50 protein-coding genes, 2 rRNA genes and 1 pseudogene (2 of these 53 running past the window's edge) are annotated in these 57,671 nt (G+C 45.9%); 18 read left to right on the top strand and 35 right to left on the bottom strand.

Going from position 1 to position 57,671, the window contains the following annotated elements; all coding sequences use genetic code 11:
- From DP923_RS13005 to mce, 3 genes are all read right to left on the bottom strand, one after another.
- Positions 1 to 1,121, bottom strand: partial view of a CCA tRNA nucleotidyltransferase gene (locus DP923_RS13005; protein ID WP_112306313.1) — the 5' portion only. The gene continues 292 nt to the left of window position 1, outside the view; the window shows 1,121 of its 1,413 coding nt (coding positions 1-1,121); the start codon lies at positions 1,119 to 1,121; its stop codon lies off the left edge, out of view.
- A 70-nt stretch (positions 1,122 to 1,191) separates the two neighbouring features.
- On the bottom strand, positions 1,192 to 1,764 hold the full coding sequence (locus tag DP923_RS13000) for an L-threonylcarbamoyladenylate synthase (protein ID WP_112306312.1): 573 nt from the start codon (positions 1,762 to 1,764) through the stop codon (positions 1,192 to 1,194).
- A gap of 122 nt (positions 1,765 to 1,886) precedes the next feature.
- Positions 1,887 to 2,288, bottom strand: coding sequence for a methylmalonyl-CoA epimerase (mce, locus tag DP923_RS12995; protein WP_112306311.1), 402 nt, complete (start codon positions 2,286 to 2,288; stop codon positions 1,887 to 1,889).
- Positions 2,289 to 2,404: 116 nt separating this feature from the next.
- On the opposite strand from mce, the gene DP923_RS12990 reads away from it, so the two are divergent.
- From DP923_RS12990 to DP923_RS12975, 4 genes are all read left to right on the top strand, one after another.
- Positions 2,405 to 3,619 (top strand): IscS subfamily cysteine desulfurase, encoded by a 1,215-nt coding sequence (locus tag DP923_RS12990; RefSeq protein WP_317047282.1) that lies wholly within the window; start codon positions 2,405 to 2,407, stop codon positions 3,617 to 3,619.
- A gap of 115 nt (positions 3,620 to 3,734) precedes the next feature.
- A complete protein-coding gene (gene iscU / locus DP923_RS12985) occupies positions 3,735 to 4,148 on the top strand; it encodes a Fe-S cluster assembly scaffold IscU (RefSeq protein ID WP_112306310.1) in 414 nt (137 codons plus the stop codon).
- A 16-nt stretch (positions 4,149 to 4,164) separates the two neighbouring features.
- Positions 4,165 to 4,572 (top strand): hypothetical protein, encoded by a 408-nt coding sequence (locus tag DP923_RS12980; protein WP_112306309.1) that lies wholly within the window; start codon positions 4,165 to 4,167, stop codon positions 4,570 to 4,572.
- A gap of 12 nt (positions 4,573 to 4,584) precedes the next feature.
- Positions 4,585 to 4,911, top strand: coding sequence for a HesB/IscA family protein (locus DP923_RS12975; protein WP_112306308.1), 327 nt, complete (start codon positions 4,585 to 4,587; stop codon positions 4,909 to 4,911).
- 67 nt (positions 4,912 to 4,978) lie between these two features.
- On the opposite strand, the gene DP923_RS12970 is transcribed toward DP923_RS12975, so the two are convergent.
- The 10 genes from DP923_RS12970 to DP923_RS12925 all read right to left on the bottom strand — a co-directional run bounded on the left by DP923_RS12970 (position 4,979) and on the right by DP923_RS12925 (position 17,876).
- Positions 4,979 to 6,271, bottom strand: a complete 1,293-nt coding sequence (locus tag DP923_RS12970; RefSeq protein ID WP_112306307.1) for a T9SS type A sorting domain-containing protein — start codon at positions 6,269 to 6,271, stop codon at positions 4,979 to 4,981.
- A 319-nt stretch (positions 6,272 to 6,590) separates the two neighbouring features.
- Positions 6,591 to 8,477: an amidophosphoribosyltransferase gene (locus DP923_RS12965; protein WP_112306306.1), complete on the bottom strand. Its 1,887-nt coding sequence runs from the start codon at positions 8,475 to 8,477 to the stop codon at positions 6,591 to 6,593.
- An 8-nt stretch (positions 8,478 to 8,485) separates the two neighbouring features.
- The gene (locus DP923_RS12960; RefSeq protein WP_112306305.1) at positions 8,486 to 10,000 is read right to left on the bottom strand and encodes an NADH-quinone oxidoreductase subunit N; all 1,515 of its coding nucleotides are present in this window, start codon (positions 9,998 to 10,000) and stop codon (positions 8,486 to 8,488) included.
- Positions 10,001 to 10,036: 36 nt separating this feature from the next.
- The gene (locus DP923_RS12955; RefSeq protein ID WP_112306304.1) at positions 10,037 to 11,782 is read right to left on the bottom strand and encodes a complex I subunit 4 family protein; all 1,746 of its coding nucleotides are present in this window, start codon (positions 11,780 to 11,782) and stop codon (positions 10,037 to 10,039) included.
- A gap of 103 nt (positions 11,783 to 11,885) precedes the next feature.
- Complete coding sequence (nuoL, locus tag DP923_RS12950) at positions 11,886 to 14,063, bottom strand: NADH-quinone oxidoreductase subunit L (RefSeq protein WP_112306303.1); 2,178 nt, start codon at positions 14,061 to 14,063, stop codon at positions 11,886 to 11,888.
- Between the two features lie 289 nt (positions 14,064 to 14,352).
- Complete coding sequence (nuoK, locus tag DP923_RS12945; protein WP_112306302.1) at positions 14,353 to 14,664, bottom strand: NADH-quinone oxidoreductase subunit NuoK; 312 nt, start codon at positions 14,662 to 14,664, stop codon at positions 14,353 to 14,355.
- 2 nt (positions 14,665 to 14,666) lie between these two features.
- The gene (locus DP923_RS12940) at positions 14,667 to 15,179 is read right to left on the bottom strand and encodes an NADH-quinone oxidoreductase subunit J family protein (RefSeq protein WP_112306301.1); all 513 of its coding nucleotides are present in this window, start codon (positions 15,177 to 15,179) and stop codon (positions 14,667 to 14,669) included.
- 53 nt (positions 15,180 to 15,232) lie between these two features.
- Positions 15,233 to 15,814, bottom strand: a complete 582-nt coding sequence (locus DP923_RS12935; protein WP_112306300.1) for a hypothetical protein — start codon at positions 15,812 to 15,814, stop codon at positions 15,233 to 15,235.
- Between the two features lie 143 nt (positions 15,815 to 15,957).
- Entirely contained in the window at positions 15,958 to 16,563 is a 606-nt protein-coding gene (locus DP923_RS12930; protein WP_239021032.1) for a 4Fe-4S binding protein, read from the bottom strand.
- Positions 16,564 to 16,769: 206 nt separating this feature from the next.
- Positions 16,770 to 17,876, bottom strand: a complete 1,107-nt coding sequence (locus tag DP923_RS12925) for a complex I subunit 1/NuoH family protein (RefSeq protein WP_112306299.1) — start codon at positions 17,874 to 17,876, stop codon at positions 16,770 to 16,772.
- Positions 17,877 to 18,035: 159 nt separating this feature from the next.
- Here DP923_RS12925 and DP923_RS12920 point away from each other — a divergent pair, with 159 nt between their 5' ends.
- Positions 18,036 to 18,749 (top strand): hypothetical protein, encoded by a 714-nt coding sequence (locus DP923_RS12920; protein ID WP_112306298.1) that lies wholly within the window; start codon positions 18,036 to 18,038, stop codon positions 18,747 to 18,749.
- A gap of 28 nt (positions 18,750 to 18,777) precedes the next feature.
- Here DP923_RS12920 and DP923_RS12915 read toward each other — a convergent pair whose 3' ends face one another.
- From DP923_RS12915 to murI, 4 genes are all read right to left on the bottom strand, one after another.
- Entirely contained in the window at positions 18,778 to 19,392 is a 615-nt protein-coding gene (locus tag DP923_RS12915; RefSeq protein ID WP_112306297.1) for a carboxypeptidase-like regulatory domain-containing protein, read from the bottom strand.
- 99 nt (positions 19,393 to 19,491) lie between these two features.
- A complete protein-coding gene (locus tag DP923_RS12910) occupies positions 19,492 to 20,679 on the bottom strand; it encodes a glutathionylspermidine synthase family protein (protein WP_112306296.1) in 1,188 nt (395 codons plus the stop codon).
- 26 nt (positions 20,680 to 20,705) lie between these two features.
- Positions 20,706 to 21,248, bottom strand: coding sequence for a hypothetical protein (locus DP923_RS12905; protein ID WP_112306295.1), 543 nt, complete (start codon positions 21,246 to 21,248; stop codon positions 20,706 to 20,708).
- A gap of 140 nt (positions 21,249 to 21,388) precedes the next feature.
- Positions 21,389 to 22,204, bottom strand: a complete 816-nt coding sequence (murI, locus tag DP923_RS12900) for a glutamate racemase (protein ID WP_112306691.1) — start codon at positions 22,202 to 22,204, stop codon at positions 21,389 to 21,391.
- 309 nt (positions 22,205 to 22,513) lie between these two features.
- Between murI and DP923_RS12895 the strand changes: the two genes are divergently transcribed.
- The 4 genes from DP923_RS12895 to DP923_RS12880 all read left to right on the top strand — a co-directional run bounded on the left by DP923_RS12895 (position 22,514) and on the right by DP923_RS12880 (position 26,671).
- Entirely contained in the window at positions 22,514 to 23,017 is a 504-nt protein-coding gene (locus DP923_RS12895; protein ID WP_112306294.1) for an RDD family protein, read from the top strand.
- A 92-nt stretch (positions 23,018 to 23,109) separates the two neighbouring features.
- Positions 23,110 to 23,499, top strand: a complete 390-nt coding sequence (locus DP923_RS12890) for an SPW repeat protein (RefSeq protein WP_112306293.1) — start codon at positions 23,110 to 23,112, stop codon at positions 23,497 to 23,499.
- A gap of 95 nt (positions 23,500 to 23,594) precedes the next feature.
- A complete protein-coding gene (locus DP923_RS12885) occupies positions 23,595 to 25,469 on the top strand; it encodes an ABC-F family ATP-binding cassette domain-containing protein (RefSeq protein ID WP_112306292.1) in 1,875 nt (624 codons plus the stop codon).
- Positions 25,470 to 25,930: 461 nt separating this feature from the next.
- Positions 25,931 to 26,671 (top strand): phenylalanine 4-monooxygenase, encoded by a 741-nt coding sequence (locus tag DP923_RS12880; protein WP_112306291.1) that lies wholly within the window; start codon positions 25,931 to 25,933, stop codon positions 26,669 to 26,671.
- Positions 26,672 to 26,725: 54 nt separating this feature from the next.
- On the opposite strand, the gene DP923_RS12875 is transcribed toward DP923_RS12880, so the two are convergent.
- Together DP923_RS12875 and DP923_RS12870 are read right to left on the bottom strand one after the other, a co-directional pair.
- On the bottom strand, positions 26,726 to 27,406 hold the full coding sequence (locus tag DP923_RS12875) for a hypothetical protein (protein ID WP_112306290.1): 681 nt from the start codon (positions 27,404 to 27,406) through the stop codon (positions 26,726 to 26,728).
- 117 nt (positions 27,407 to 27,523) lie between these two features.
- A complete protein-coding gene (locus DP923_RS12870) occupies positions 27,524 to 28,639 on the bottom strand; it encodes a CaiB/BaiF CoA transferase family protein (protein ID WP_112306289.1) in 1,116 nt (371 codons plus the stop codon).
- Between the two features lie 657 nt (positions 28,640 to 29,296).
- Here DP923_RS12870 and DP923_RS12865 point away from each other — a divergent pair.
- Both DP923_RS12865 and DP923_RS12860 read left to right on the top strand, forming a co-directional pair.
- The gene (locus tag DP923_RS12865) at positions 29,297 to 30,646 is read left to right on the top strand and encodes a DEAD/DEAH box helicase (RefSeq protein ID WP_239021058.1); all 1,350 of its coding nucleotides are present in this window, start codon (positions 29,297 to 29,299) and stop codon (positions 30,644 to 30,646) included.
- A 137-nt stretch (positions 30,647 to 30,783) separates the two neighbouring features.
- Entirely contained in the window at positions 30,784 to 31,887 is a 1,104-nt protein-coding gene (locus DP923_RS12860; protein WP_165838194.1) for a glycerophosphodiester phosphodiesterase, read from the top strand.
- An 84-nt stretch (positions 31,888 to 31,971) separates the two neighbouring features.
- Here DP923_RS12860 and DP923_RS12855 read toward each other — a convergent pair whose 3' ends face one another.
- From DP923_RS12855 to rocF, 4 genes are all read right to left on the bottom strand, one after another.
- Complete coding sequence (locus DP923_RS12855; protein ID WP_239021031.1) at positions 31,972 to 32,910, bottom strand: 1,4-dihydroxy-2-naphthoate polyprenyltransferase; 939 nt, start codon at positions 32,908 to 32,910, stop codon at positions 31,972 to 31,974.
- 45 nt (positions 32,911 to 32,955) lie between these two features.
- Positions 32,956 to 33,558 (bottom strand): glutathione peroxidase, encoded by a 603-nt coding sequence (locus DP923_RS12850; protein ID WP_394341178.1) that lies wholly within the window; start codon positions 33,556 to 33,558, stop codon positions 32,956 to 32,958.
- Positions 33,559 to 33,690: 132 nt separating this feature from the next.
- A complete protein-coding gene (argS, locus tag DP923_RS12845; protein ID WP_112306288.1) occupies positions 33,691 to 35,481 on the bottom strand; it encodes an arginine--tRNA ligase in 1,791 nt (596 codons plus the stop codon).
- A 1-nt stretch (position 35,482) separates the two neighbouring features.
- Positions 35,483 to 36,454, bottom strand: a complete 972-nt coding sequence (gene rocF / locus DP923_RS12840) for an arginase (protein ID WP_112306287.1) — start codon at positions 36,452 to 36,454, stop codon at positions 35,483 to 35,485.
- A gap of 77 nt (positions 36,455 to 36,531) precedes the next feature.
- Between rocF and DP923_RS12835 the strand changes: the two genes are divergently transcribed.
- Positions 36,532 to 37,926, top strand: coding sequence for a type III PLP-dependent enzyme domain-containing protein (locus DP923_RS12835; protein ID WP_112306286.1), 1,395 nt, complete (start codon positions 36,532 to 36,534; stop codon positions 37,924 to 37,926).
- Positions 37,927 to 38,223: 297 nt separating this feature from the next.
- Here DP923_RS12835 and DP923_RS12830 read toward each other — a convergent pair whose 3' ends face one another.
- Entirely contained in the window at positions 38,224 to 38,754 is a 531-nt protein-coding gene (locus DP923_RS12830; RefSeq protein ID WP_112306285.1) for a D-glycero-alpha-D-manno-heptose-1,7-bisphosphate 7-phosphatase, read from the bottom strand.
- A 160-nt stretch (positions 38,755 to 38,914) separates the two neighbouring features.
- Here DP923_RS12830 and hemG point away from each other — a divergent pair, with 160 nt between their 5' ends.
- The 5 genes from hemG to DP923_RS12805 all read left to right on the top strand — a co-directional run bounded on the left by hemG (position 38,915) and on the right by DP923_RS12805 (position 43,932).
- Positions 38,915 to 40,258 (top strand): protoporphyrinogen oxidase, encoded by a 1,344-nt coding sequence (gene hemG, locus DP923_RS12825; RefSeq protein ID WP_112306284.1) that lies wholly within the window; start codon positions 38,915 to 38,917, stop codon positions 40,256 to 40,258.
- Between the two features lie 16 nt (positions 40,259 to 40,274).
- Positions 40,275 to 41,009: a polyprenol monophosphomannose synthase gene (locus DP923_RS12820; RefSeq protein ID WP_112306283.1), complete on the top strand. Its 735-nt coding sequence runs from the start codon at positions 40,275 to 40,277 to the stop codon at positions 41,007 to 41,009.
- A 199-nt stretch (positions 41,010 to 41,208) separates the two neighbouring features.
- Complete coding sequence (locus DP923_RS12815; protein WP_112306282.1) at positions 41,209 to 42,150, top strand: TerC family protein; 942 nt, start codon at positions 41,209 to 41,211, stop codon at positions 42,148 to 42,150.
- Positions 42,151 to 42,451: 301 nt separating this feature from the next.
- A complete protein-coding gene (locus DP923_RS12810; RefSeq protein ID WP_112306281.1) occupies positions 42,452 to 43,522 on the top strand; it encodes a chorismate mutase in 1,071 nt (356 codons plus the stop codon).
- Positions 43,523 to 43,605: 83 nt separating this feature from the next.
- A complete protein-coding gene (locus tag DP923_RS12805) occupies positions 43,606 to 43,932 on the top strand; it encodes a DUF3817 domain-containing protein (protein ID WP_112306280.1) in 327 nt (108 codons plus the stop codon).
- A 60-nt stretch (positions 43,933 to 43,992) separates the two neighbouring features.
- Here DP923_RS12805 and DP923_RS12800 read toward each other — a convergent pair whose 3' ends face one another.
- Positions 43,993 to 45,045, bottom strand: a complete 1,053-nt coding sequence (locus DP923_RS12800; RefSeq protein ID WP_207801976.1) for a bile acid:sodium symporter family protein — start codon at positions 45,043 to 45,045, stop codon at positions 43,993 to 43,995.
- Between the two features lie 87 nt (positions 45,046 to 45,132).
- Positions 45,133 to 47,112 carry a transglycosylase domain-containing protein gene (locus tag DP923_RS12795; RefSeq protein WP_112306686.1) on the bottom strand — a complete coding sequence of 660 codons (1,980 nt, stop codon included), beginning with the start codon at positions 47,110 to 47,112 and terminating at the stop codon, positions 45,133 to 45,135.
- A 368-nt stretch (positions 47,113 to 47,480) separates the two neighbouring features.
- On the opposite strand from DP923_RS12795, the gene purB reads away from it, so the two are divergent.
- A complete protein-coding gene (gene purB, locus DP923_RS12790) occupies positions 47,481 to 48,833 on the top strand; it encodes an adenylosuccinate lyase (RefSeq protein ID WP_112306279.1) in 1,353 nt (450 codons plus the stop codon).
- 73 nt (positions 48,834 to 48,906) lie between these two features.
- Here the strand turns inward: purB and DP923_RS12785 are convergent, their stop codons facing one another.
- The 9 genes and pseudogenes from DP923_RS12785 to DP923_RS12750 form a co-directional block, all read right to left on the bottom strand.
- The gene (locus tag DP923_RS12785) at positions 48,907 to 50,058 is read right to left on the bottom strand and encodes a glycosyltransferase (protein WP_112306278.1); all 1,152 of its coding nucleotides are present in this window, start codon (positions 50,056 to 50,058) and stop codon (positions 48,907 to 48,909) included.
- Positions 50,058 to 51,032: a glycosyltransferase family 2 protein gene (locus DP923_RS12780; protein ID WP_112306277.1), complete on the bottom strand. Its 975-nt coding sequence runs from the start codon at positions 51,030 to 51,032 to the stop codon at positions 50,058 to 50,060. Before DP923_RS12780 ends, DP923_RS12785 begins: the two co-directional genes overlap by 1 nt.
- A gap of 6 nt (positions 51,033 to 51,038) precedes the next feature.
- Positions 51,039 to 51,563: a DUF4199 domain-containing protein gene (locus DP923_RS12775; RefSeq protein ID WP_112306276.1), complete on the bottom strand. Its 525-nt coding sequence runs from the start codon at positions 51,561 to 51,563 to the stop codon at positions 51,039 to 51,041.
- Between the two features lie 28 nt (positions 51,564 to 51,591).
- Positions 51,592 to 52,101 carry a DUF4199 domain-containing protein gene (locus tag DP923_RS12770; protein ID WP_112306275.1) on the bottom strand — a complete coding sequence of 170 codons (510 nt, stop codon included), beginning with the start codon at positions 52,099 to 52,101 and terminating at the stop codon, positions 51,592 to 51,594.
- A gap of 58 nt (positions 52,102 to 52,159) precedes the next feature.
- Positions 52,160 to 53,431: a dihydroorotase gene (locus DP923_RS12765; RefSeq protein ID WP_112306274.1), complete on the bottom strand. Its 1,272-nt coding sequence runs from the start codon at positions 53,429 to 53,431 to the stop codon at positions 52,160 to 52,162.
- A 1-nt stretch (position 53,432) separates the two neighbouring features.
- Positions 53,433 to 55,130, bottom strand: coding sequence for a hypothetical protein (locus DP923_RS12760; protein WP_239021030.1), 1,698 nt, complete (start codon positions 55,128 to 55,130; stop codon positions 53,433 to 53,435).
- 75 nt (positions 55,131 to 55,205) lie between these two features.
- A pseudogene (locus DP923_RS16930) lies at positions 55,206 to 55,430 on the bottom strand (BatA domain-containing protein); the annotation flags it as partial.
- 115 nt (positions 55,431 to 55,545) lie between these two features.
- Positions 55,546 to 55,657, bottom strand: a 5S ribosomal RNA gene (gene rrf, locus DP923_RS12755).
- Between the two features lie 108 nt (positions 55,658 to 55,765).
- A 23S ribosomal RNA gene (locus tag DP923_RS12750) occupies positions 55,766 to 57,671 on the bottom strand (it continues 989 nt past the right edge of the window).

The raw sequence follows: 57,671 nt of genomic DNA, 5'->3' as shown, positions 1-57,671 counted from the left end.
GCCCGGCACAGTTTCATCAGCGCATCAATATCATCGCCGGCCTCAAACAGCAATCTTCTTATAGCCGAATCGGTTACGGTATCTTTTACCAGTGCAATAGGGCGCAGGTGTAATTTTACCAGTTTCTGCACAAATTTCATGTGGTCGTTCAGCGGCAACTTCAGGTTTTTAAACAGGTTGGGCACCATGCGGGCACCACGGTCTTCGTGCCCATGAAACGTCCAGCCAATTTTGGGATGGTAACGCTTGGTATCCGGTTTGGCAATGTCGTGAAGTATAGCCGACCAGCGCAGCCACAAATCATCCGATACCTCGGCTACATTATCCAGCACCTGCAACGTATGGTAGAAATTATCTTTGTGCGTGTTGCCGTTTATCGTTTCCACACCATGCAGCTCCACCATTTTAGGGAAAATAAGCTGCAGCAAACCAGAAGTAAACAGCAGCTTAAAGCCGTAAGACGGCTTCGGGGAAAGTATGATCTTGTTCAGCTCGTCGGTAATTCTTTCCTGCGATACAATTTTGATCCGCTCCTTATAATCCACGATGGCATCAAAAGTATCCGGGTCGATATCAAAGCTGAGCTGAGAAGCAAAACGGATGGCGCGCATCATGCGCAGCGGGTCATCGGAAAACGTGATGCCGGGCTCTAAAGGCGTCCGGATTATTTTGCGTTTGATATCTTTTATACCGCCAAATTCATCGAGCAACTGCCCGTAATCTTCTTTATTCAAACTGATACCGAGGGCGTTAATCGTAAAATCGCGTCGCTTCAGGTCATCTTCCAAAGTGCCCTGTTCTACTTCGGGCTTGCGTGAATGCTCTAGGTAGGACTCTTTGCGGGCACCTACAAACTCTACTTCCCAGCCATCGGTTTTCAGCATGGCCGTCCCAAAATTTTTGAATACCGTTACTTTTGGTTTGTGCGGCAATTTCTGCGCGACCAGTTCGGCCAGCGCAATACCGTTCCCCACGCACACCACATCAATATCTTTAGAAGGCCTTTTAAGCACCAGATCCCGAACAAAACCGCCGATTACGTGGGCATCAACGTTTAATTCTGCGGCTGCTTCGGCTATTACTTCAAAAACAGGGTGGTTGGGTAACTGTATCTTCTCCATCATAAAAAATAAAACCTCAGACCATGAAACACAGCCTGAGGTACAAATTTAGTTTTTTTTACTGAAAGGATTAATCCCGTAGCACTGTCTGGCTACCGTCGGCTTCTAATTTTACGATGCGGGATGGTTTTGCTTCCGATTTTTCGTCCTGCCGCCAGTTTACCACATAATCCACCTTGGATTTTATACTTTCTGAAATCTCATCAAAAGACGAAGCAGTACTTTCTCCGCTTACATTAGCAGATGTAGACACAATCGGGCGACCAGACTGGCGGATCAGGCGGCGGCAAAACTCATCGTCTGGTATGCGAACGGCTACTGTTCCGTCTTCGGCAATTACCTCTTTGGCTAAATTCTGAACACCAGAAAGCACGTACGTAGTTGGCCTTTCCTGTGCAGCAATCATATCCTCTATGTTATCAGGCACATTTTTCACATAGCGTTTCAGCATTTCCACGTCAGCCATCAGCACAATCATCGTCTTGGCTTCGTCGCGCTGCTTGATCTTAAATATCTTTTGTGCAGCTCTGCTGTTTTCGGCGTCGCAGCCAATTCCCCATACCGTATCAGTCGGGTAAAGAATCACGTTACCAAGTATGATTTCCTCTTCGGCGGCCTGTATCTCTTTTACTAACTGGTTCATGTGTCTAAACTGTTAAGTTATTGATGGTTAAATTGGTATCTGGGTAAATTGTTAAATTACAGTTGGGTAGGCAGAGGGCGTTATACTTTTTTAAAAACAATTAACAATTTAACAAGCGACAGTTACCTGATCTCCTGCGTCAGTTCAATTAGAACACCGTTGGCACTTTTAGGATGTACGAAACAAACCAGTTTATTGTCTGCTCCTTTCTTAGGGGCGTCGTTTAAAAGTATAAATCCTTCACTTTTCAGTCGCTCCATTTCTTTCAGGATATCTTCTACCTCAAAAGCGATGTGGTGGATTCCTTCGCCGCGTTTCTCAATAAATTTACTGATGGCACTATCAGGCGTTGTGCCTTCCAGAAGCTCAATTTTTGTACCGCCTACCCTGAAAAACGAGGTATTTACTCCTTCTGATTCTACGTGCTCGGTCTTGTATGGCTCAACGCCTAACAACCTGAAATATAAGCCATTTGCCTGGCTAAAATCCTTTACAGCGATTCCTATATGTTCTACGTTCAGCATTTTGTATTTGTACTTAGTCTAAGTAAGGTTTTTTTTGTAATTTTGTACCGAATTCAAAACTAATCATTTATCGAGTCTGTTATTAAAACAGGAAAAAAATAGTTTATACACGTAATATGCTGACACTACCTATATATTTAGATAATAACGCTACTACACCGCTTGACCCGCGCGTGCTGGATGCGATGATGCCCTACTTTACAAACATGTACGGTAATGCGGCATCCCGTAACCACCCTTTTGGCTGGCAGGCAGAAGAAGCAGTAGATTATGCTCGCGAGCAGATCGCTGCCCTGATCAATTGCTCTCCGAAAGAGATCATCTTTACCTCTGGTGCTACCGAAGCAGACAACCTGGCTATTAAGGGTGTTTATGAAATGTACGCTTCAAAAGGTAACCACATCATTACAGCTACTACTGAGCACAAAGCTGTGCTGGATACTTGTAAGCATATCGAGAAAATAGGTGGTAAAGTTACTTACCTGCCTGTTAACGCCGAAGGTTTTATTAACCTGGAAGAACTGGAAGCAGCCATTACACCTCAGACAATCCTTATCTCTATCATGTATGGAAATAACGAAGTTGGTGTAATCCAGCCAATCAGAGAGATTTCTGCAATTGCTAAAAAGCATGGTATTCTTTTCTTTACGGATGGTACGCAGGCAGTTGGAAAAATTCCGGTAGATGTGATGGCGGATGGTATTGACCTGATGGCCTTCTCGGCTCATAAAATGTACGGCCCTAAAGGAGTTGGTGCGTTGTATGTGCGCCGCAAGAACCCACGTGTTAAAGTTACTGCCCAGATGGACGGTGGCGGACACGAGCGTGGCATGCGTTCCGGTACGCTGAACGTACCTGGCATTGTCGGTTTAGGTAAAGCCTGCGAAATTGCAAAACAGGATATGGAAGCTGATACAGCCCGTATTTCTGCGATGCGCGACCGCCTGGAAAGAGAGTTGTTAACAATGGAAGAATCGTATGTGAACGGCTCGCGTGAGCACCGCTTGCCACATGTTGCCAACATCTCGTTTAAGTATGTAGAAGGCGAAGGTTTGATGATGGGTGTGAAAGACCTGGCTGTTTCTTCCGGTTCAGCTTGTACATCAGCTTCTTTAGAACCTTCTTATGTACTAAAAGCGTTAGGCTTAAGTGATGATCTGGCACACTCTTCGCTACGTTTCGGTCTGAGCCGCTTTACGACGGATGAAGAAGTTGATTATGCGATCAACCACGTAAAAGAAGCAGTAACCAAACTTCGTGAAATGTCTCCGCTTTGGGAAATGTTCAAAGAAGGAATCGACCTCAACTCTATTGAGTGGGCAGAACATTAAAATCAATTAAGAATTAGAAATTACGAATTACGAATGAGGCAAAACCAATTTCGTACTTCGTAAAGTCTGATTCAATTCATAATTCTTAATTAATAATTCGTAATTAAATATAGCTATGGCTTATTCAGATAAAGTAATTGATCATTATAGCAACCCACGTAACGTAGGTACGCTTGATAAAGCAAAATCTAATGTGGGAACAGGTTTAGTAGGTGCTCCTGAGTGCGGCGACGTAATGCGCCTTCAGATTGAAGTTGATGAAAACCAGATTATTACCGACGCGAAGTTCAAAACGTTTGGTTGTGGTTCTGCAATCGCTTCTTCTTCGCTTGCGACAGAGTGGCTGAAAGGCAAATCAGTTGATGAAGCATTGGCTATCGACAACATGGACATTGTGGAAGAACTGGCATTACCTCCGGTTAAAATTCACTGTTCTGTATTGGCCGAAGATGCTATCAAATCTGCTATCAACGATTATAGAGTAAAGAACGGCATGCCTGAGTTAGAGCTGTCGAAGTCTCACCACTAAGCCAAAGACTCATAAAATGGAGTCAAACACTGAGGTGCACGTTGAAAGTGCACGCCTCCAGAAGCAGATTGAAAACCACTTAGGAATAGGCGGTAACAGTCTGCTTTTTGAGTTCAGGGAACTGGACAACAAAACCAGGCTCGACCTGATCACGGTAAACCCCAGGCATAGTCAGTCGTTTTTGCTGCACACCGAAATCGGTTACGACCGGATGGATGTATTGCGCAAAATGCTGACCTATGTACAAAGTTACCGTGATAAGGAAAGCTCGTATACCGTACAGTGGATGGCCCGCGAAGACAAGGAGTTACAAACTTCCTACTTCAGGGCACGCAATGTATACGAAGCACTGGATAAATTATACTTTGGCCGAGACATGAACACCATTACCGTTTTTAGTGTAGTGTTAAATCCTGTCTCTTAATTTATACTTATTATGATCACAGTTTCAGATAAAGCAAAAGAAAAAGTAGTCAAACTGAAGCAGGATGCGCAGTTAGATGATACCTTTCGCCTGCGTGCATCTGTTGCAGGTGGCGGTTGCTCCGGTTTATCCTATAACCTTGACTTTGATGACGAGGTAAAACCGATGGACCAGGAGTTTGAAGACAAAGGCGTAAAAGTGGTAGTTGATATGAAAAGCTTTTTATACTTAGCCGGTACCGAACTTGATTTTTCGGATGGCCTGAATGGGAAAGGTTTTTACTTCAACAACCCGAACGCTTCCCGTACCTGCGGCTGCGGCGATAGCTTCTCTGTTTAAAAATTTATACTTTATAAAAGCGAAGGGCTACCAACAAGTTGGTAGCCCTTCGCTTTTATGGGTCTTATCAGTTTTTTACAAAGCGCCTTACCTGCTTTTTGCCACTCCCATTCATAATTACCAGAAAGTAACTGCCAGCCTTCAGATCAGCTACATTTATAGTATAAGTCTGCTCTCCTACTTTTGAATGCTGCGTCAGAACTGTTTTGCCGGCTTTATTAAGTATAGTTAACTGATTTATATGTTGGGGTTGTTCAATTGCAATGTATACTTCCTGCGATACAATAGTTGGGTAAACCAGTGGCTTACTTAGCAGCTGGCTGTATACCTGCACCACATTAGAATAGGTAAAACTTTCGTCTTCATCAACCTGCTTTAACCGGTAATACAGCGTTCCGACATCGGGTGTTTTATCTGTGAAAGTATAAACCTGCCTGTTTTTCGTTGTTCCCTGCCCTTTTATACTTCCTATACTTTTAAAAGCTAGACCATCTGTACTTCGCTCAACCAGAAAATAATCGTTCTGGTGTTCAGAAGCTGTTTGCCAGGTTAATTCTACCCCGGCTTTCGCCTTTATGGCTTTAAAAGAAGCAAGCTCTACAGGCATTGGCGCAGGCTCATAGGCCGTATTCCAGGAAACAGTGAAGTCATCTATCGCTAGCGCGTGGTCTGCTTCAACTTCATCAGCATCTTTCCAGCGTAGCATCACATAATGTCCATCGGGTACGGTTATAGCTAAATTACCTGACAACTGTTGCTTGTTAGCAGTTGCGTTCCCATCCAGGATTGTTCCTGTTATTAAAAAGTGAGGCGATCTAAATGTTAAACCAGGTACTTCAATCCAGTTTTGATCGGAAGCAGGAGAAAGGTTAAAGCTTGCATTGTCGCTACTGATAGCATACCAAAAGGTAATTTTGTGTTGAGGAGCGGTTTTATTGGAAACACGCCACTGCTCTCCCCAAAAGTTTACATCTATGGAAGTAATGGCGGTGCCGGTTTTATTCTGAAGCGTTACACCCCAGGCAAACTCACCGGCAGTTGCTGAACCGATAGAGCCAAGCGCTCTTTCCGTTGAGCTAGTGGCACCGTAGCTCATAAGGCCTCCTGTATTGTTAGAGCCGTTATTAGCTGTAATTGTATTTATAGACTTCGTACGCTGTACGGTCCAGCCCGGGATTAACGTGCTGGTGCCATTTTCCCACACTGCAGTACCCGAAGCAGGCAATGCATCAAAATTTTGACTATAAGTAGTCAGGTATTTAGTCATTGCAATTTGAGCTTTTACCGTTTGTGTTTGCATAAGACTCCCTACTAAAATCACCAACCCAACTAACCTCCGACCCACCTGCAATAGCTCCATAGTTATACTTCTAAAATTATTTAAAATTTTGAATACCAAGCTAACTAAAGACTATAACTTAAAGTTCAAGCGATTACAGATTTAATCAGCAGAAACAAAAGAACTCAGATAATAAAATAAGTACAAATCAACAGCTATACTTTCAATTCATGTTCATACTTTGATGCAGTATATTCTAACGGTTATTCAATCCTAATTACCCTTAGCTTGGAAAGGATGAAACAGTAGATGTGAGGATGAGAATGTTAAAGTATAGGCGTAAAAAAAGACCTGCCTCCGGTAAAGAAGCAGGTCTTATAATTTTTATAAAAAAGGAAACTTAATAAGCTCTTCCGCCTTTGTTTTCCATGTAATTCATAAAAGCTCTGTTCACCACACCTGTACCACCCGGTGTTGGATAGTTACCTGTAAAATACCAATCGCCTTGGTGGTTAGGGCAAGCCTGGTGCAGGTCTTCGATGCGCTGGTAAATCACTTCTACCTCAGCATTGATATCCGCTGCTTTCACGATCTGAGATACTTTAGCAGAAATTTCATCAGCCGTAAACTGATCGTATATTTCTTTCAGATAGTTCGTTTCTGTAAAAGCGGGTGTGCCAACTGCATCCGAACATTTCTGATAAACCTCCTGCAGCATATGCTCTCTGTTATGATCTTTCAGTAGGCCCAGCATCGCACGGAAAGCAACAAACTCCTTTAACCTCGACATATCAATACCATAGCAATCGGGGTAGCGGATCTGCGGCGCACAAGAAACGATGATGATCTTCTTCGGCTCCAGTTTGTCCAACATCTTAATGATAGATTTCTCCAGCGTTGTGCCACGCACGATCGAGTCATCCAGTACCACCAGCGTATCAATACCTTTCTTTACTACTTCATAAGTCGTATCGTACACGTGTGTCACCAAGTCGTCGCGGCTGTCGTTATCTGTGATAAATGTGCGAAGCTTTACATCTTTGATCACCAGTTTTTCGGCGCGTGGCTTAAACTGCAGAATTTCGTCCAGTTGCTCTTCCGATAACTCCTGGTTCAATATAGTTTTCTTACGATAGGCACGCAGGTAATCTTCTATGCCTTTCATCATACCCAACCAAGATGTTTCGGCAGTGTTCGGGATATAAGAGAATACCGTGTTTTTCAGATCGTAATCTACAGCTTGCAAAATCTGCTTGCACAGCAGCTTGCCCATGTTCTTGCGCTCTTCGTAAATTTCAGGATCGTTGCCTCTGGAGAAGTAAATGCGCTCAAAACTGCACGATGTACGCTCGCCTGGCTCCATGATCTGCTTCAGTTCCGGATTACCGGCTTTATCCACGATCAGGGCATGGCCCGGCGTAATTTCTTTGATGGCACTATACTCTACATCAAAAGCGGTTTTAATGGCAGGTTTTTCAGAAGCGATCACCACCACTTCATCATCCATATAATAATATGCCGGGCGAATTCCGTTCGGATCACGCACTACAAACGAAGCACCGTAACCCGTAAGGCCCGCCATCGCATAACCACCGTCAAAGTCTTTACAGGCCCGCTTTAAAACGCGCTGTAAATCAAGTGTCTCCTCAATCAGGTTGGTTATTTCAACGTTTGAGTGGTCGTTTTTATAATAGCCGAAAAGCGCCTGGTTTTCTTCATCGAGGAAGTGGCCTATCTTTTCCAGTACGGTAATGGTATCTGTTTTATGCTTTGGGTGCTGGCCCAGCGCAACGAGCTTATGGAACTGCTCATCTACGTTGGTCATGTTAAAGTTACCGGCCACAGCTAGGCTTCGGCTACGCCAGTTGTTTTCGCGCACCATCGGGTGGCAGTTATCTACGCTATTGACGCCGTGCGTACCGTAACGCAGGTGGCCTAAGTACACATCTCCTAAAAAAGGCATGTTTTCCCATACCCAGCTAGTGTCTTTTGCCGGATTCTCTTCTTTCAGCTTTTTAAATTCTTTCCCGATCTTCCCGAAAATGCTGTCGATGGCGCGGGTTTTAACAGAACGGAAACGGCTGATATACTCCATGCCAGGGCCGGCATTTATTTTTATACTTGCAACTCCTGCCCCATCCTGACCACGGTTGTGCTGCTTTTGCATCAGCAGGTACAACTTGTTTACGCCATACATGGGGGTGCCATACTTTTCTACGTAATATTCGATTGGTTTCCGGAGCCTGATCAGGGCAATGCCGCACTCGTGCTTGATTGAATCGCTCATTCGCTTAGTTAAAGTGTTTGTGCCAGTATGTTTTGGATAAATTGCAGCAGCAGGTCCGGCTTAAAGAACAGCACCAGCAACGGCAATGCAAACATACCAAGCAGCAGTGTATTAGACAGTGAAATAACCTTTTTTTCTTCTGTTTGATTCCTTTTAAAGAAAAGGAAGTATGGGATTCGGATGTAGTAAAACAAAGCAATGCCTGTTACTAAAACGCCTGCAATTAATAAGACAAGCAATATTGGCTGGCTACTTACACTATAAGCTTCCCATATTTTACTAAAGATAAACAACTTAGCCGTAAAGCCTGCCAAAGGAGGCAAACCTGTTAGAGATAATAAGTATAAAATAGCCACCACACCCAGGCCCGGGTAAAGCCAGCCCAGTCCGGCAAAATCTGAAAGCGTGCGCACATCCAATTTATCTTCGGCTATCTGTAAAAACAGGAAAATACCGAAGTTCATAAAGAGCAGCACCGTCAGGTAAAAGAGGATGCTGGATGTATAACCGGTGCCAAAAGCAAGTATGGCTGCCAGCAGAAACCCCGCATGCGACACCGATGAATAAGCCAGCAGCTTGCGCGGCGTTTGCTGCCACAAAGCCGTAAAGTTACCCACAGCCAACGTTAGTAAAGCGGCTATCCCGATAAAAAGCTGCACATCTAAAAACGAAGTTGCCAGAGCCGGATCTTCGAAAGCGGCTACAAAACGAAGTATGACGATAATGCCAGCTATTTTTGGGCCAGTAGAAAACAGCGCTACAATTGGCATAGGAGCGCCTCTGTATACATCCGGTACCCAGAAATGGAACGGAGCAGCTGATATTTTGAAGAAAAAACCGGCAAAAACAAGTACGGCGGCCACTGTTACCATCAGCGTATCGGCGGCCAGCAAACTTTGCCAAAACGAAGAAAGTGTATAATCCAGTGAACCGGTAAGGCCGTAGAAAAAAGACATGCCGTACAGCATTACGCCTGCCGCCAGGGTTCCGTACAAAATATACTTCAGGCCAGCTTCTACCGCACGTTTATCTTCTTTAATGATGAGAGTCAGGATATAGGAGGCAATAGAAACCAGTTCGATGGCTACAAAAACCATGAGCAGGTTTACTGATTTTGCCATCAGGTTAAGGCCCAATACCAGCATCAGGATCAAGGCATAATATTCACCACGGCCCTGTCTCAGGTTCTCGAGCGGTTTGTTGTGCAACGACAGGAAAACGGTAAAAATACCGGCTGCGCTGAAAAGTATACCCGCATATCGCGCCAGCCCATCGGAACGCAGCAAGTTCAGAAACTGCACACCTTCGGAAGTATAACCACCTAAAATCTGAATAAGCAGCGTAGCGAAAAATCCGGTCAGCGCAATCCAGGGCAATAACTTTTTGATAGCCTGAGACCTGAACAGATCAAGCGTAACGAGCAACAGGAAAAAGAATACCAGCACCAACTCGGGCAGCAGCGAACCGGCACCGGCAAAAATGCGGTTGATTGTATCGGTTAGGTAAGCTGCCTGTTCGTTCACGTATAATTAAATTCTAAAGTATAAATCCGGCTTTCTTTATTGTACCCAGGTGGATAGTACCATGTGCAACTGTTCCTGCCCGCTTTGGAGAACCGTTTGGGTAAAGCCTGTAATGGTGGTGCCGATCTTGTTTAAAAGCAAATGCGGGAAGATTCCGAACAGCAATGCAAGTATGGCCAACGGCACCAGCATCAGATATTCCCTGGCGTTCAGGTCTGTTAAAACGGCTTTTTCACGCAGCTCCGGGAATATCCAGTACTTGCCGAAAAACATGCGTTGCAGTGCCCACAGGTAATAAGCAGCAGCCAGCAACAAGCCAAAAACCGCTACTACTGTAAGCCAGCGTGGCAATAAACCCGACATTTCCGGTGCACTGAACCCACCAACTAATACCAGTAACTCAGCTATAAAACCAGAGAACCCCGGCAAGCCCAGCGAAGCAAAAAATGCAATCACGACAAACGTAGTATAAGCTGGCATGCGTTTCGCTAATCCCCGGAAATTCAATATCATGCGGTCGTGGGCACGGTCGTAAATAACACCAACCACCAGGAACAGCATCGCGGAAATAATACCGTGGCTGAACATCATATACACGGCCCCATTCACGCCTTCTACGGTAAGCGACGCCAGTCCCAGCAGCACAAAACCCATATGCGACACCGACGAATAGGCGATCAGCTTTTTTAGGTCGTTCATGGCGAGAGCGCACAAAGCACCATAAATAATCGAAAGCACGCCTAAACCGCCCACCAATACGGCAAAGTAAGCAGCCGCATCCGGGAAAACAGGATATACAATACGGATAAGGCCATAACCACCCACTTTCAGAAGTATGGCTGCCAGCAAAACCGAAATAGGCGTTGGCGCTTCTACGTGCGCATCGGGTAACCAAGTATGCACCGGAACCACGGGCACTTTAATAGCAAAACCGGCAAAAAGCAACAGGAACGCGATAAAACGGATAGGCAAACTCCAGAGCACCACACCCGACAACACATGCAGCAAACTACCCGGTATAAAATTGGCAGGCTCCATCATGGCCGGGATGCTGAACGTGCGTACCAGGTCGGCGCTGCTGATCATGTTTTGTTGCAGCAACTGCTGTACCTGCCGGATAGCATCTGGTTGCGGAATGCCTTTTTCTAACAAGCCTAATTGCGTAGCCGTAGCCAGCGGATCAATCACGGAAGTATACAGCCCGATCATCACGATCAGGATAAAAAGTGAGCCGACTAATGTATAGATAAAGAACTTGATGGCTGCGTATTCGCGTTTCGGCCCCCCCCAGATACCGATCAGAAAGTACATTGGCAGCAGCATGAACTCGAAGAAGAGGTAGAACAGGAAAAAATCCAGCGCTAGGAAACAGCCCATCACGCTGGTAAGCAGCAACAGGTATAACAGGAAATAGCCTTTGATATTTTTCTTGATCGTCCAGGAAGAGATAACGCCGATAACGCCGATAATGCCCGTTAGCAGCACCATACTAACGCTGATACCATCTACTCCCAGGAAATAATCGATCTGAAAACGGCCCAGCGTGCCCAGCGAAAAACCGATCCAGTTCAGCTTTTCAACAAACTGGTAGCCCTGTTGCCCGTTCGAAGCAGCTGCCCCATTGAACTGAATGTATAGCCAGATTGCCAGCACCATTTGCCCCAGCGTACCCAGCAGCGTAATCGTTTTTATCAGCTTTTGCAGGCGGAGAGGTAACAGCAGCACCACGAGCGCTGCCAGCAACGGGGAAAAGATCAGGCTGGAAAGTATAAAATCGTTCAAGAGTTACGAATTATGAATTCTGAATTACTTAAGCTTCTTCAGGTCTCGGATCAATAAGAGAAGGATGATCTTTTTATTCTCCATTTCAATCCAAAGTTACCAATCAAAACAAGGTAATGTATAGGATGATCAAAATAAAACCGAGCAACGAATAGGCATAATAACTTTGCACCTTTCCGTTTTGTAAGCGCCGACCAAATCTGCCAACAAATTTAGACAGCGCCGCTACCAACCAAACCGCCCCATCCACAAACAACCTATCGAACCACGAAACCATTTTGGAGAGTACCACCAGCCATTTGCTGCCGTAATTTAACGTATAATCTATCACGCGTTTATCGACGCGGTACAAAGCTTTAGCCGCCTGGTGCACGGGTGCTACAAACACGTTCCGGAAGAAAGTATCGAGGTAAAAATGGTTGTAAGACAAGCGGGCCAGTGCACTGGTGGGGGCATCAAGTTGCAGCGCTTCTGAGGTTCGGTTTTTATACTTGTTGATGGCAAAACCGACTCCGGCAACTCCCAAAACCGCCGATAAAATACCGATAATTAGATGCGCTGTTTGGTTAGCCTGGTTTTGAAGTATAAGTGCCTCTAAAAAGGAATGGGCCAATAAGATGCTTTTTGCGGAAAGTGTCTCTAAGCTGATGCCCTGCATCAGCCAGCTGCTGCCAAAGCTCAGTGGATTCAGTGAAAAGAAAATTCCTAAGGAAAGTATGGCCAGCAACACCACCGGAAGCAGCATCACGTTTTCAACTTCTTTCTGAACCGACAAACGTACTTCCTGCACCTTAAACGGTAACCGGAAACCGCCAAAGAACATAAACCACATATGGCGGCCCATGTAATAGGCTGTGAGTAACACCACCGTAAACCCGATCATCGGCACGACAAAGTATAACTTGTTACCGCCAACGCTCATGGTTTGTGCCCAGGCCCAGCTCCCAGAAAGTATGGCATCCTTGGAAAGAAAACCCGAAAACAAGGGCAACCCAACCAGCGCGGCCGCAGCCAATAAGTAAGTATAAAACGTAACGGGCAATACTTTGCGCAAACCACCCATGTTCCGGATGTCCTGGGGGTCGGCGTTGTGCTGGTGTGCAAAATGCTGCCCGCGGTGCATGGCATGTATGATGATACCGGCGTTCAGGAAAAGAGCTGCTTTAAAAAAGGCGTGCGTCGTAAGGTGAAAAAGCGATGCATCGTGTGCGCCTGTGCCCATCCCCATCACCATATAGCCTAATTGCGAGATGGTAGAGAAAGCCAGCACCGCTTTAATATCATACTGCGTGAACGCAGCAATGGCACCAAGTAAAGCTGTGACCGCGCCTACAATCGCCATCACGGTGAGGGCATCTACCGTAAAAAAAGCGTAGCAACGGGCCAGTAAATAAACACCGGCGGCCACCATGGTAGCGGCATGTATCAACGAGGAAACCGGCGTTGGGCCCTGCATGGCATCTGGTAACCATACTTGCAACGGAAACTGCGCCGATTTGCCAACACAGCCCATAAACAAACCCAAACCAGCCAGCGTGAGGAATAACGGCGTAATAGCAACCTGCCATTCCTGATTCTGCAAAGTATAGCGAAGTATAAATTCGGTATCAGTCCAGGTGCCGGAACTGATGAGCGCGCGCAGGGCCTCCAGATCGAAGGTGCGGAAATAGGTGTAAAATGCGAACAGGCCAAGCAGCAGACCAATATCCCCCACCCTGTTTACCAGAAAAGCTTTTTTGTTTGCTTCAATAGCCGCCGGCCGCTCGTACCAGAACCCGATGAGCAGGTAAGAGGAAAAGCCCACCAGTTCCCAGAACATGAAAAGCAGCAACAGGTTATCAACCAGCACAATACCCAGCATACTGAACGTAAACAAGCCCAGGTAAGCAAAATAACGGCTGTAACCGGAGTCGCCGTGCATGTAGCCTACCGAGAAAAGCTGCACCAACGTAGAGATGAATGTTACGATCACGAGCATCAGCACCGTCAGGTTATCGATCAGGATGCCAGCAGTAAAATCAGCGGTAACAATGCCTGGCAAATTAAACCAGGTAGTGCGGGTATGGAAAGTGGCCGTGTCCCAGGTTTGCAGGAACAGGTAAACCGAAAGTATAAAAGCAAGTGTAGTAAAGCTAATCCCGAGCCAGTCGCCACGGCGGGGCAGGCGTTTACCGAAGAAAAACAAAACTAAAAAAGCCAGCAGCGGCAACAGCAACACAACCAGAGCGGTCGTGGTTTGGGGTGTAGCGGCCAATGGCTTTAAAAGTGCGGAAAGCTCCAAGTTTATACTTTAAAGTTCGGTTTACAGCGGGCAAAGGTAAGTATAATGCGTTAATATAGTAAGTATTGTTTATGCTTTGATTGCATCCTTCCAAGTCCAACCACCCCCGGCCCCTCCTTGCCTAAGGCGGGGAGTTGTACTTACTGTTTTATACTTTATTAAGTATAGCTCAGGCTTTTCTTCATAAATAGAACAGACAGTAACTATGAAATTTATACTTCACTAAAGGATAGCAGACTCCCCGCCTTAGACAAGGAGGGGCTGCGGGTGGTTGGATAACGTAAAACTGCTACTTATCAATCGTTGCGATCTCGTTCAGGTTAGCCGTCTTGAAATGCTGGTACACGCGCAGCACAATGGCCAGCGCTACGGCAGCTTCGGCGGCAGCCACCACAATCACGAAAAGCGAGAATAACTGCCCTTGCAAAAGCGACGGATCGTAACGGCTGAACGCGACCAGATTCAGGTTGGCCGCATTAAATATCAGCTCGACGCCCATCAGCACCACCACCGCATGGCGTTTGGTAATAACAGCCAGCAAACCAAGGCAGAAAAGCACCGCACTCAAAAGCAGGATATGTTCTAACGGAATCTGTGACATAGTTATACTTTCTGGTTATCGGTGGCAATGTAAGCAGCTCCCATCAAAGCGATCAGTAGCAGCAGCGATGCAATCTCGAAGGGCAGCACAAAATCCGTCATCAGTTTTATACCGATACTTTGTACCGTACTTTTCTGAGCGCCCAGTATTTCGGTATCTGCGTTCTGTAACCAGCTTAACCCTGCGAAATTTGCTTTCAGAATAGTATAACCTAAACCGCACAGGGTTAAAAGCGAAATCAAAACACCCCAGCCTTTGTTCACGCTTTCCGACAATACCGACTGGTTGTGCACCCGGCTGCTCAGCATGATCCCGAAAAGTATAAGTACCAGCACCCCGCCCACGTATACCATCAGTTGCGTAACGGCTATAAAATCAGCGAACAGCAGCACGTAAATTCCGGCTATACTCAGCAGCGTTACCAGTAACGAAAAACCTGCATAAAGCAAGTTGCGCGTCAGTACCATGTACCCTCCCGAAAGTATAGCCAGCGCGGCGAAGATGTAGAATAGCATTTTTATTTAATTGAGGATTTGGTTATAACGTTCTAGGCTATGAGGTGGCGGAGCTACCTTATAGGCGTGGTTATGGTACGTTTAATTTTATTATCTTCGATAGTAAAATAATTGGCAAAGCCTAAAATTGGCTTTCCACTACTATCAAAATCTAAAACTAACTTATCATTAATTATGCTTATGGTATCTGGGATAAAATCATTGTCATAAGGTCGTGTTAAAAAAATCACCTTATTCCCAACTATATCATAATTACCTTTAAAAGTCTTGCTTCCAAACATATGGTCTGCCACAAGCTCGAATTTACGGTTTTCTCTGAGTGTTAGAAATATCCTGGACCCATCACCATCTAGAGTAGCCACTAATACTTTTTCACTTTTAAGTAGCTCAGAGCGAAATACTTCAGTTATTAATATTGTGACAACAATAGATAAGCCAACAAGTAAGGCAGCATTGTCCTTCTTGAAGATGGCTATTAAAAGTATTATGATTAATGGTGTTCCTATAAAGGCAAAAGGTATAAGTCCTAATACCCAAAAAGCATCGAATAAACTATCTGATAGCCAATAGCAAATGATAAATATTATCCCTAATATTTTCGAGAGATTGTAAAGTTTACTTGATGTATCAATCATTATAAATGCACCACAACTACTGGATATATGACAACATACGCTTATTTGCACTATATATGAAGTTGATTCAGTCGTTCCAAACCAATTATAGAGCTATCAGTAATATTAAAATAGGTAAATAAAGTAACTACCCTTCATCATACTTACCCTTGTTGCTTCTTCGCAGCCAGTGCAGCTGCTTTGGCGGCGGCCATCTCTTCCTGTTGCTTTGCCAATAGTTGCTTTTTCTCTTCGGCTTCCTCCGGCGACAGGTCCGTAAAGTGGTATACCATATTTTTGATATCTACTTCCACGAAATCATAAACAGGTGTCATGGTGAGGCAGTCGGTTGGGCAAACGGTGGTGCAGAGGCCGCAGTAACAGCATTTAGCTAAATCAATATCGAATACCGGGGCATGCAAGCGCTTTTTGGTACCATCTGATGTAGTGCCGATGTCTTCGGTTGCTTTAACAGATTCGATGATGATGCAGTTAACCGGACATACTTTAGCACAGAGGTCGCATACAATGCAATCATCGATCTCGTTGTGCAGGCGGTAGCGGCCGTTATCTGGTATCGGAAGTGCCTCATACGGGTAAGTCAGTGTAACCAGCCCGTCGGGTTGCTTAAAGTAATTTTCGTCGCTCACATACGCAGGTGTGCGGCGGTTTTTGGCATTCCGGAAGTGGCGTATCGTAAGCGCTGCGCCCTGCCACAACGATTTTACCACGCTCCAGAAACCTGTTTTATATTTGATGGTCGTTCCCAATTTCAAGCTCTCTTTAACTGATGTCGCAAGTTTAGCGAAGCGCAACTTGTGACGGTACATAACGCAAGTTTGTAACTTGCAAGACTTTACTTTGTTGTTCACGCCAGTTACAAACTGGCTCCAAGGTTAACCACAAGTTACGCTATCGCTAAACTTGCGGCAGTGATCTTTTTGATTTTAACAATCAGCAATTCAACAATCAACAATTAACCCACCATCAACAACCGCCAGATACCAGCACCCAGCACTACAGCTAAAGCAATGGGCGTTAAAACTTTCCAGCAAAGGTGCATGAGTTGGTCTACGCGCAGGCGTGGGTAAGTCCAGCGGGCCCAGAGTTGCACAAACAGCAGTATCAGCGTTTTCGAGATCAGCCAGAAAGCTCCCCAGAGTATACCCGATAATTCTCCTACGGTTCCGGAGGTCCAGTACGCTAAACTAAACGGGCCAATGTTAGGCAAAGGCGTATTCCAGCTTCCCAGAAAAAGGACAACGGCCACCAGGCAAACCAGCACCATCATGGCATATTCCGCCAGAAAAAATACGGCAAACCGAAACCCCGAATACTCCACATGGAAACCCGCCACCAGCTCCGATTCCGCTTCCGGAATATCGAAAGGCGCGCGGTTGCACTCGGCCAGCGACGCAATAAAATAGATAATGAACGCGACGAAGAGCAACGGCACCCGAAAGATGTTCCAGGTGGTGATGCCACCAATAGTAGTTGTGTTGATGCCTAAAGCCTCAATTCCGAAAAGCCAGTTCATTTCATACTCCAGCCCCGGAAACTGGTTCATCAGGGCGCCCTGTTGGAAACTGATCTCCTGGAAATCCAGTGACTGGCAAACCATCACGACAGCAAGTATAGCCAACCCCGCCGGAATTTCATACGATACAATTTGCGCCACCGAGCGCATTGCACCCAGCATGGCATACTTGTTATTCGAGCCCCAGCCTGCCATCAGCAAACCCACCACATCCAGCGAAATAATGGCCAGCATGTAAAATACACCAATCCCGATGCCAGATGCTACCACCGCAGGCGCTAACGGAATAACCGCAAAACCAGCAAAAACGGCTACAAACACAAGTATAGGTGCTATTGAAAAAAGCTTTTTATCAGCTGCAGTTGGTATAATATCTTCTTTCTGGAGGAGTTTGAGCACATCGAGCAGCGGCTGCATAATGCCGTGCGGACCAGCTTCGGTTGGTCCCATCCTATCCTGCATAAAAGCGGCTACTTTACGCTCGGCATACACTACCGCAATTACGATAAGCAGCATCAGCCCTAAAGTCAGCAGAAAAGCAAGCATAGGTTGTAATGGTTAGTATCGGGCAAAGGTAGTTTTAAATTTGGAAAAATACAGGAATTAAGCCCTACCCCGGCTACCAGTAAATGATTTTGCCATATATAAACATTTTCTTATATTTCAGAACAAAACCCCAAACTTCCTACTTCGCTTATAAAAGTTATGTTGAAAAATTATGTAAGTATTTTTTTGCTGCTTCTTTGTGTTGGCTTCGTCTCAAATTCACAGGCACAGCAAGTTCTCTCTAAACTTGAAATAAAAGCGAAAGAAGTCTATACGGTAAACCCCGATAACATTTTGCTTGTCGATACTTTAATTATGCACGATAAAGCCGTTATACAATTTAATGCCGGCACTCCCGCTTTTGTGGGAGTTAATACTGCTTTTGTAAGTAGAGACTGTAAATTTATGCTAAAAGGGAAGAATGGCTTACTAAAAGAAAATGATCCGGAAAGCTTAGAAGGCAAGGATGGCAGTTCAATAGAGATTGATATCCATTTCGAAAAGTTAGGTAGTTTATTTGTAGATACCAGAGGCGGTAATGGAGCTAAAGGCGTAGACGGGAACTATGAGGTGCAATCCACTAAAAAGACTGACGCAGATGGAAGTTTTAAAAGCCTTGCTCCTGCCAAGGCTGCTGTTGCAGGAGGTAAAGGTGGCAAGGGCGGCCAAGGTGGCAATGTTTCTTTTGCCTATAGCTCGAATGGTTTTATCCCAAGGTTTAACCAATACAGAAAACAACATGCGATTATAATTGTAACCCAAGGCGGAAAGGGCGGAAAGCCAGGCAATATGGGCAAATTTGAAGGCCCGGGCGGACCAAATGGTCAAATTAAATTAATAAACAAGAATTTAAAATTAGATCCCAGCTTATAATCAAGTGTAAAGTTGAAACTTTAAGATTTCACTTCTTATAGCGGATAGGGATACCTAATCCACGAATGATGTCTGGCACACGGTAACGGCTTTCGCGCTGCTGTGTCTGCTGCTGGTTAAAGTACCGGAAATTTCCTTCTGCGCCCAATGCAGGAGCATCCAGCACAGATTTTATTTCGACTGGCTCCGGTATAACGATCTGTTGCTTTTCTTCAGGAACTTTTAGTTTGGAAATCGCCTCTTTCAGATCGCGTTCGGTGGCCCAGGGCATTACATCAACAGTTGGCAGGGTCGTATTTTCGCTGAGGGAAACAGTAATAGTATAACTGATCTGGTTATAATCTGCAGGTACCACAAGTGATTGACCTCTGTAACCCAACGCGCTGAAAACGATACTATCGCCAGCAGCAACGGCCAGAGAGAAGAAGCCTTTTTCGTTTGTTTGTGTGCTGCGCATGGTGCCAGGCACATAAACAGCTACACCTGCCTTTGGCATTTTGCTTTCTGAGGCAAGTATAAATCCGGATAACTGCACGATACGCTTCTGCTGCTGCGCCATACTTTGGTAAGCGCAAAACAAGAGCAGCGCAAACACCAGCCATCTAAATTTACCTGAAGCTTGGGCAGAAGTATAAATTAGCATTCGATGGAGATGAGGGTGCAGATTTCCGGGTTTGCAAGTATAAACGGCACACTTATATTTAAAGTATAAACCTCATTTCCCGATATACTTTTTCAAACTTTACCCCTCTACCACATGCGGTACGAACTGCGATAAATTAGTAATAATGCCTTTCTCCCTCCGGAAACCGATGGCACACCCTTCGCCTGCCCAGAAAACACCTGCCTGGTAGGTATAACCGTTTTTATCTTCGGGTAGGTCGCACCAGCGTTGGTATACTTGTGGCTGCGCATCGTACTCTCCTTCGGTTTTAGCCACCTGAATTTTGTCTACCACCTGCACACTTTGTCCTTCGCGGCCATAGTATGGTTTTTTGATATACTTGCCTGAGATAGGCTCCAGGTCGGTTTCGAGAAGTAAAGGGTGGTAAGGATACGCTTTCCAGAGCCAGGCCAGCATGCCTTTGCTCTGGAATAATAACGTATAAGCCGGATTAGCAATCGTTACCGTGCGGGTACGGGCAAGCAGGGTCAGGCTTTCCAGCAATTCGGGTTCTTCCCAGGCAATCTGCTCCCAGGGCAACAGCTTAAACAAAAACGGAAACTGCTGCCACTGCTCTGCTTCTATCTGCGCCCAAACGCCTTTCTCAGCGCCTTCCGTAGAAATACTTATCTCTTCTACCGGGCACACATGCGCATCAAAACCAGCCTCGCGGGCAGCCTGAGCCAACACGGAACAGTTTGTTTCGTCTTCGGCACTCGCTCCAATGTAAGTTAACAACAATGCTGGTGCAAGGTCCTCATTCAGCATGCGCCAGGCTTTGAATTGCTCTACCAGCGCTTCGTATAAACCCGAGTATTGGTTTGCATCTTTTTTACCGGCCGCCGCTAAGCTAGCCCATTGTACCACCGCCGTTTCTGGAATAGAAGTAGCCGTATCGGCATTAAACTCGAGTAACTTTGGTCCTTCGGAAGTTTGCACCAGATCAAAACGGCCATATAAATGCCATTGGCGGTCGTCGTTCCAGGATTGCCGTACCAGTTGCCACAGGTTTTCAGGAATGGCGAGTATCTTCAGAAATTCATCAGGCAGCGTATCGGGCACCGCGTTTACCATCATGTCATAGATCGTATCAGCAGCTTCGAGTAACTTATCTGCTTCGTTTTCTGAGATAATCACTGCTTCGCCGGGCACGTAATTGGCGCAGCCATCTTCCACACACCAGTCCCAGCCGAGGCCACGAACAGCCGTTTCCACATCGCCGCCGTGTGTAGCCAGGCGAACAGTGGCATTTCCGTTATTGAGCATCCAGATGAAGTATAAATAAGTATAAATTAAGCTCCTGCGCCACCGCTGCGGCCCCGGAAGAAACCGCTTTTACCGGAACTTGGCGCTGTAGCCCGCTGGCGATACGACTGCACATTCTGGCCCCAAGCCTGCGTGCGCTGCATAACACCCGGGTTTGCATAATAACCTGCTCTCGGAGCCATCATACGGCCAGCCATATAACCCATGCCGCTCCACCAAAGCACGCTGCCCAACCCAAAACCACCCTGTTGATAAGTAGACTGGTTAGCTGCCACATCTTTCATGCGGTTTTCCAGTTCAAGTCCTTTCAGAGTATCTACGCGGCCATCGCTGTACTTCAGCACCGCCATACTTTGGCCAGGCACGGTCGTACGCTCGTCTGTTATTTTCCACTCATCAGGCCCTTCTTCGGTTAGTTCGGTAATCATGCCATCGGGCACGGCCACTTCTTCAGTGTTGCCTGAGGTTGAATTGTTATCGCAGCTTGTTGTAAGGCCCATGCAAGCGGCAGCGGCAACTATAAATGCATTGCGCTTCAGGTTACCGATGGTGAGATATCTTTTTTTCATAATAAAATTGCGTCAGAAGAAGTATAAAGATAACATTTTTACGCAAATCTGCCCCGTAAAGTAGATACTCTCTTAGGCTTTACATTAAAATGAAATGGGTTTATACTTCGGATTATACTATTTTCAACCGCGGTTTATACTTACTCCCAAAGCGGGTAATGCTCCAGGTGTACTTCGCGCTTAAAGAAAATACGGGTACTTTCCTCGAATGATTGGGTAAAATCCGAAACATAAAATTTGTGATCGTTCTGCAGGTTTTCGGATGCCAGGTTATGTTGCTCCAGAAACAGCTTAACGTGCAGGGCTACCAACTGGCTTGCATCCAGCACATCCACCTGGCCCTGGTAATAGTTTTCGATCTGCTTTTTGATGAGCGGATAATGCGTACAACCCAGTATAAGCGCCTCTATTCCTTTCAGTTCCGGGTCGGATAAGTAGGTATGGATCACGTTTTCGGAGATAGAATCGTTAAAAAAACCTTCTTCGATCATGGCAGCCAGCAAAGGCGTCGCATGCGACCGGAGGTTGATGTTCAGGTTAAGGGCATCTACTTTTTTACGGTATACATTCGAGTTCACGGTTTGCTTGGTGCCGATCAGACCGATGGTTTTGCCCGAGTACGACTGCCCGATATGTGCTACGATCGGATCGATCACGTTCAGTACTTTGGCCTTGCTGCCCACATACTCTTTTACCAGTTCGTAAGCCGCTGCAGAAGCCGAATTGCAGGCAATAAGTATCACCTTGCATTGTTGCTTAATCAGCAGGTCGCAGATCTTAACGGCATAGGCCTGTATGGCAGCTGTGGATTTATCGCCGTAAGGCAGGTGCGCTGTATCGCCGAAATAGATGAGCCGCTCGTGAGGCAACACCTGCGTAAGTGCCTGCGCAACGGTTAGTCCGCCAATGCCACTGTCAAATATCCCGATCGGTCTTGCTTTTACGTCTGTTTCCATAAGCAGCGAAGTTATACAAAAAGCTTTAAAAGCGATGTTCACGGGGTAAAAAGGTATGTTCACTTTAAAGTACGAAAACCCAGTGAATTATTGCTGGCATAAAAAAGTTACAAAGCCGAAAAAGTATAATTACATTATGGCTTTTTAAATATGATTTATACCTAAATATTTGTTAATTTAGATTTATACATTAACTTTATACTACCTACCGCCCTACACCTGGCTACTGTCCGTTCAGCCAGCCTGCCCTTGCAGGATTCCGAACATCCACTGAAAGCTTAAAGCACTTATCAACCTAATTTTGGCCACATGCAAACAGCAATCAACTCTTCTCAGGCAACGCTTAAACGTTCAACTTTATACGGAGGTGTTTCAGCGCGTTTTGTTTCTTTTCTGGTTGATACCACGCTTCTTATGTTCTGCTATACGTTGTTTTTGTACGCTGCTTCCGATAATCCAGACCAGCTGGACTCCTGGAAAGTAATTTTTGCGCACGAGCCGCTAAGTTTGCAGGAACCGCTTTTGATGGGTAAAACGCTATTGCTGTATTTATACTTTCCGGTGCTGCACTGGCTGTATTATACTATTTGCGAATCTTCAGGTAAGCAGGCTACCATTGGCAAGTATACTTTGGGCCTGAAAGTGACAGACCTGCGGGGCAAGCGCATCAGTTTTGCGCAGGCAAACCTGCGTTATTTCAGCAAGATCATCTCGGCGCTTCCTGTTTTCCTGGGTTTCCTGTTACTACTCTCTACTCGCCGCAAGCAGTCGCTGCATGATTACCTGGCACGAACTATTGTCGTTACAAATTAGCATTTCGCGAAAAAATCACATTCTGCATCTCCTTAAAATTTAAGCCAACGTATACCTCAAGTATAAAAACAAACTTAAAAGGAGGAACAACTATGAGATTTATACCTACACGCTTCCATGGCATATTAGATTATGTAGTGGGCATTTTACTTATCGCAGCCCCCTGGCTATTCGATTTTGCAGAAGTTGAAGCCGCTAAATGGGTAGCTATTATTGCTGGTGTTGTGGTACTGCTGCAAACCATTATGACCGATTTTGAAGTGGGCATTATCCGTAAAATACCAATGCAGTCTCACCTGATGATGGATTTCGGTTTAGGCGTAATCCTGGCTCTTTCGCCATGGCTTTTTGGTTTTAACGAACAGGTATACCTACCACATTTAATTATCGGCGTATTTTCTATACTAGCCTCGCTTACCACACACCGTGTACCAAGCCAAAGCTATGTGAAAGCGCATCCGAGCCACGAACGGGTAGATTAATTTAATTCTGACTTTATACAGCAAAACAGGCTGGCTATTTAGCCGGCCTGTTTTATTTTACCCCTACCTACGGCAGAAATCGTTAAATTTGTTTTATGAATTATCTATCAGCAGAAAATATAGCCAAAAACTTTGCAGACCGTTGGCTTTTCAGAAACCTGAATTTCGGAATCAGCCAGGGCCAGCGCATTGCATTGGTGGGCGTAAACGGTTCCGGCAAAACAACTTTGCTTAACGTACTGGCCGGCAAACTTCCGCCGGATACCGGCAGCGTCAGCGTTCGCAAAGAGATCTCCATCGGATTTCTGGGCCAGAACCCGGAGTTTAACGAAGAATTTACCGTTCACCAGACTATTTTTTCCGGCCAGAACGAAGCCATACAGGTAATAGAGCAGTACGAACTTGCCATCGAAGACCCCAACACCAGTTCCGAAAAAATGCAGCACCTGATGGAGCGCATGGACGAATTGCAGGCCTGGGATTTTGAAGTAAAGGTAAAGCAGGTACTCTCCAAACTGGGCATCAACAACCTCGATAAGCAGATAAAGCACCTGTCGGGCGGGCAGCGCAAACGTGTAGCCATGGCGCGCGTTTTAATTGATGAGCCGGATATGCTGATTCTGGATGAGCCTACCAACCACCTGGACCTGGATACGATCGAGTGGCTCGAGAACCTGTTATCGACCCAGAACACGACCCTGCTGATGGTGACCCACGACAGGTATTTCCTGGATAAAGTGGCCAACGAAGTAGCCGAGCTGGATGGCGGCGAAATTTATACTTACAAAGGCAATTACAGCTACTTTATCGAGAAAAAAGCCGAGCGCGAAGCGGCCTCTTCTGCCGAAACCGAGAAAGCTCGCAACCTGATGCGCAAAGAGCTGGATTGGATTCGCCGACAGCCGAAAGCACGTGGTACCAAAGCCAAGTATAGAGTAGATGCGTTTGAAGAACTGAAAGAGAAGGCAGCCAAAAAAATTACCGGTCCGCAACTCGAGCTATCCGTAAAAACGACACGCCAGGGCGGAAAAATCATAGAAGTAGAGCATCTTAAAAAGTCTTATGCTGATAAAAAGATTGTGGATGACTTTACGTATGTGTTCAAGAAAAAAGACCGCATTGGTATTGTAGGCCCGAACGGTGCCGGAAAATCAACACTGCTTAACATGCTGACCGGTAAGATTACGCCGGATTCGGGGACAATTGATGCCGGCCAGACAACCGTGTTTGGTTATTATACCCAGGATGAACTTACGTTCCGGGACGACCAGCGCGTAATTGACATTGCTAAGGATATTGCCGAAGTAGTGGAAATGGCGAACGGCGAGGTAATCACCGCCAGCCAGTTTTTACAGCATTTCCAGTTTGCGCCGGCCCAACAGTATACGTTTGTAAGCAAGCTGAGCGGTGGCGAAAAGCGCCGGCTGCAGTTGCTGCGGGTACTCATCAAAAACCCGAACTTCCTGATTCTGGATGAGCCTACCAACGACCTGGATATTATTACCCTGAACATTCTGGAAGATTTCCTGCTGAACTTTGGCGGCTGCCTGCTGATTGTAAGCCACGACCGTTACTTTATGGACAGGCTGGTAGAGCATTTATTTGTGTTTGAAGGCGATGGCCAGATCCGCAACTTCCCGGGCAACTACACCGATTACCGCGAGTGGCTGAAGGAGCAGGAAAAAGTAGAACAGGAAAAGCCGAAACCGGTAGCTGTTGTAGAGAAAAAGCCTGAGCCTGTAACTACAGCCAAGCGCAAGCCTACTCACAACGAGAAAAAAGAGTACGAGCAGCTCGAAAAAGATATGGCTAAACTGGAGGCTCGCAAAACAGAAGTAACCGAGCTGCTGAACGCCGGCACCACCACCGACCATAACCAGCTTCGTGCCTGGGCCTCCGAAATAGAAAGTATAAATAACGACCTGGAAGAAAAGGAAATGCGCTGGCTCGAATTAGCTGAGCTGATGTAAGTATAAAATTAAAGTATAAAGGCAGCCAAATGGCTGCCTTTATACTTTTAAAAGCTGCTGGAAATCGATTCCAATTTGATAATGGTTTGTATTACAGCTTTATTAGAAAACAGATAACACTTTTTTAAGTATTGCGTTCAAAACAAAAATCAGTATACTTGCAGTACATTCATACTTTATGCAACACGCAGCTTCATTTGCATCTTTACCTGTACAGCCAAATTTCTTTGGCCGGGAGCTGCTGCATTCCCTTTCTACTTATTGCCTGAACCTGTATAGCTATTATTGCTATTACTATTGCATGTATCGCTACTGCCAGGCCCCTATCACTTATAAAAACTACTAGAGAGCACCTATTAATCCAGCTCTCATCTTAGTAAAGATATTCAGGCAGTGGCGCAAGTCACTGCTTTTTTGTTTCCTGTCATTATCAAATCATACATTTTATAAAGCTTAGTAACATGAGTCTGACACAACTTTATAACAGCTACACGCCCGAAAACCACGAAGTATGGGCCATCCTTTTTGAGCGCCAGATGCAAAACCTGCCCGGCAAAGCCGTACCCGAGTTTTTTGAAGGCCTGGAGAAGGTCGGTTTTAAACCGAATCGCATTCCTAACTTCTACGAAGTAAATGCCCGCCTGAAGCCCCTGACTGGTTTTGAGGTAGTGGCTGCGCCCGGCATTGTAGACGATGCCCTGTTTTTTCAGCTGATTGCCAATAGGCAGTTTCCGGCTACCGTCTGGATTCGCCGCAAGGACCAGCTGGATTACCTGGAAGAACCGGATATGTTTCATGATGTGTTCGGGCACGTACCGCTGCTTACCATTCCGGTTTACTGCGAGTTTTTATCGGAACTTTCTCAGCTTGCCCTGGAGCACATCGACCGGCCTGATATTGTAGATAAACTTACACGTATTTACTGGTACACCATTGAGTTCGGGCTTTTCAGAAACAGCGAAGGAGAGGCCAGAATTTACGGGGCAGGGATACTTTCATCTGTCGGCGAAAGCAAGTTATCGGTATCAGAAGAAAGTATAAAGTATGATTTCGATATCACCCAAATCCTGGATACCGCCTACATTAAGGAGACCTACCAAAGCCAGTACTTCTGTATCAATAGCTACGAGCAGTTAAAAAACAGTCTTCCCGAACTCCGTACTGCCCTCGCGCAGCTGCGCCAGGAAGTAGAAGCATCTTAAAAAACAAAAGCCCGGACTATAAATAGTCCGGGCTTTATACTTAATAATGCTGTGCTAAACGGTAAGTTCCTGGCTTATCTGGAAGCCGAGTTTGCGCGGGGTGGACAGGTGTGAATTTTCCAGTTTCTGTTTAAGTGTGATTCGCTCTAAATCGGTTACATTCTGGCCCATCAGATCATTATTAACAGCAGCGATCATGGCACTTTCCACAATAATGCGCAAGCCTTGATCATTAATTTCATTTTTAGCTATTTCCGATACTTTGTCCTGTGGCAGGTCGAGTTGCTTTACGCCTTCAATGCAAAAGTGATTTTCGATGTTGATGAGCATGCGGCCCACCAGGTAGCCCGGGTCGTCGGTGCGGTTATACTTAATGGTATCGGCCATAAAGTTGTACGCCATGATATGCCCAAAAAAGCGTCTCCTAAAGTCTTCTTCCACATACTCGCTGCGCATAATTTCATAATCATCCGGAAACGTAACGATGTTGGAGTGCATCACAAAGATCAGCAGGTCGCCGGAAAATTTTATATGAAACTCGTGTTCGCTTACATTTTTATACTCGATAATGACGTCTGCATCCTGTTTGGTTATCCGTTCGGTTAATTCAGCTACCAGTTCCTTCGAGATTTCTTTCATTTTATTGAAAGTCTGAAGTGTATTGCGGTAGATCGCTTGCTTGGTACGTGACTTCTGGTGCAATCCGTTTATGATATCGTCTAATCTGTCTTCCATATTTTTTAAAGTATCTCCGATTGATTATTTACCCCATTCGCTTATACTTTGTTTTAAAAGCAGACACCCAATGGTTGTAAATACTTCATTTTAAAGGCATAACAAAGTATAAACCTACTAAACTTTTTGTTTGTAAACCGGCGGTGGCGTTATACGTGCCTGCCCGTGCCCGGCCATTGTAAAAGCAACCTGTTTTACGCCTGGCTTTGCACCAGGGTACGTTAGCAGCATTTGCCGGGCTTGCGGCAAATCAAAAACATCGGCTATGGTGTTTACTGCTCCGGCCGGTACATGCTGCTGGTGCAGTTTCTCCAGAAGTGTGTCTCGGTCCTGCATGGCTATACTTGCCTGCAACATGCTGTTTACTTCTTTTCTGTTTTGTACGCGGTTATAGTTGGTGTTATACTTCGGATGCCGGGCAAATTCTGGTTGCCCAAGTAGGGCGCACAGTTTGGCAAACTGCCTGTCGTTTCCGATGGCCAGCACAAGCTGCTTGTTATCCCTGGATGTAAATAAGCTGCCGTACGGTACAATATTAGGATGCTCGGAGCCCATGCGCGTTGGGTTGTGGCCGGCCACCAGGTAGTTGGTAGCCTGGTTCGCTAACGCCGAAATGGCCGAGTGTACCAATGAGACTTCGACTAACTGCCCCTGCCCGGTTCGTTCGCGTTGAAACAGCGCAAGCAATAAACCTTCTTTTAACTGGTGCGCTGTCAGGATATCCATCAGAGCGACAGGCATTTTGGTTGGGTCGCCGTTCGCCTCGCCATTCAGGTACATGAAACCGGCTTCGGCCTGCACAACCGCATCATAGCCTGCCCGTTCATCTTCAGGACCATAGCCTGTAATATGCCCGTAAATCAGCTTTGGATTTATGCCTTGCAAAGTAGTATAATCTACCTGAAGCTTTTCAGCATCACCTGGTTTATAACTTGTTAGTACGATGTCTGCTTTCGGCACCAAGGTATAAAGCCGCTCCAGGTCGGTTTGCCGGGTAAGATCAAGTGTAAGCGATTGTTTGCCCCAATTGGCAGCGCAGAAATAAGCTGGTGTATTAGTAGTAGGGTCTTCAGCGGTCAGTTTCCAGGTGCGGGTAACATCACCATTAGTAGCAGCATTCTCTATTTTGATAACGGTTGCGCCCAGTTCAGCAAAAAACTGCCCTACGCTGGGCCCGGCCAGTACGCTTGCCAGTTCCAGTACCAGCATATCTTTCAAAATCGGTTGGCTCATGGGGTACTCTTAAATTACATGTATAAAAAAGGCTTGCTCAAAGTATAAAAATACGATTTGCTTAAAACAAAAGAGCAGCTTCGTTTTTAACGAAGCTGCTCTTTTGTTTTAATGTATCTGTATGCTTAGATAAGCAACATGAAGACTGCATTTACGATGTTAAGGCCTAACAGCATAAAAAAGTTAGGCGACTCTTGTATAACTTTTTTCATAATAATCTTAAACTAAGTAAGTGTAAAAAATCTGCTGATTTAGGGGTATTTACGCCACTCTAACCTAAAGGTTTAAGTATATTATAACATTTTATATTTAGAATTATAATATATAAATATCATAATATTCAGATACAACTTAAAGGTAAGACATATACCTCATCAAAAGCCAAAAATCCTTTATTTAGAAATAAAATTTATTCTGATTATCCTAATTATCTACAAGTAAGTAAATAATTTTTATTATAGCATCATTTATTGAATTAATTGTTTTTTTAACCCTTTAAAGCGGATGTACATAACAGCTTTTTTTGTTGTATCTTTACTGTATATATGTGCCCGGTTTAAAGATGAAGCGGGCGCAATTATTTTAATTAAACTTATTTGACCATTGGATTTTCGCTCCTTTAATTTACACGACAACGTACTGACCGGTATTGAATCGATGGGGTACAATAACCCTACACCTGTGCAAGAGCAGGCAATTCCGATCATACTTTCTAATAAAGACCTTATTGCGTGCGCTCAGACCGGTACAGGCAAAACAGCTGCTTACCTGCTGCCCCTCATCGACCGCATTTCTCACGGAGAATTTACTTATACCAGCACCCTTGTACTGGTGCCAACCCGCGAACTTGCCAAGCAGATCGATGAGCAGATGGAAGGCTTCGGTTATTTTGCTTCTGTTAGCTCGATCGCTATTTACGGTGGCAGCAAAGGCGGCGACTGGGACCAGCAAAAGAAAGCATTAACTACTGGCGCTGATGTGATTATCGCCACGCCGGGCCGCCTGATGGCGCACATGGCCATGGGCTATGTAAAGCTCGACCAACTGCAGTATCTGGTACTGGATGAAGCAGACAAAATGCTGGATATGGGCTTTATGGACGATATCCTGAAAATTGTGCGGTCGTTGCCCGAAAAGCGACAGACCTTACTTTTCTCGGCTACCATGCCCAAAAAGATCCGCGATTTCGCGAAACAAATCCTGAAAGACCCTGCTGAAATTAACCTTGCCATTTCGAAGCCAGCCGCCGGTATCGATCAGCGTTTATACTTAACCTTCGATAACCAGAAGCTGCCTTTACTGGAGCATATCCTTCGGGAGTTGGATGTACTCAGCATGATCATCTTTACCTCGCGTAAGTCGAATGTGCCGCAGATTGTGCGCTCGCTTAAGAAAATGGGTTTTGATGCCGAAGGTATTCAATCTGACATGACCCAGGACGAACGCGAAAAAGCACTGCAGGGCTTCAAGAACAAACAATACCGCATCCTGGTTGCCACCGATATCCTTTCCAGAGGAATAGACATCGACAGCCTGAGCCATGTACTGAACTTCGATATGCCACAGGACGCTGAAGATTATGTACACCGTGTAGGCCGTACTGCCCGTGCCGCTTCTACGGGAATGGCCATTACGTTTGTAAATGAAAATGACATGCACCGCGTGCAACGCGTAGAGCGCCTGATAGAACGTGAATTGCCTAAGTTGCCTTTACCGGAAGACTTTGGCCCTGGCCCTGCTTACGACCCAACACGCCGCGATGCACCACGCGGCGGCGGAAACCGTGGCAGATCAGCAGGCGGCAGCGGAGACCGCAACCGTGACCACCGCAGCAAGCACCACGCAAAAGGCGATAAACCGCGTGGCCCCAGAAAGCCAACACAAAAAGCGGAAGAAACACCAAAGGCCGATGGCGGAAACAAACGCCCGATCAAAGCATACGACCATAGCAAAACCAAAAAGAGAGACAACAGTCCGTCTTCGGGCGCAGCACCAACCGCCGAATAAACAAAAAGAGCCGCTACACTTAGCGGCTCTTTTTGTTAGTTATACTTCCTGCATCAATTCATAACAAACTTATAACGCTGGTTTAACTTCAGGTTGATAGTAGATGCGCACTTTTGGGCACACTAATCTCAACCACTATGAAAAACTTATTCTTGTTAGCAGCCTGCGCGCTTTTAACGTTTACATCCTGTAAAGAGGAAGATGGCGTGATACAATTACCTTCTAAAACCCTGAACGGGAAGGCTCCGCTCATAATCGGGCACCGGGGCTCATCGGGCATGCGCCCGGATCATACCCTGGAAGCTTATACGTTGGCTATAGAACAAGGCGCTGACTACATAGAATCGGACCTGGTGATGACAAAAGACGGAGTCCTGATCTGCCGCCATGAACCCATGCTATTGGGCACAACGAATGTAGCATCACTGCCTGAGTTTGCTTCCAGGAGAACAACAAAAGTTATTGATGGCGTTACCTACGATGATTGGTTTGCAAGTGACTTTACATTGGCTGAAATAAAAAAACTGCGTGCTGTCCAGCCTATGGCTGACCGTCCGCAACAATTTAACGGCCTTTATAAAATTCCGACTTTTGAGGAGGTAATTGCACTCGCTAAAAAAGCCTGCAAACAAAAAGGCCGTACCATTGGCATTTATCCAGAAACAAAGCACCCCACTTTTCACGAAAACCTGAACTTGCCCATCACTGCCAAGCTACTGGCTGCACTCGATAAAGCAGGCTGGAACAATGAAAGCGCACCGGTTTTTATACAGTCTTTTGAGGTTTCAAATCTCCGTTATATCCGTGCCAGATCGAGTGTAAAGTTGGTACAACTGCTCGATGCAGGCGGTGTGGATGAGTCTGGAAAAATGATTATGGAAGCGCCATCTGCACAGCCCTACGATTTTGTGGTAGCAGGCGATAGCAGAACCTATAATGATCTGGTTACAGAAGAAGGACTGGCGTTTATAAAAACCTATGCAAACGGCATTGGCCCCTGGAAACCGTACATACAGCCTTATAACGGCAAAACAATGCAGAAGCTGCCAGCTACTAACCTGATAGAACGCGCGCATGATAAAGGCTTACTAGTTCATGCCTTTACTTTCAGGGATGAAGCCCGTTACCTGCTGAAAGATTATCAAAACGACCCGAAGGCAGAATATAAAAATTTTTACAAGCTGGGCCTGGATGGCGTTTTCACAGATTATCCGGCCACAGCAAAGGCAGCGCTTAAATAGTTATTTAAATGTTATTGCCAAAATAAAAGCAGCAGGAGCGTAAAGCTCCTGCTGCTTTTATTTTATACTGTAGATTGATATGGATTAGACTACCTGCCCGATTCCGAAAAGCAGCACAAACAGCAATGTACTGATTGCCATTTGCTTTAAGTATGGATCAAGCTCCTGGGAGGTTTGCTTTCGCCATACGTTAACACCGTTTATAAGAAGTAACGGAACCGCAAGTATAAACAGCCATTGCCACCAGCTATAAAAATTCAGTGTAACGTAAAGTATAGCACTCAGCACGCCGCCGCTTAAAAGTATCAGATGGTATACGCGCGCTGCTTTGGGCCCTATACGCACCGGTATTGAATTTTTACCGGCCAGTTTATCGGAATTTATATCGCGGATGTTGTTCACGTTTAGCACAGCCGTTGAGAAAAAGCCGCAAACAAGCGCCGGAAGTATAACCAGGTAATTAAACTCCTGTGTCTGCAGAAAGTAAGTGCCTAACACCCCAATCAAACCAAAAAACACAAAGACGAAAATATCGCCTAAACCCGCGTAGCCATACGGTTTATCGCCGGCTGTGTAATTGATAGCAGCCCAAATGGAGGCCAGCCCTAAACCCAGAAACAGCAAGGCTAGCAACATGCCTTCCGTACCAAAAGCAACCCACAGCAAAACCAACCCCGATAAAAGCGAAAGGATACTAAAAACGAGCATACCCTTTTTCATATGATCGGCCTGGATGTAACCTGCCTGCACAGCTCTTTTCGGGCCCTCGCGGTGCACGCTGTCTGCTCCGTGTTTTGAGTCGCCGTAATCGTTGGCAAGGTTAGATAGTATCTGCAGAAAAAGCGTAGTGAGCACGCATAAACCTACTACCGTACCATTAAATGTATTGTTAGCCGCCGCCATAAAGCCGCCCATACTGATACAGGCTAAAGCCAGCGGTAAAGTGCGGGGCCTAAAAGCCGAAATCCAGGCCTTGATCAGACCTAGATTTTGAGGAATAGTTGATTGAGGTGTATGACTCAATTTTTTATACTTATAAGATGCTATAAATCAGCGAAGTTATACTTTTTATTTCTTAATGGCCGCCAGCAATTCTTCGCTCATTGGCTTTACTTTGGAAGGATAAAAACCGACTACTTTACCTTTTTCATCAACCAGGTATTTGCAGAAATTCCAGCTTGGTTTGTCGTGGTTTGGCGCATTCTTTTCGAGCCAGGTATAAAGTGGCGTACGATCAGCGCCTATCACAGAAACTTTAGAGAACATCTGGAACGTTACGCCAAAGTTTTTCTGGCAGAAGCTGGCAATCTGCTCGTCTGTGCCGGACTCCTGTTCGCCAAAATTGTTAGCCGGGAAGCCAAGTATAAACACATCTTTGCCATGCGTTTCGTGGAGCTTTTGTAACTCGGCGTACTGCGGCGTGTAGCCACATTCCGAAGCCGTATTTACCAGCAGCACTTTCTTGCCTTTATACTTCGAAAAATCAATTGTCTTGTTATCCAGCGTCTTCATTTTAAAGCTGTAAAAGCCAGAAGTTGCTGTAGTTGCCTGTACGTCTGTTTCCATAGTTTTTTTCGTTTTAAGCCCTGCAGCAGGCAATACAAATGTACCGCTCAGCACAAGTGCCATCAGGATTAACGTTTGTGAAAGGAAAGTAGATGTCTTCGTCATGGTGCAAAGATAGGTATAATTGATGAACTGCTTTATAAATTGCTTTTTTGCTAAACAGATAGCAACTGAAAGAAATTCACGGCCCTGCGGTTATACTTTAAAAATATAATCGCAGGGCTGTGAACAGTTCATTTACATTCTTTCCGGTACCTGGATACCTAACAGACCCATGCTCTGGCGTATAAAGCGGGCTACCATAGCCGACAGGGCAATCCTGAAATTGCGGGCCTGCTCGTCGGTTTCGTTGAAGATGGAGATTTCCTGGTAAAAGCGATTGTAAGCCTTTGCCAGCTCATATGCATAACTTGCCATTATGGAAGGCGCATATAGTTTGCCTGCTTCTTTTACTACAGCCGGATAATTTACGAGCAGCGTGATCACTTCCTGTTCGGTTTCGTGCAGGTTTTTGAAATCTCCGAAGGAAGTTGCCTCCACCGGAATACCCATTTCGGTTGCCTTGCGAAGTATAGCCGAGATACGTGCGTGCGTATACTGGATAAACGGCCCTGTATTCCCCCGGAAATCAATAGACTCCTGTGGGTTAAAGAGCATGCGCTTTTTAGGATCCACTTTCAGCAGGAAATATTTAAGCGCACCCATCGCCAACGTATAGTATAATTGCTGTGCCTGCTCTGCAGTAAAGCCTTCTATCTTGCCCAGTTCTTCGGTTTGCTGGCGCGCCGTATCAATCATTTCCTGCACCAGCTCATCGGCATCCACAACAGTGCCTTCTCTCGATTTCATTTTGCCCGATGGCAGATCCACCATGCCGTAAGAAAGGTGATTGATGCCCTCGGCATAAGGTTTGCCCAGTTTTTTGAGCACCGCCTTCAGTACCTGGAAATGGTAATTCTGCTCATCGGCTACCACGTAAATAGACTCGTTATACTGGAAGTCTTCATACTTCAGTTCGGCCGTGCCCAGGTCCTGGGTAATGTATACCGATGTGCCGTCAGCGCGAAGCAGCAGTTTTTCATCCAGGCCATCTTCCGTCAGATCAACCCAAACAGAGCCATCCGGCCGCTTCGTGAAAACGCCCTTCTCCAGACCTTCTTCTACGCGCTCTTTCCCTAACGTATAGGTTTCTGATTCGTAGTAAAATTTATCAAAATCAACGCCAATGTTGCGATACGTTTCGTCGAAGCCTTCGTATACCCAGCCATTCATTTTGCGCCACAGGTCTACGGTTTCGGTATCGCCTTCCTCCCACTTTTTCAGCATTGTTTGGGCTTCCAGTATAAGCGGCGCTTTTTTCTTAGCTTCCTCTTTGTCCATGCCCTGCGCTACCAGCTCGTCTATCTCTTCTTTATAAGCCCGATCGAACAACACGTAGTATTTACCCGCCAGGTGGTCGCCTTTGATGCCGCTGCTTTGCGGTGTTTCGTTGTTGCCCATTTTCTGGTACGCCAGCATCGATTTGCAGATATGGATGCCGCGGTCGTTTACCAGGTTGGCTTTGGTTACGTTATGGCCGTTGGCTTTCATGATCTCGGCTACAGAATAGCCCAGAAAATTATTGCGCAGGTGGCCCAGGTGCAGTGGCTTGTTTGTGTTCGGCGATGAATATTCGACCAGCACATTATGGCCTGATGGCGTTGCCTGCCCGTGGTCGGGGTTCTGCATGATCTCGCGCAATAGGTTCAACCATACTTCTTCTTCTATCACCAGGTTCAGGAATCCTTTCACTACGTTGTAGTCATTCACCTCCGGGGCATTGGCTTTCAAATAATCGCCCAGTTCCTGACCGATCTGCTCGGGGCCTTTACCGGCCTGTTTGGTATACGGAAATGTTACGAACGTAAAAGAACCTTTAAATTCTTTGCGGGTGGGTTGCAACGCAAGCTGGCCGGCATCTACCGTAATGTTATATACAGCTGTTAACGCCTCGCTTATCCGCTGGCTGATGGTTTGTTGTAGGTGCATTTTAATGTATGGTGGTACTATTAAACTCTCTGTGTAAAATGGCGTCGGTAGCGGTTTCCAGTATTTCGAAAGCGTTTTCGGCCATCGTGTTTTCCGTATCGAGCGTCGGGTTGATCTCTGTCATTTCGTAGCATACAACGCGCGGGTCCTGCAACAAGTGGTAATTCAGCTCTTTGGCTTCTTCTACGGTCAGGCCTATTTCCACGGGCGTTCCAGTGCCTTTCGAGAACTTGGAATCCAGGCTGTCCACATCAAACGACACATATAATATATCGCAATCCTTGAGGCGCTCCAGTGTTTCCTTCGCTACAGCTTCAGCTCCTTTTTCCGTAAACTCAGCGTAAGTAATATTCCGGATGCCGTGTTTCTCAATTAAGTAATCTTCCGGTTCTTCGGTATCGCGCACTACAATATAAACCAAGTGTTCGGGCTTCAGTTTCGGGCCGTTGTAACCAAGTTTTTTAAGGGAGTTCCAGAAGAAAACGGTTTCCTGTTCAGGTTCATTTATCTGCCTCTCTAAGTTATCCAGGTTCAGGGCCATGGCCAGAGGCATCCCATGTACGTTACCGGATGGCGAAGTATAAGGCGAATGAATATCGGCGTGCGCATCAATCCAGATAACACCAAGCGTTTTATCCGGGTACCTGGCTTTTATACCGGCTATGGTACCGTGTGCATTGGAGTGGTCGCCGGAAAGCACCAACGGAAACATATCCATCTCGATGGTCTGTTCTACCGCTTTGCTGATATTTTTCTGAACGGTAAGTATACTATCGATGCGGTGAGCTGTCGGGAAGAGGTCCTGGTCAAATAAAGTATAATTGAGGTCCGGAACAGAAACTGAGTTGAAACGGTTAAAATAATCGCAACCTTTGTCCCAGCACGCTACCCGCAGGGCATCAATGCCCATACTTGCGCCACGTGTGCCGGCCCCCAACTCAGAACGAACTTCTATCAGTTTTACTTTTTTCATATAATTTGAACAAAGTTTTTGCAAAGGTGGTAAATATCAAACAATATTGCATGTTTTCTTAATTCCAAAACACCCGAATGGATAAATACACTGACCTCATCCACCAAACATTCGACTTTCCTACAGACGAATTTAAGGTGGTAAATAACGAATTATTTTTCAATGGCATTCCGCTAATGGAAATAATCAAAGAATACGGCACCCCACTTAAGTTAACTTACCTTCCCAAGATCAGCTCGCAGATACAAAAGGCAAAACAGCTTTTTAACGAGGGCATGAAAAAGGTAGATTATAATGGTACGTATACCTATTGCTACTGCACCAAATCGAGCCACTTTTCTTTTGTGCTGGAAGAGGCTCTTAAAAACGATATCCACCTCGAAACTTCTTCGGGTTACGATATCCAGATCATCAAGGCACTCTACAAAAAAGGCAAGATTTCCAAAGATACTTACATTGTTTGTAATGGTTACAAACGCGAACGCTACCGCGAGTGGATTTCTGAACTCATAAACGATGGTTTTAAGAACTGTACGCCCATCTTAGACCACTTGGGCGAAATAGATTATTACAAGGAGCACATCAAGGTAAAGGCCAAAGTTGGTATCCGGTTAGCTTCCGACGAAGAGCCGAAATTTGAGTTTTATACTTCGCGCCTGGGTGTGCGCTACAACGATGTGATCGACCTGTATGAAAAACAGATAAAGGATGATCCGAAGTTTGAACTGAAGATGCTGCATTACTTTATCAATACAGGTATTAAGGATACTTCGTATTACTGGTCTGAGCTGAGCCGCTTTGTACATAAGTATTGCGAGGTTAAGAAAGTATGCCCGGAACTGGATACTATTGATATTGGCGGCGGCTTCCCGATCAAGACGTCCATCCAGACAGAGTATGATTACCAGTACATGACTGAGGAGATTTTGCGTACTATTAAGCGCATTTGTACCGAGGAAGGCGTACCGGAACCAAATATTTTCACTGAATTCGGAATATTTACAGTAGGTGAAAGTGGTGCCACCATTTACTCTATTTTAGACGAGAAGTTACAGAACGACAAGGAGTTATGGTATATGATCGATGGTTCATTCATCACGAATTTACCGGATGCCTGGGCCCTGAACCAGCGCTGGCCGCTGCTTGCCGTAAACCATTGGGATAAGGAATACCGTAAAACGCAATTAGGCGGAATGACCTGCGACAGCCAGGACTACTATAACTCCGAAATGCACTCGTTCCAGGTGTTTTTACCGAAGTACCCGAAAGACGAACCTTTGTACATCGGTTTCTTCCATACAGGTGCTTACCAGGAGTCGTTGAGTGGTTATGGTGGCATAAAACATTGCTTGATACCGGCACCGCAACATATACTTGTAGACAAGGATGAGGATGGCAACATCATATCCAGACAGTTTGCCCCGGAGCAGACAAGCGAGTCAATGTTGAGAATTCTAGGTTATGAGGTATAATTCAATGAATGTTAAGATTTTAACTGCAGGAAGTTTTGCGTTTTCAGTAATTAAACTAATTTTGGTGCAAAATCCCCTAACTGTTACATCCTCATGAGAAAAGTATTTTATTTGGGAGCTGTTTGTCTAGTTGTAGGCATATCCTCTTGCAAAACTCACTGCCCAGCGTACAACTACGCAAAGCTAGATAGCCAGGCACAAGAGAACCTTGCTCCTAACGCGCAAACTGAAACTGCTACTAAGACCGCCCGTATCTAATACTTGGCTCAATAAGCTCATATATGCAAAAAACCGGCTTTACGCCGGTTTTTTTATGCTTTTAAGTATAAGATAGGTTGCATCCAACAGGTCGTCTGCCATAAATTCGTGCTGGTGGCTGGTCTTTCCGCCCCTCACCAAAACAGACTTTATGCCTACTTTTGTGGCTGCCTCCAGGTCACGTACGGCATCACCTACCATCCAGGACAGTGAAGGGTCTATGTTATACTTCGAAATGGCTTTTTCCAACATAAGGCTATCCGGCTTGCGTGCCAGTGATGCTGAAAAATCCGGATGATTCGGTGCAAAATAAAGTGCATCGATAATACCGCCGCAGGCCTGCTGCAACACCTCATGGCAAGCCAGAACATCAGCTTTCCGGTACAATTTTTTAGCTATGCCGCCCTGGTTTGTAACCACTATTAATAAATAGCCGTTTTCTTTTAACAATGCCAGCGCTTCGGGCACGCCGGGCATTACCTCAAAGTCTTCGAGTTTATAGGTATAGTCGCCCCGCTCGCGGTTAAGCACACCATCCCGGTCCAGGAAAACGCATTTTTGTTTCTGCATAACTGATGTTTTTATTAATGTGATGCTAAATTAAAACTTTTTACGTTGGCATCAGGCGGGCTTTCCAGAAGACTATGTTAGTATAGGATCCTGAAAACCCATCACTTTATGGTTTCAGGATAAGGTAAGTACAGACAAACGTATACTTTAGCTTCGGTTTATGAGGGTAGCTATTATAGGTGCAGGAATTTCGGGACTGGCGTTGGCTTATTACCTCCAGAAGCTGGGCGTACCCTACGACCTGCTCGAAGCATCCGAGTATGCTGGCGGCAACATCCGCACTATTACGCTACAGGATTTTATACTTGAGCTTGGCCCCAACGCCCTTCAGAAATCTCCGGAACTGCATCAACTCCTGCACGAACTCAAACTGCAGGACCAGGTAATGCCTGTTGCAGCAAATGCGCACAGCCGTTTTGTGCTGCGCGATGGCAACCTGCACAAGCTCCCCGACTCGGCTGCTTCGTTACTTTCTAATACTGCTTTTTCCTGGCAGGCCAAGCGTCGTTTTCTGCAGGAAAAAGACACACCTGCCGCCGATGTTCCGAACGAAACAGTCAGCCATTTTTTTGGGCGCCGGTTTGGTAAAGAGATCACGGCGTATGTCTTAAACCCGTTTGCAACCGACTATTGTGGCGGCGACCCCGAAAAACTGCTGGTAAGTAAAGCCCTGCCTAAGCTGAAAGAACTCGAAACAAAGTATGGCTCTGTGTTAAAAGGCCTGGCCCGCAAGCAAATTAACTGGCACGACTCCTTCTCTTTTGTAAACGGTATGAGCACGCTGCCAAACGCCATTGCCGCCAAACTGATTGCGCTGCACCTGAACCACTGCGTGGAAATGATTACCAGAGGGCATGGCAAGTACATTTTAAGCTGCTCCACTCCTTCCGAAACCGATACCCAGGAGTATGATTTCCTGGTGTTGGCTTTGCCGGCGCATCAGGCAGCAGATTTGTTACAGTTTACATTTCCGGGTCTTGCTGCAGCGCTGCTTAATGTAAACTACCCGCCACTTGCTGTAGTGCACAGCGTGTATAACCGCGAAGATGTACGCCATCCCTTAAAAGGCTTTGGTGCCTGGCACGCCAAAGCAGAAACTACGCTTACTACCGGCTCGATCTGGAATAGTTCGCTTTACGATGGCAGGTGCCGCCCGCACGAAGTTTTGTTTACCACTTTTGTCGATCAGTTTGAGGTGAACGGCACTGTTAAAGTAGACCGGCAGGAACTGCTTGCCAAAGTGAACCAGGAATTATGCAGCCGGTACCAGATCTGTTCAGAAAAACCGGTTTTTGAGCACCTGTATCTTTGGAAACAGGGTATGCCGCAATTCGACCTTTTTATTGAAGATGCCCATCAGATGGCTGCCGAATTAGAACAGCAACAGGTATTTATCTCCGCTAACTGGCAGGCCGGGGTATCGGTTGCAGACTGCATACGGCATGCAAAAGAGTTGGCTCATAAAATTAAATTAAAACGCTCGGGCGAGCTCAATAACCTATAATACCTATATTTGGGGTATGAAAGATGCGCTGGTGATCATCCCGACCTACAACGAACGGGAAAACATAGAGGCAATGGTCCGGAAGGTAATGTCGCTGGTGCACCCCTTTGACCTCCTGATCATTGACGATGGCTCGCCGGATGGCACAGCCGATATTGTGCGTAGGCTGCAAACAGAATACGGAGAGCGCTTACAACTGGAAACCCGCACCGGAAAACTTGGCTTGGGCACTGCTTACATCCACGGATTTAAATATGCGCTGCGCGAAGGCTACGAGTACATTTTCGAGATGGACTGCGACTTCTCCCATAACCCCGACGACCTTATCCGTTTATACCACGCCTGCACTGTAGAGGGCTACGATATGGCCATTGGCAGCAGGTATATACAAGGTGTAAACGTCGTGAACTGGCCCATGAGCCGCGTTCTGATGTCTTATTTTGCAAGTTGGTATGTGCGCATTATTACAGGCATGCCCATCCAGGATACAACAGCTGGCTTTAAATGTTACCGCCGCAAAGTGCTTAAAACCATACAGCTAAATAAGATCCGGTTTGTGGGTTATGCTTTCCAGATCGAGATGAAATTTATGGCCTACAAGTATGGCTTTAAGATAAAAGAAGTGCCCATCATTTTCACCGACCGCACAAAAGGCTATTCCAAAATGTCGAAGGGGATTTTTAAGGAGGCCGTACTAGGTGTGCTTAAAATGAAAGTAAACAGCTTTTTCCGGCACTTCGACCGGTATTAAGCAGTGTTGCTGAAAGTATACTTTCCTTCCCATCAGTTCGTTCCGGATTAAACGCTGCCCACTTTATACTTTGTTTAAGTGGCACTAACCTGATACGTTCTAATTTAGACTTGGCACTGAGGACTTTTCGGGTTAAATTTACCAGTTCCGGTACAGGATTTTTAAAGTTTATACTTAACGCGTTGACGCGCCACCACTGATGAACGACATTTATTTTTGGGTTATATTCAATGCTTTTGTTTTGTTGCTGCTAGGCCTGGATTTATTTGTATTCCACCGAAAAGAGCACGAAGTAAAAATTAAAGAGGCACTTTTAACCAGCTTGTTCTGGATTGTGCTGGCGCTTTGCTTTAACGTCGGTATCTACTTCTGGAAAGGCCAGGAACCAGCCCTTGAGTTTCTAACAGCTTACCTCATCGAGAAATCGTTGAGTGTAGACAACCTGTTCGTATTCATACTTATTTTCAACTTCTTTAAAGTACCTACCAAGTACCAGCATAACCTGCTTTTCTGGGGTGTGATTGGAGCGCTGGTGCTGCGGGCCATCTTTATACTAGTTGGTGTAGCCTTGATCGCTAAATTCCATTTTATTATCTATATCCTGGGGGCGTTCCTGGTGTACACGGGTATCAAAATGGCTTTCACGTCAAACGAAGACATCGACCCGGATAATAACCCACTCGTTAACTGGGTCAGCAAGCACCTGCCCATGACCAAGACTGCTGTTGGAGGTAAGTTTTTTGTAAAGCAAAATGGTAAATGGTTGGCAACCCCGTTGTTCCTGGTCCTGATTATGATCGAAAGTACGGACGTGGTATTTGCTGCCGACTCTATTCCGGCTATCCTCGCCATTTCCAAAGATCCTTTTATAGTTTATACTTCTAATGTGTTTGCCTTGCTTGGTTTGCGGGCTTTATACTTTGCACTGGCCGGCATTATGCAACTGTTCCATTACCTGCACTACGGCCTGTCGCTGATATTGGTATTTATTGGGGCTAAGCTGCTGCTGAGCGATATTTACCACCTGGATATGCGCGTTGCCCTGCTGGTTGTGGGCGGTATTCTGGCCGGTTCGGTTATACTTTCGTTGCTGTTTCCGAAGAGCGAAGACGAGCTTCCGAAACCACCGGTTTCTGAGTAAGTTCATACTTTTTATTTTACTGTCAGAAATTTTTAAGCGGATAAATTTGCTTTTCAGAAAATTATTATTCTAACTTGCATCAAAACAAGAACAATGACTTTATTCTGCAACAATATGTTTATTTACACAGCAAAGGTCCTCTACCGGGGTTCCTGTGATAACATATTGTGCCTGTAGCAATAGTATACTTATCCAGAGAGCCCCGCCCAAAAGCGGGGCTTTTTGTTTTTCTACCTTTTTGTAAATCAACTTTTAACGGCGATCAGCTTATCGAAACAAGCCTATTCTGACCAAAATAACCATGAGAGCAAGTAAAGAAACCAGACCTGAAGCATGGCCTTCTGCCTTCCGAAGCGAGCGCAGTGAGCCCGTGCTGTTAGCTGGCCCCTGCCACATCGAAACCGAAACCCAACTACTGGAAACTGCACAGCACCTGAAAAATGTACAGGCAAACGGCATCCTGAAAGTATGTATCTGGGAATCTAATGCACGTCCAGGTAATACAGAGGATATGGCATCGATGCGGCTTACCTGGCTCCGTAAAGTGAAAGAAAAAACCGGCCTGCGTACTGCCTGCGCTGTTTCGAATGCGTTGCAAGCAGAAGAAGCTCTGGCGTACGATGTGGATATACTTTGCATAAACGGCCACACAACCGTTAACCCATTTGCCGTTCAGGAAATTGCTGATGCCCTGCGTGGTACCACTACACCAGTACTGGTAAGCAACCCCGTTTACCCGAACCTGGGCTTGTGGCTGGGCGCTTTTGAAAGGTTAAGAAATGCCGGCCTGCAGGACTTAGGCGCGATCCACGATGGGTTTGCTGCCGAAGACCGTGCCTTGTACCACCACCACCCGAAGTGGGAATTTATACTTGGTTTGCGAAACGAACTACCTGAGATGCCTATACTTTGCGATGCCAGCACCATAGCGGGCAAACGCAGCCTGTTGTACCCGGTAGCACAGCGTGCGCTTGCCTATGGTATAAACGGCTTAGTGCTGGATGTTAACCTTAGTACCGATGGCAGGCAGCACAGCAGGCAAGAACTGATGCTGCAGGAACTGGATTTGTTGCTGAACGCGCTCCAAACCAATGCAAAACTCCCTGAAACAACCGTGCTCGTGGACCAGCTCGATACCCTGCGCCAGAAAATTGAAACGCTGGATGATGAACTGCTGGAGTTACTCTTGCAAAGGGCCGCGCTGGCCGGTCAGGTAAGCAGCTATGGATTAGGCAATACTAAAGCTACCCAACTGAACAACAGCGAAAAACAATTACAGATTAGCAGGCTGCTAGCCCAGGGTAATAGTATACTTTCAGGGGCTTTTGTTGCGGAAACTGATGTGTATGACAGCGCAGCAGTAGCCTGCTAGAGAAGTATAAATTACCGGGCAGGCACGTTTTCTGGAATAAGAGTGTTAAGTTGCGGTATAATAACATCTCAAATTTAAACGTAATGAAAACTCCTATTTCGAGGCTACGCACAATTGGTATGTATGAAGGTATCTCTTACCTGCTTTTGTTAGGTATAGCTATGCCGCTCAAGTATATGTTTGATATGCCGCTGTTTGTAAAGTATATCGGCTGGGCACACGGTGTGCTGTTTGTACTTTACATGGTAGCCTTGCTGCAGGTAGTGCTTGTGCACCGGTGGTCTTTTATGAAAGCAGCGGCCGGCTTTGTGGCTTCGCTCCTTCCGTTCGGGCCATTTATATTGGATAAAAAGTTATTGCAGGAAGAAGAAAAACCAAAAGCAGCTGTAAAGCAAAAGCAGACGGCTTAATTCAATCTGATACTAAGTATAAACCAAAGCGGCCACCTTCTACAAGGTGGCCGCTTTGGTTTATACTTTATTCGCTTCCGTTTTCAGGCCTGCTTTTCTGGCTGAGGCTTGTGCGATGATACTGGCAATTAACAACTGCAAAGCATGATAGATCATGATCGGCAGTAAGATAATGCCTACCATAGTCGCATCCGGGAAAAGCACTTTAGACATAATTGTGCCGTGTACCAATGATTTTTTAGAGCCGCAGAACACAGCCGTAATTTTATCTTCGCGGTTAAAGTCAAGCATTCTACTGATACCGGTGATCAGACCATACACCAGGGAAAAAAGTACCAGCATCGCTGCCCCAAGTATAAACAGGTTTGCAATACTGTAGCCACTAAACATATCGCGGGCAAAAGACTCGCAGAACGAAGTATAAACGATCGTTAAAATAATAACCTGATCGAAGTATCGGAGTTTCTTTTTATGTTTCTCAGCGAAGCCACCCCAGCGTTTATGCAGCATAATTCCGAGCGCGACCGGCAACACAACCTGTACCACCAGTTTGCCCATGATCTGGGCCATATCAAAATCCGAAGAAGTAGTTGTAAGTACCAGGCTCATCCAGAGTGGCGTTATAAATACGCCTAGCAAACTCGATATACTGGCATTAAATATAGCTGCCGGCATGTTTCCTCCTGCTATCGACACCATCACCACCGACGAGGAAACCGTAGAAGGCAGCGCTGCCAGGTAAAAAGTGCCCAGCCATAAAAACTCTGCATTGGTGCCTTCAAAAAAATACCGTAACGGAATTATAAGCAACGGAAAAAGTATAAACGTACTGAGTTGCACTACAAGATGCAGTTTCCAGGTGCTGAGGCCGGCGCGTAGTTTCTCAGGGCTCAGCCGCAGACCATAAAAAAAGAAGATAACCGATACGCCGTACGTTGCTACATCGCCTAACGAAACAGGTTCCCGGTCGATGCCACCGTTAGGCCACAGGTAAGCCAGCAAAATCATACTTACAAGTGCCAGCATAAACCAGTCTAACCCAAACCTGGCGGCGGTTGCGCCCAACCTCGGAATTAATCCAACGGCATTCTCTATATCATTGGTTTTCTTCATGTAAAAGGCAAGTATAAAAACAGGGTTGCTGTAAATGCAACAGCCCTGCAAACGTGTGCAAGGCTGTTATGTTTGGGTACTACCGGTTTAAAAATCCAGCATGTCTATGGTCTGAAGCTCGAATTCGGTTGAGTCAGGTTCTAGTTGGGTTGTATCTATGGCAGTAACTACCAAATCGCGGGCGCGGCCGTACAGGCGCACATTCGGATACAGGTTATCGTATACTTCACGCGAGATCAGGCCGCGTTTCAGCATATGGCTCCCGATGAGGCGGTAATAACCACTTTTATAGCTGCGCAGGTTTCCGTAACTATCAAAAGAAGAACGGTAGCGTTTCGGGCTCGGAATTATACTTGTCAGGAAGATGGCTTCGGCCAGGTTGAGTTCGGATGGCTGTTTGCCAAAATAAAACCTGGAAGCATCTTTTGCGCCATACACGTTCGGGCCCCACTCAATAATGTTCAGGTATACTTCAAACATACGGTTTTTAGAAACCAGGTCTAAATTTTCCATCAGCCACACAATAATCGCTTCTTCCACTTTTCGCGAAACTGTTTTCTGGCGCGTCAGGAATACGTTTTTTACCAGCTGCATCGAAATGGTACTACCGCCCCGTGCAAACTCTCCGGTTTCCAGGTTTTTGGCAATTGCCTGCCGAAACGCTTCTTCATGAAAACCGTTGTGGCTATAGAAATACGCATCTTCAGCAGTTAAAATGGCATTGCGCAAGTACGGCGAAATAGAGCCGATGTGGCTGAAGAATGGGTTGGAAGGCCCGACAGTAAACGTACGAACCGGCTTGCCATACTCATACACGGTGTGCTCGAATGAGCCATTAATTTTCTGCAGATTGGTTTTTCCCCACTTCACGATCTTGAAGTTTTTGGAAGCATCCAGGTCCGAATTGAAACGCACATAATCGATGCTATCCATGTTCAGGTGGAAGCTCATTTTATACTTCAGGTTGCCCTGCGTTTTTATACCATCCAGGTTTTCGAATAAGCCGGTCGGCAGCGAATCGAAGAAATTATCGCCGGGCATTTCGGCTGTTTTTACCTGCAGGTCAATTATTTTGGAGGTTGCATTCTGGTAGGCTGCGTAGATGTTCGCTTTGGCTTTGTTTACCCGCACTTCGGTCAGGCTATCGACCACATACAGGTTTGGCCCGAGCGTCACCACATAATCCACGGCAGCTTCTTTTACCACCACATCTTGATCCGCGATCTTCTCATGGTTTACCACCAGGTTATTGATCATGCCGGTACCTTTCACGGTTAACTTATCGTTCCGGAACCGCTTGTTATTTAAGCTGATGTGCAGGGTATCGAACGCAACGGCCGCGTCGAATTTATCTTTTACATAAGGCAGTACGATCCCTTTGTTATCGGTGGCATACAAACTGGCAGAAATATTGTAATCGCCGGGATCGATGGTACCTTTTACCCGCATGTTATTTACAATGGAATCTGTCCGGATGGCGAGTTCTGTATTGATGTTACCTTCCTCTACCGTCAGGAAAGGCATTTTAACGGAGATGGTACGGTTATCTGAAACATACGAAACATTCAGGTTCTTGAAATCGACCTGATCGGGTACGTTATCAAAAGCGGTTTCGATGAGGCGGTTGAGCAGTTCGCCGTAGTTACGCGATTTTATGGCCGTTGTATCAACAGGCGCACCATCTTCTTTTTTCAGCAGAAACGAGAAGTTATCCTTGTCGCCGGATTTGGTAGCCGTGAAAAAACCATTGGCCACCTCAAGGCGGTTAAACACAATGCGTCCCTTAAAAATAGACCGGATACTAACCGTAGCATGTACACTATCAGTAGAGAAAAGCGTATCGCGGCCATCCGGCACCAGGGTAATACCAGTTAGCGCCACCGAGTTCAGGTCGATAAACCGGGCGCTGGCAATGTTAAAATCTACGGGGTATTTATTTTCTACTTTCGTGATGACCTTCCGGATCGTATATTCCAGGAGGCTGCCTCTGAAGCTGATAAGTAAGATAAAGGCAATCAGGAGGAAGGCCAGCACGCCGCCAACCCACAGTATAATTCTTTTTTTCAAACGCTGGTCCAAAATATTCCGGTGCGAATTAACTAATAAGATTCAGTATCAAAAAATAAGAATGGTATTAATAATCGTTACAAACACAGCTGTAAATCATCGCCAAATCTTTAGATACATTAATTTCCTACTACGCTAAATGCTTTTTTAAGATATAATACATTTATTTTCAGGAAGCTTATCCTCAACCATCATACCAAACAATCGGTTACCTGGCTATTGGCTAACAACTTACGCCGCTGTTAGCACCAGATCTACAAAGTATAATACAAGGAAAAATTTAAACCGAAACCGTAAACCTGATGCGTTGCTTTTTGGCTTACTCATGCTTTCGTGCTTATCTTTGGTCTTACGTACGATACATCCGCATGAACCTGACAACACTTACTGCCCTTTCGCCAGTTGATGGCCGTTACCGCCGCAACACTTCCGAACTGGCGGGTTACTTTTCTGAGTTTGGCCTGATACGCTACCGTGTATTGGTAGAAGTAGAATATTTTATCGCTCTTTGCGAGCAGCCGTTGCCACAATTAGAAGCCATTCCGACGGATATTTTCCAGCAGCTGCGCGCCATTTACCAGAACTTTTCTGAAGCCGATGCCCTGGAAATCAAAGAAACAGAAAAGACGACCAACCACGATGTAAAAGCGGTGGAGTATTTCCTGAAAGAAAGATTTGATGCGCTTGGTTTAGGTGAGTACAAAGAGTTTATACATTTCGGACTTACGTCTCAGGATGTGAATAACACGGCTATTCCGCTTTCGATACGCGAGGCAGATGAAAGCGTGTTGCAGCCTAATTACAGAAACCTGCACGCCACTTTAGAGAAACTTGCCCAGCAATGGAAAGCTATTCCGATGCTGGCCCATACGCACGGTCAGCCTGCTTCGCCAACCCGCCTGGGCAAAGAGATCATGGTTTTCGCGGAGCGTTTACAGGTGCAACTGGAGCTCTTAAAGCAAATTCCGTTTTCGGCTAAGTTTGGTGGCGCTACCGGTAATTTTAACGCGCACCATGTAGCCTATCCAAGTATAAACTGGCCTGAGTTCGGGAATAAGTTTGTAGCTAACGCACTTGGCTTGCAGCGCAGCCAGTATACTACGCAAATTGAACATTATGATAACCTGGCTGCTTACTTTGATGGCCTGAAGAGACTGAACACTATTCTGATAGACTTTTCGAGGGATGTGTGGCAGTATGTGTCGATGGGTTATTTCAAGCAAAAGATAAAAGCCGGCGAAGTTGGCTCGTCTGCGATGCCGCATAAAGTGAATCCGATCGATTTTGAAAACGCGGAAGGTAACTTAGGAATAGCCAACGCCATATTAGAACATCTTGCTGCCAAGCTGCCAATTTCGCGCCTGCAACGCGACCTGACCGATTCGACTGTACTACGCAATGTTGGTGTGCCGCTAGCGCATATCCTGATCGCTTTAAAATCGTTGGAGCGAGGCATTGGAAAACTTGAACTGAACGAGGCGGCTCTAACCCATCATCTGGAAGAAAACTGGGCTGTAGTGGCAGAAGGCATCCAGACGGTGCTGCGCCGTGAAGGCTATCCGCAACCTTACGAAGCCCTGAAAGCACTTACCCGCAAAAACGATAAGATCACAGCGAAAACCATTGCCGACTTTATTCAGACTCTGGATGTTTCGGATGCAGTAAAGGCTGAGTTAACCAATATTACGCCTTATACCTATACCGGCGTAGATCTGCTCTAACAAAGTATAAACTATAAAAAAGCCCGGTTGTTAGTAGCAGCCGGGCTTTTTTCGTTAAGGCACTTACCTAAACTCATGCTTTTATACTTGCCGCCAGCTCCCAAACCGATTTCACAAAAACAGGCCAGCTAAAGCGCGCTTTATACTTTTGGATGTGCTGCGACATACCTTGTGCCTGGCCTGAAGTATAAAAATCGTTTATAGCTCCTGCAATGGCTTCAGCGTTCGGGGCAACTACATAACCTACCTCACCGTCCGGTACAAGTTCGGCTAAGCCACCAACGTTGGTTATGACCATCGGCTTATCGAAATGATAGGCAATCTGGGTTACACCGCTTTGGGTAGCGTGTTTATAAGGCTGTACCACCAAATCTCCGGCGCAAAAATAGTGGCGGACTTCGGAATTGGGAATAAAATTAGTGCGCAGTATAAGCTTATCCTGTAAGTCAAGTTCCTGTATCAGCTCCAGATATGGCTCGGCAGCTTCGTAAAATTCGCCGGCTATGATCAGTTTTATACTTGGGTTGGCTTTTAAAACAGGCTCAGCTAACGCTCTGAGTAAAAGGTCCAACCCTTTATAAGCCCGGATAAACCCGAAAAACAGGATGTAGTTATACTTCGGATCCAGGTCTAAAGCAGTGCAGGCTTCGGCTTTTGTTTCGGGCTGTCCGAAATTATCATACAACGGATGTGGCAAGTATAAACTCGGCTTCCGGGGTTCAAACTGTAACAAATCCTGTTGCACAGACCGCGACATTGTTATAAACCCGTGGCAGGCGCGCAGGAAATAGCTGGTAAGCGGTGTATCGCCGGGGCGTTTTTCGTGCGGAATTACGTTATCCGTGATGGCCAGAATACGGCTATACTTATTGCGGCGAATGATGCGGGCTATCGTGCCCAGGCATGGTGCCATAAAAGGAAGCCAATACCGGAAAATGACCAGATCAGGTTTTTGTTTCCGGATGTAGTTACCGGCGCGCCACCAGCTGATCGGGTTGATGGAGTTGATCAGCACTTTAATGGTTAATCCTTCCGGAGGGGCTTCCTCAGAATACTGGCTTTTGCCTGGAAAAAGAAAAGCGGGGTATTGCAGGCTGAAAGTTACGATTTCTACTTCGTTTCCTGCCTCCTGTAAAGCATAAGCCAGGCGCTCGTTAAACGTAGCCATGCCACCGCCTCGCAGCGGATAAGCCGGGCCTACTATTATAACGCGCTTTGCTGCCATTATTTACGGATAGCGCCAGTTTTATCTTTGATCAGGTACTCGTTTCGTTTAGCTGATGACATGGAAATCATTTCGGCAAGGAAACCCGCCAGGAACAGCTGCACCCCAAGTATAACCGCCACCAATGACAAGTAAAACAAAGGCTGGTCTACCACATCGCGCACGCGCCCATCCGAATACAACCTGAATATTTTTTGCATGATCAGCCAGAAAGTTATGCCCAAACCAACCAGGAACATGAGCGTGCCTAGACTTCCGAAAAAGTGCATCGGTCGCTTTTTAAACCTCGAAACAAACGTAATCGAAAGCAGATCAAGGAAACCGTACACGAAGCGCTCTAGGCCAAATTTGGTGGTGCCATACTTTCGTTCCTGATGCTGTACCACACGCTCGGTAATGCGCGTAAAGCCGTGCCATTTTGCAATAACAGGTATGTAGCGGTGCATTTCGCCGTGCACTTCTATACTTTTAACTACAAGTTGGCGGTAAGCTTTCAGGCCACAATTAAAATCATGGAGTTGGATACCTGATAATTTGCGCGTGGCCGCATTAAAAAGTTTGGTAGGAATTGTTTTGCTGAGCGGATCGAAGCGTTTTTTCTTCCAGCCCGATACCATATCATACTTCTGATTTTTGATGATATCGTAAAGTGCCGGAATCTCGTCGGGGCTGTCCTGCAGGTCGGCATCCATGGTAATCACCACTTCGCCGGCGCAACGCTTAAAGCCTTCGTTCAGGGCGGCAGATTTGCCGTAATTGCGGTTAAAACTGATGCCTTTTACAGCGTTGTCTTCCGCGCTCAGATCATGTACTACTTCCCAGGAGCGGTCTGTGCTACCATCATCCACCAGGATAATTTCATAAGAAAACCCGTGCGCGTGCATAACACGCTTTATCCAGCGCACGAGTTCCGGCAGCGATTCTTCTTCGTTAAAAAGCGGAACAACTACCGATATATCAAAAGGGTATTCCATGTAAGGTTATTCGAACTGGGGGCGGCTGTTTTTCATGATAGCCGAAATGATAAGAGAAAGCAGGAAACCAACGATAATGTATCCGATCAGAGAACCGATAACCATCATACCCGGCCCCTGGAAACTTGAAGCCATCGACATAGCAGCATCAATCTGTTCATCACTCATGCCTTGGTTTTCTAACTCCATGATCTGCTTTTCCATCATGTTAGCCATGTAAGCAGTATCTATAAACGAAGTATAAATCCACATAAAAATTCCGCCTAATAAACCGGCTACTGCGGAAACAACTGTGCCTATGCCCAATCCCTGCCCATAAGACATATAGCCATAATTTGATTCTTTATAAGCTTTCATAGCCAGTACGATCAGAGCAATCAGAATAAGATACCCTACGCTCATTAACCATTGGTTAGAAGACAAATCAACTACTAACAGAATCAGGGTGTAGACAATAATGATCAGGCCTGCAATGCCACCATACTTCAGGGCAACAGACATTACAGAAGGCTGGGTCTGGGTTTCATTCATAGTTTTTATGTTTTAAGGTTAAGTTGTACTATTTACGAAAAAAAACGGCAGCAACTAACGAAAATACACCTCCTACAAAAATCCTTCTCACAAAATCGTCTGCGGCTTGCATGGTGGGTGTAGTAGACTCCAGTGCAGCCACGGCCTCGTTATATACTTTGGCACCTAATAATCTTATCTGTTCAGCTTCTGTTTCGGCTAACAAAGCTTTGGTTTCGGCAATGTGCGTTTGTAATATTTCCGGTCCAACGATGTAGATGAGCAGAAAAACCAGCAACGAGGCACACAATGCGGCGTAAAATGCAACCGAAAGGCCCACCCGGAATCCTTTACCAAAGCCTAATTCAGCTTCATCAAACTTCTTAAAATAGCGGATCGCCAGAAAGATAAAAACAGGCAGCGGCACGTAACTCCAGCGGCCCAGATCACCAAACGGATTAGCGCCCAGAAAGTATAACAGCAGCATAATGACAAAACACGCCAACCCACCAAGTACGCCGTAACGCACCCCTACTCTCACTATACTTTGGTTAAACATAAAGAAATTTACTTTTAAGTGTTGCTGCCAACATACAGCTAATATAGTATAAAATATATTAAAAAGTATGGCTGAGCACTAATTGTTGCTTATGAAAGGTACCGATTACTTTGCCTGTCAGGGGCTTACCGTAAAATGGCGAATTTCTTGATTTAGAAGCAGTTTCTTCTTCCGTAGGCGTCCAGGTAAGGTTAGGATGGAAGAGTGTTAAATTGGCAACCTGGCCGGTTTCTATTTTTGGTTGCGCTAAACCAAGTATGCGGCGCGGGCCGGATGTAAATTTCTCAATGATCTGCTCTAAACTCAGCGCATCGGTTAAATTAGTAATCGCGACTGCAAAAGCCGTTTCCAGGTTGATAATACCGAAATCAGCCAGATCAAATTCCAGCTTTTTAGCTTCGGTATCGTGTGGCTGGTGCGCTGATACGAGTGCATCGATCGTATTATCCAACAGCCCTTGCTTAATAGCCTCTACATCGATTTCGCTTCTGAAAGGTGGTAGCACTTTGTAATTGGTATCGAATGGAAGTATGGTTTCGTCGGTAAAGGCAGCCTGATAACTGGCCACATCGCAGGTTACCTGTAGCCCGGCTTGCTTGGCTTTCCGGATAGCTTCTATGGATGCCGCAGTAGATACAAGCGAGAAATGAAGCTTGCCTCCTGTGTAGGATAAGATCTGTAAATCGCGGGTTACCATAACTTCTTCGGCAATGGCCGGTATCCCTTTCATACCGAGTCTTGTACTTGCCTGGCCTTCGTGCATTTGGCCGTGTTCGCTTAAACGGCTATGATCGGGCCTGTTCAGCAACAGGCCATTAAATAATTGCAAATACTGCAACGCTTTTATCAATACATCTGCTCCTTGCAAGGGGTTGGTGCCATCTGTAAAAGCAACTGCGCCTGCATGGTGCAGGTCAATCATTTCGGTGAGGTCTTTGCCCTGCGCATCTGTGGTAACAGTTGCCGTGGGGTGTAATGTTACAGGCAAACCTAAAGCGCCATGCTTTATAAAATGGATACTCCCTTTACTCTGAACAACTGGCGCCGTATTCGGAAAACAAACCACTTCTGTAAAGCCACCTCTTGCTGCAGCAGCTGCTAATGATTGCAGGTCTTCGCGATGCTCCAGGCCTGGCTCACCTGTAAAAGCATTCATATCTACCCAACCCGTCGAAACACAAAGCCCTTCCAACTCAACAACTTTATCAGCCTCTTTGTCATCAGGGCCAATATACGTGATGATTCCCTTTTCAATCAGGATGTTTTGTTTCTGTAAATGGTAAGCCGATTGTGGGTCGTAGATGGTGGCTGCCCGCAGGAGTAGGTTCATATTACAAGATTCTAATAAGTGCTATTTCTGCCATCAGGAAGAACAGACACAATATTAGGCAATATTTCCAAAGCTTAACACCAAAATATCGTTTTTCAAATTCTCCTTTTACTGTGAAGTTGTCGCTGTAATCATATACCTGTATGTTTTTATACTTTTCTCCCAGCATCGCACGAAGTTCATCAGGGGTATATTGTGCCAGTTCTGATTCGGCTCTGTCGTAATTAAAAGCTAAATTTGAGACCACGGAATCCTGGTGTGTCAACGTATAAAACCCGGCCTGTTCTATTGCCTCCGGAATAGTGAAGTATAACTTGCCCCCGCGCAACTGTTGCTCCGGTATAAATTCGACAGAATCTTTTTTGATTTTGAAGATCCCTTCTTTTTTAGCAGATACATTAACTGGAATCGAAATTGTGTTTAGGCCTAACATATAAGCCAACTGTTGCTCCTGCTTGTAACTGGATAAAGCCATTTTGTAAAACAGCGGAACAAAAAAAGCATGGTTCACGAGCGAGTTCAGTTCCTGCTCCAAAGGCGCAGCCATCAAGTATACCTGGCCATTTCCCCTATCAAAACGAGACAAAAAAGCCGAACCACCTCTATACTTTAAAATATCTTCTGAAGCTCTGGACCAAGATGCGGACCGGACAGCTTCCGGCATTTGCATTTTAGGATCGAAATTAGAGAATACGCTCTTAAAAAAAATGTTAGCAGGATCCGGAGCCAGCAGATTCGTTTTTATACTTTGCGAATTAGCAGCTTGCAACGTAGCAGCAATATTCAAATTCTGGAAAAAGGAAGTATATCCTTCTGCTTTCGTACCGGCCGGCGGAATAACAACTACTGTCCCGCCCTCCTTTACAAAATTAGCAACCATCGCAGCTACGCCAGTAGAAAGCGAACTAACACCCTTTAATATAATGATATCGGCAAGTATAACCTGGCTATAATCTACCTGCTCAGAAGTATAAGTAGTAAATCTAAAAAGCGGCTCGGTTTTATATAAATCACTTAAAGCAGTAGATCTGCTATCCTCAATACTTACTATGGAAATAGGATTGGAAGGCGAGAGATTGAAAAAGTAAGTATTATCAAACGTTACCGGGTAATCCTCTATACTGATAGATGCTTGCTGCGAGTTGGCTTTACTGAACCTAAAGTTGATAACTGCTTCTTTCTTTTGCTGAGCAGGAATGTCTATGCTTAAAACAGCCGCTTGTTCTTTTCCTATAAAGAACTTAACAGGAATATCTTCCACGTCATTATTACCTGTATTTCGCAGTAAAATATGTAACTTATTTTCTACCTCAGCTCTTAAAAACTCATCTTCCAGAAAAACGGAGTCAATCACTATATTGTGTTTGGCCCCACTTTCCAAAGGCACCAAGTGGATTTGTGCACTAGAATCTGCTGAATTCAACGAAGAAAGTTTGAAACTGCTTTTCTGAAAATCAGATATAAAAAAAAGATGCGAATCAGGCTTTGTATTTTTAAAAAAGGATGGGAAAGTATTACCTACAAAAGACAACTCTTCAATTTGCGTAATAGCTTCTTCTTTCTGTAGTTGGTCTTTAACAGAATTGTTAAGGAAAACAGAAAAGTATGTTTGAGACGGAAACAAATTAATGATAGAACTGGCTAACTCTTTTCCGGTTTCTAGTAAAGTCAGATCATTATCCGCCTTTGTTTGCTGCATACTATAACTGGTATCAAGAACCAGCTTTACATCTCGGGTATCAGCATTCAAGCCGGTATTTGCCGGAATAAATGGCTGCGAGAAAGCCAATACCAGGAATGTGATAAATAATATTCTACAAATAAGAATCAACCATTCCTTAATATTTCGCTGGCTGGCTGTAATATTCTTAGATTGCTGAATAAACTTAACATTGCTAAAAACAATTTTTTTGGTTTTCCGCAATTGGATCAGGTGAAGTACCACCGGTACACTGATAGCGGCTAAAGCAAAGAGGAATACAGGATAAAGAAAAGCCATAAACCAAGATACGCAGTTCTTATTAGTTTAAGCTTGTAGGATAGTAAAAAAATCAGGTTTGTTATAAAGCAAAATCCTCCCCGTCTACGTGGCGTAAACGGGGAGGATTTGAAGGGGTTGGCGGCCACCTACTCTCCCACCTGTGAAGGCAGTACCATCGGCGCATCCGGGCTTAACTTCTCTGTTCGGGATGGGAAGAGGTGAACACCGGAGCCATAGCCACCATTATCGTTGTGCAGTCTTGGTTGCACATAATGGCATAAGTTATTTGACTTTTGGGAGAGAGCAAGAAGAGGCGGGCCGGTTGTAAACCGGATTCTTCAAGCCGAAGCTTATAGAGAACGCGCCCGGGCAATTAGTACCGCTCGGCTGTGCTGTTTCCAGCTTTACACCTGCGGCCTATCAACGTCATCGTCTCTGACGGCCCTTACAGGGAGATCTCATCTTGGGGTGGGTTTCGCACTTAGATGCTTTCAGCGCTTATCCCATCCGAGCGTAGCTACCCTGCGCTGCCGCTGGCGCGACAACAGGTACACCAGAGGCTCGTCCAACCCGGTCCTCTCGTACTAAGGTCAGAACCCCTCAAATCTCCAACGCCCACAACAGATAGGGACCGAACTGTCTCACGACGTTCTGAACCCAGCTCGCGTGCCACTTTAATCGGCGAACAGCCGAACCCTTGGGACCTTCTCCAGCCCCAGGACGTGACGAGCCGACATCGAGGTGCCAAACCTCCCCGTCGATATGAGCTCTTGGGGGAGATCAGCCTGTTATCCCCGGCGTACCTTTTATCCTTTGAGCGATGGCCCTTCCATGCGGAACCACCGGATCACTATATCCGCCTTTCGGCCCTGCTCGGCTTGTAGGCCTCACAGTCAAGCACCCTTGTGCTATTGCGCTCTACGCACGGTTACCAAGCGTGCTGAGGGTACCTTTGAAAGCCTCCGTTATTATTTTGGAGGCGACCACCCCAGTCAAACTACCCACCAAACACTGTTCCCCCTTCTAGGAGGTTAGGCTCCAAGCAACTCAAGGGCCGTATTTCAAGGATGGCTCCATGACGCCTAGCGACGCCACTTCACAGCCTCCGGCCTATCCTACACATGAGTTACCCAGAGTCAATGTTAAGCTATAGTAAAGGTGCACGGGGTCTTTCCGTCCCGTTGCGGGTACTCGGCATCTTCACCGAGACTACAATTTCACCGAGCTCACGGCTGAGACAGCGCCCAGATCGTTACACCATTCGTGCAGGTCGGAACTTACCCGACAAGGAATTTCGCTACCTTAGGACCGTTATAGTTACGGCCGCCGTTTACTGGGGCTTCGATTCAGAGCTTCGCCTTGCGGCTAACCCCCCCTCTTAACCTTCCAGCACCGGGCAGGTGTCAGGCCTTATACTTCATCTCTCGATTTCGCAAAGCCATGTGTTTTTGTTAAACAGTCGCCTGGGCCTTTTCACTGCGGCTTCTTGTATTGCTACAAGGAAGCGCCCCTTCTCCCGAAGTTACAGGGCCATTTTGCCGAGTTCCTTGGCCGTGATTCACTCGAGCACCTTAGGATTCTCTCCTCGACCACCTGTGTCGGTTTGCGGTACGGGCGGCTACATATTTAAACGCTTAGCGGGTTTTCTTGGGAGCCGGATTAGGGACATTATCTCCGCGCCCGAAGGCTTGGAGTACTATCAGCTTTCAGCAAGACTGGGGGATTTGCCTCCCAATCCTATACCTACGGCCTTTAACGCACTATTCCGTCAGTGCGCAGTCCTTTCACTTCTCCGTCACCGCATCGCTATATGTAGCCGGTACTGGAATATTAACCAGTTGTCCATCGACCTGCGCTTTCGCCTCGGCCTTAGGACCCGACTAACCCTGATCCGATTAGCGTTGATCAGGAAACCTTGGTCTTTCGGTGTGCGGGTTTCTCGCCCGCATTATCGTTACTTATGCCTACATTTGCTTTTCTAAAAGCTCCAACGCCCCTGACAGGACGCCTTCACCGCCGTTAGAATGCTCCCCTACCACTTATACAATGTATAAATCCATAGCTTCGGTGCCATGCTTGATGCCCGATTATTATCGATGCCCTGTCGCTCGACCAGTGAGCTGTTACGCACTCTTTAAATGAATGGCTGCTTCCAAGCCAACATCCTGGCTGTCTAGGCAACTGGACCCCCTTTGTTCAACTTAGCGTGGACTTTGGGACCTTAGCTGATGGTCTGGGTTCTTTCCCTCTCGGCGCAGG

Source organism: Pontibacter arcticus (assembly GCF_003284895.1).
Lineage (GTDB): Bacteria > Bacteroidota > Bacteroidia > Cytophagales > Hymenobacteraceae > Pontibacter > Pontibacter arcticus.
This window is presented reverse-complemented; position numbering and strand designations above follow the sequence as displayed.

What these genes read in the sequence shown, in the direction of transcription:
- DP923_RS12980 (WP_112306309.1), top strand. Translation starts at nt 4,165, where the DNA reads ATGGAGTCAAACACTGAGGTGCACGTTGAAAGTGCACGCCTCCAGAAG.
- argS (WP_112306288.1), bottom strand. Translation starts at nt 35,481, where the DNA reads ATGCACCTACAACAAACCATCAGCCAGCGGATAAGCGAGGCGTTAACA.
- DP923_RS12830 (WP_112306285.1), bottom strand. Translation starts at nt 38,754, where the DNA reads ATGCAGAAACAAAAATGCGTTTTCCTGGACCGGGATGGTGTGCTTAAC.
- DP923_RS12940 (WP_112306301.1), bottom strand. Translation starts at nt 15,179, where the DNA reads ATGCTATTCTACATCTTCGCCGCGCTGGCTATACTTTCGGGAGGGTAC.
- DP923_RS12805 (WP_112306280.1), top strand. Translation starts at nt 43,606, where the DNA reads ATGAAAACTCCTATTTCGAGGCTACGCACAATTGGTATGTATGAAGGT.
- mce (WP_112306311.1), bottom strand. Translation starts at nt 2,288, where the DNA reads ATGCTGAACGTAGAACATATAGGAATCGCTGTAAAGGATTTTAGCCAG.
- DP923_RS12965 (WP_112306306.1), bottom strand. Translation starts at nt 8,477, where the DNA reads ATGAGCGATTCAATCAAGCACGAGTGCGGCATTGCCCTGATCAGGCTC.
- DP923_RS12770 (WP_112306275.1), bottom strand. Translation starts at nt 52,101, where the DNA reads ATGTTTAACCAAAGTATAGTGAGAGTAGGGGTGCGTTACGGCGTACTT.
- DP923_RS12785 (WP_112306278.1), bottom strand. Translation starts at nt 50,058, where the DNA reads ATGGCAGCAAAGCGCGTTATAATAGTAGGCCCGGCTTATCCGCTGCGA.
- DP923_RS12935 (WP_112306300.1), bottom strand. Translation starts at nt 15,814, where the DNA reads ATGATTGATACATCAAGTAAACTTTACAATCTCTCGAAAATATTAGGG.
- DP923_RS12850 (WP_394341178.1), bottom strand. Translation starts at nt 33,558, where the DNA reads ATGACGAAGACATCTACTTTCCTTTCACAAACGTTAATCCTGATGGCA.
- purB (WP_112306279.1), top strand. Translation starts at nt 47,481, where the DNA reads ATGAACCTGACAACACTTACTGCCCTTTCGCCAGTTGATGGCCGTTAC.
- DP923_RS12765 (WP_112306274.1), bottom strand. Translation starts at nt 53,431, where the DNA reads ATGAACCTACTCCTGCGGGCAGCCACCATCTACGACCCACAATCGGCT.
- DP923_RS12990 (WP_317047282.1), top strand. Translation starts at nt 2,405, where the DNA reads ATGCTGACACTACCTATATATTTAGATAATAACGCTACTACACCGCTT.
- DP923_RS12920 (WP_112306298.1), top strand. Translation starts at nt 18,036, where the DNA reads ATGTTGAAAAATTATGTAAGTATTTTTTTGCTGCTTCTTTGTGTTGGC.
- DP923_RS12975 (WP_112306308.1), top strand. Translation starts at nt 4,585, where the DNA reads ATGATCACAGTTTCAGATAAAGCAAAAGAAAAAGTAGTCAAACTGAAG.
- DP923_RS12820 (WP_112306283.1), top strand. Translation starts at nt 40,275, where the DNA reads ATGAAAGATGCGCTGGTGATCATCCCGACCTACAACGAACGGGAAAAC.
- DP923_RS12910 (WP_112306296.1), bottom strand. Translation starts at nt 20,679, where the DNA reads ATGCTCAATAACGGAAATGCCACTGTTCGCCTGGCTACACACGGCGGC.
- DP923_RS12865 (WP_239021058.1), top strand. Translation starts at nt 29,297, where the DNA reads ATGGGGTACAATAACCCTACACCTGTGCAAGAGCAGGCAATTCCGATC.
- DP923_RS12970 (WP_112306307.1), bottom strand. Translation starts at nt 6,271, where the DNA reads ATGGAGCTATTGCAGGTGGGTCGGAGGTTAGTTGGGTTGGTGATTTTA.
- DP923_RS12880 (WP_112306291.1), top strand. Translation starts at nt 25,931, where the DNA reads ATGAGTCTGACACAACTTTATAACAGCTACACGCCCGAAAACCACGAA.
- DP923_RS12815 (WP_112306282.1), top strand. Translation starts at nt 41,209, where the DNA reads ATGAACGACATTTATTTTTGGGTTATATTCAATGCTTTTGTTTTGTTG.
- DP923_RS12905 (WP_112306295.1), bottom strand. Translation starts at nt 21,248, where the DNA reads ATGAAAAAAAGATATCTCACCATCGGTAACCTGAAGCGCAATGCATTT.
- DP923_RS12870 (WP_112306289.1), bottom strand. Translation starts at nt 28,639, where the DNA reads ATGAGCCAACCGATTTTGAAAGATATGCTGGTACTGGAACTGGCAAGC.
- hemG (WP_112306284.1), top strand. Translation starts at nt 38,915, where the DNA reads ATGAGGGTAGCTATTATAGGTGCAGGAATTTCGGGACTGGCGTTGGCT.
- iscU (WP_112306310.1), top strand. Translation starts at nt 3,735, where the DNA reads ATGGCTTATTCAGATAAAGTAATTGATCATTATAGCAACCCACGTAAC.
- rocF (WP_112306287.1), bottom strand. Translation starts at nt 36,454, where the DNA reads ATGAAAAAAGTAAAACTGATAGAAGTTCGTTCTGAGTTGGGGGCCGGC.
- DP923_RS12925 (WP_112306299.1), bottom strand. Translation starts at nt 17,876, where the DNA reads ATGCTTGCTTTTCTGCTGACTTTAGGGCTGATGCTGCTTATCGTAATT.
- DP923_RS12915 (WP_112306297.1), bottom strand. Translation starts at nt 19,392, where the DNA reads ATGCTAATTTATACTTCTGCCCAAGCTTCAGGTAAATTTAGATGGCTG.
- murI (WP_112306691.1), bottom strand. Translation starts at nt 22,204, where the DNA reads ATGGAAACAGACGTAAAAGCAAGACCGATCGGGATATTTGACAGTGGC.
- DP923_RS12860 (WP_165838194.1), top strand. Translation starts at nt 30,784, where the DNA reads ATGAAAAACTTATTCTTGTTAGCAGCCTGCGCGCTTTTAACGTTTACA.
- DP923_RS12885 (WP_112306292.1), top strand. Translation starts at nt 23,595, where the DNA reads ATGAATTATCTATCAGCAGAAAATATAGCCAAAAACTTTGCAGACCGT.
- DP923_RS12760 (WP_239021030.1), bottom strand. Translation starts at nt 55,130, where the DNA reads ATGCAGCAAACAAAGGCGGATAATGATCTGACTTTACTAGAAACCGGA.
- DP923_RS12780 (WP_112306277.1), bottom strand. Translation starts at nt 51,032, where the DNA reads ATGGAATACCCTTTTGATATATCGGTAGTTGTTCCGCTTTTTAACGAA.
- nuoK (WP_112306302.1), bottom strand. Translation starts at nt 14,664, where the DNA reads ATGTCACAGATTCCGTTAGAACATATCCTGCTTTTGAGTGCGGTGCTT.
- DP923_RS12890 (WP_112306293.1), top strand. Translation starts at nt 23,110, where the DNA reads ATGAGATTTATACCTACACGCTTCCATGGCATATTAGATTATGTAGTG.
- DP923_RS13000 (WP_112306312.1), bottom strand. Translation starts at nt 1,764, where the DNA reads ATGAACCAGTTAGTAAAAGAGATACAGGCCGCCGAAGAGGAAATCATA.
- DP923_RS12875 (WP_112306290.1), bottom strand. Translation starts at nt 27,406, where the DNA reads ATGGAAGACAGATTAGACGATATCATAAACGGATTGCACCAGAAGTCA.
- DP923_RS12895 (WP_112306294.1), top strand. Translation starts at nt 22,514, where the DNA reads ATGCAAACAGCAATCAACTCTTCTCAGGCAACGCTTAAACGTTCAACT.
- DP923_RS12810 (WP_112306281.1), top strand. Translation starts at nt 42,452, where the DNA reads ATGAGAGCAAGTAAAGAAACCAGACCTGAAGCATGGCCTTCTGCCTTC.
- DP923_RS12800 (WP_207801976.1), bottom strand. Translation starts at nt 45,045, where the DNA reads ATGAAGAAAACCAATGATATAGAGAATGCCGTTGGATTAATTCCGAGG.
- DP923_RS12775 (WP_112306276.1), bottom strand. Translation starts at nt 51,563, where the DNA reads ATGAATGAAACCCAGACCCAGCCTTCTGTAATGTCTGTTGCCCTGAAG.
- DP923_RS12835 (WP_112306286.1), top strand. Translation starts at nt 36,532, where the DNA reads ATGGATAAATACACTGACCTCATCCACCAAACATTCGACTTTCCTACA.